Below are 55,927 nucleotides of genomic sequence, written 5' to 3'. Positions count from 1 at the left end.
GCATTTGAGTCAGGCTTCGTATCAAGTCCTCCACCTCCCCCAGGACTTCGATCTCCCGCGGCGTCAGCGTCGGGTTCGCCGCGCGGCGGGCGCACGCCTGCTTCAGACCCGCCTCCGTGAGGGCCGACGCCCCCTCCTGCTGCCCCGCGAGCAGCGCGGCCAGCAGTTCGCGTACGCCCTCCAGCCGGGGTTCGCCGGTCAGGGCGACCTGGGCGAGGATCACCGCGGACATGCCCCAGTCGAGTCCGGGCGAGCCCTCCTCGGCCGTGGCCCAGTCGATGACCTTCGGGCCCCCGTCGGTCAGGATCACGTTCAGCGGGTGCAGATCGAGGTGGAGGACGCTGACGGCCGGGTCACGGGCGGGCAGCGTGTGCAGTTCGCGCAGCAGGCGCGCGAGCATCGCCCCGGCCTCGTCGGGGCCGAGCCGCCCGGCCATGAGCGCCTCCCCCATCGTCGGGCCCGTCAGCCGTTCCATGACGAGGTCGGCGCGCGTCGCGGAGCGCACGGCGGGGACCGGGTAGCCGTGGCCCCGGACGTGGTCCATCACCGCCGCCTCGGCGACCGCGTCCCCGTACGGATCCCGGTAGCGCCGCAGCACCCACGCCTCGTCGATCTCGTACACATCGGCCATGCGTCCGGCCCCGAGGAGTCTTCCGGTTGTCATGGCCGGATCGTATCCGCGCCGATGTGCGCTGGTCCCGGTCCGCGCGGGCGGCCCCCGGGCCCTCTTGTACGGGCCGGTAGAGTGTGCGCGTCGTCATCACGCCTGTACGAGGGGAAGCCGGTGCAATTCCGGCGCTGACCCGCAACCGTGTGCCGCCCCCACGGCGGTGAGCCGGATCGCCTCGCGCGGGACATGACCGGCTCGCGTCGTCGGCAGCCCGCCGACGGCAGGCACCGTCGAGGCATACGGGGCCGGAGCCGCCCGGTTGCCTCGTGCCCCCGTGCGCCCCGGCCTCCCCCCAGGAGAGGCAACCGCCGATCATGAACGTTCGCCGCACCGCAGCGGTACTGGCCGCCACAGCCGTGCTCGGTGGCGCTTTTGCCCCGGCCGCTTCCGCCGCCTCCCCGTCCCCGTCCGCGCCACCGCCGCCCGCCGCCCTGTACGGCACCGCGGACCCCACGTACGACGGTGTCTGGCGCCAGTCGCTCGCGCTGCTCGCCCAGCACACGGTGGGGGTGCGCCCGGCCGCGAAGGCCGTGGACTGGCTCGCCGGACAGCAGTGCGCGAACGGCGCGTTCGCCGCCTACCGCGCCGACCCGAAGGCCGACTGCGACGCCAAGACGCAGGTCGACACCAACAGCACCGCGGCCGCCGTGCAGGCGCTGGCCGCGCTCGGCGGACACGACGCGGAGACCGGCAAGGCCGTCGCGTGGCTGAAGTCCGTACAGAACGAGGACGGCGGCTGGGGCTTCACCGCGGGCGGCGCGAGCGACGCCAACTCCACGTCCACGGTCGTGGGCGCCCTGGCCGCGGTCGGCGCGAAGCCGCAGGAGACGACGTCCGCGAAGGGCCACTCGCCCTACGACGCGCTGGTGAAGCTGTCACTGCCCTGCGACGGCAAGGACGGCGGCGCGTTCGCCTACCAGCCGGACAAGAAGGGCGCGCTCGCGGCGAACGCGGACGCGACCGCCGCGGGTGCCCTCGCCGCCCTGGGCAAGGGCTTCGTGACCGGGCCCGGCAAGACGGCCGGGGCCACCACGTGCACCGACGCGGACACCGCCACCGCCGTCGCGCACAACGGTGCCGCCTACCTCGCCGGAGCCCTGAAGAAGACCCCCTATCTGAAGTCCGCCATGCCGGGCGCGACGGCCCAGCCCGACTACGGCAACACGGCGGACGCGGTCGTCGCGCTCGCGGCGGCGGGCCTGTCGTCCGCGGCCGAGAGCCCGCTCGCCTGGCTGGAGAAGAACGCCGCCGACTGGGCCGAGAAGTCCGGACCGGCCGCGTACGCGCAGCTCGTCTTCGCGGCGCACGCGACGGGCACCGACCCCCGCGCGTTCGGCACCGTGAACCTCGTCGACAAGCTGGGCGCGACGGGCCCGGCCCCGCAGAGCGCCGAGAAGACCGCGGCCGACGGCAAGCAGACGCAGGCCGACGACAACACGTCGCAGAACGACTCCGGCACCACCGTCTGGTGGTTCGTCGGCGTCTTCCTGGTCGCCGGTATCGGCATCGGCTTCCTGCTCTCCGGCCGCAACCGGAAGCGGCAGCCGTGATCCGCCGCGTCGCGACCGCCCTGGCCCTGGCGCTGCTGGTCCTGTTCACCGGCGGCCAGGCGCACGCCACCGGCTACCGGTACTGGTCCTTCTGGGAGCGGCAGGGCGAGGCGTGGACGTACGCCACCCAGGGCCCCTCCCTGTCCCGCCCGGCCGACGGGGACGTCCAGGGGTTCCGGTTCGCGATCAGCGAGGACTCCCAGCGGGCCACGAAGCCGCGCGGCACCACGGACTTCACCACCATCTGCGCGGACACACCCGCGCAGTCCGGCAAGAAGCGGGTGGCGATCGTCCTCGACTTCGGCACGCCCGAGGACGCCCCTTCGGGCGAGAAGCCCCCGGCCCGGCGCACGGTCTGCGCCCAGGTCGGCGAGGACGCCACCACCGCCGAAGCGCTCGCCGCGGCCGTCCCGCCGCTGCGCTACGACACCAACGCCCTGCTGTGCGCGATAGCGGGCTACCCGCACCAGGGCTGCGGCGAGCAGATACGGGACACCGCGCAGCACGAGCCCGCCAGGACGGGCACCTCGACCGGCACCTCGTCGCACGGCACCCCGTCGGCGGGCCTGCTGGTGGGCGCCGTCGCCGTGGCCGCCCTCGGCGGAGCGGCGATATGGCAGGCGCGCCGCCGCAGGAGCTGACGATGGCACCCCGACCGACCGTGCACCCCGGCGCCTGGTGGCTGTGGGCCCTCGGCCTCGGCACCGCCGCCACCCGCACCACCAACCCGATCCTGCTCGCCCTCCTGGTCGCCACCTCCGCGTACGTGGTGGCGGCCCGCCGCACCTCCGCGCCGTGCTCCCGGTCCTACGCCGCCTTCGTCAAGCTCGGCCTCGCGGTCCTCACCATCCGGCTGCTGTTCGCGGTGGTCCTCGGCTCCCCGATCCCGGGCACCCACACCGTCCTCACCCTCCCCGAAGTCCCCCTCCCCCACTGGGCGCAGGGCATCCGGCTCGGCGGCCGGGTCACCGCGGAGGGCCTCCTCTTCGCCCTGTACGACGGTCTGAAGCTGGCCACGCTGCTCATCTGCGTCGGCGCCGCGAACGCCCTCGCGAACCCCGCCCGGCTCCTCAAGTCCCTGCCGGGCGCCCTGTACGAGACCGGGGTCGCCGTCGTCGTCGCGCTCACCTTCGCCCCGCATCTGATCGCCGACGTCCAGCGGCTGCGTGCCGCGCGCCGGCTGCGCGGCCGACCCGACCGGGGCCTGCGCGGTCTGCTCCAGGTCGGACTCCCGGTCCTGGAAGGCGCGTTGGAGCGCTCGGTCGCCCTCGCCGCCGCGATGGACGCGCGCGGCTTCGGCCGTACCGCCGACGTTCCGCCCGCCGTCCGCCGTACCACCACCGCCCTCACGCTCGGCGGTCTGCTCGGCATCTGCGCCGGTACGTACGGCCTGCTGACCGCGGAAGGCGGCGTCTACGGGCTGCCGTTGCTGCTCGCCGGGTCGGCCGCCGCCCTCGCCGGGCTGCGGCTCGGCGGGCGCCGCTCCCCGCGCACCCGCTACCGCCCGGACGTCTGGAACGCGCGGGCCTGGCTGGTCGCCGGTTCCGGCATCGCGACGGCGGCGCTGCTGATCGCCTGCGCCGCGTACGACCCCACCGCGCTGCGCCCCGGTGTCGTCCCCCTGACCGCCCCGACACTCCCCCTGCTCCCCGCGGCGGCGGTGCTGCTCGGTCTGCTGCCCGCGTTCGTCACTCCCGCCCCCGAGGAGTCCGTGTGATCCGCTTCGAGAACGTCTCGGTGACGTACGACGGGGCGGCCGAACCCGCCGTCCAGGGCATCGACCTCACGGTCCCCGAGGGCGAACTCGTGCTGCTCGTCGGCCCGTCGGGGACCGGCAAGTCGACGGTGCTCGGCGCGGTCAGCGGGCTGGTCCCGCACTTCACGGGCGGCACCCTGCGCGGCCGGGTCACGGTGGCCGGACGCGACACCCGTACCCACAAGCCGCGTGAACTCGCCGATGTCGTGGGCACGGTGGGGCAGGACCCGCTGTCCCACTTCGTGACGGACACGGTCGAGGACGAACTCGCCTACGGCATGGAGTCGTTGGGGCTCGCCCCGGACGTGATGCGGCGACGGGTGGAGGAGACCCTGGACCTGCTCGGGCTGAACGAGCTGCGGAGCCGGCCGATCGCCACTCTCTCCGGCGGCCAGCAGCAGCGCGTCGCGATCGGCTCGGTGCTCACCACGCACCCGAAGGTCCTCGTCCTCGACGAGCCGACGTCCGCGCTGGACCCGGCGGCGGCCGAGGAGGTCCTCGCCGTGCTCCAACGGCTCGTCCACGACCTGGGCACCACGGTCCTGATGGCCGAGCACCGGCTGGAACGCGTCATCCACTACGCCGACCGCATCGCCCTGCTCCCCTCCCCCGGCGCCCGCCCGGTCCTCGGCACCCCGGCCGAGGTGATGGCCGTCTCCCCGGTCTACCCGCCGGTCGTGGACCTCGGCCGCCTGGTCGGCTGGACCCCGCTGCCCCTGACCATCCGCGACGCCCGCCGCCGCGCGAGCGACCTGCGCGCACGGCTCGCGGACGTCGTGGCCCCCACCCCGGACGGCCACCGCCCGCACGGCACCGCGAGCCCGGACACCGAGCCGACGCCCCCCGCCCCCGCGATCCCCGCCCCCCGCCGCTTCCTGCGCCGCCGCCCCGCGCACACCGCCCCCGACCCCTCGAGTCCCCGTATGGCGGCGGACATCAGCGCCCTCGCCGTCCAGCGCGGGCCCGTCAAGGCGCTGCGCCACGTCGACCTCACGGTGGCCCCGGGCGAGACCGTCGCCCTCATGGGACGCAACGGTGCCGGGAAGTCCACCCTGCTCTCCGCGCTCGTCGGGCTCGTGCCACCGGCCCACGGCTCGGTACGGGTCGGCGGCACCGTGCCGTACCGCGCGGCCCCGCGCGAACTCGTGCGCCGCGTCGGCCTCGTCCCGCAGGAGCCACGCGACCTGCTGTACGCGGACACGGTGGCCGCCGAGTGCGCGGCGGCGGACCAGGACGCGGGCGCCGCCGAGGGCAGTTGCCGGGCCCTGGTGTCCGAACTGCTGCCGGGCGTCGGGGACGACACCCACCCCCGCGATCTGTCGGAGGGGCAGCGCCTGGCGCTCGCCCTGGCCGTCGTGCTGACGGCCCGGCCCCCACTGCTGCTCCTGGACGAGCCCACACGCGGCCTCGACTACGCGGCCAAGGCCCGTCTGGTCACCGTGCTGCGCGCGCTCGCCGCCGAGGGGCACGCCCTCGTCCTGGCCACCCATGACGTGGAGCTGGCCGCCGAGATCGCGCACCGCGTGGTCGTCCTCGCGGAGGGCGAGGTCGTCGCCGACGGCCCCACCGCCGAGGTGGTGGTCGCCTCCCCGTCGTTCGCCCCGCAGGTGACGAAGGTGCTGGCGCCGCAGCCCTGGCTCACGGTCTCCCAGGTACGGGAGGCACTGTCGTCATGACACCGCCTCGGCCCCGGCCCGCGCCGGTCCGGCTCGGCCCCCGCTCCCTGGCCGCCCTCGCCCTGGTCAGCGTGGTCGGCATAGCAGGCTTCACCTGGCCCCTGTTCGCCGATCCCGGCTCCCAGCTCGGCACGCACGCGCAGGACGCCCCCTGGCTGTTCGCCGGGCTGCTCGTCCTGCTCGTCGCCGTCGTGGCCGCGACGATCGCCGAGTCGGGGCTCGGGCCGAAGGCCGTGGCCATGCTCGGCGTGCTCGCCGCGACCGGCGCGGCCCTGCGGCCCATCGGCGCCGGGACCGCGGGCCTGGAGCCCATGTTCTTCCTGCTGGTCCTGAGCGGGCGCGTGCTCGGGCCCGGCTTCGGGTTCGTGCTCGGCGCCGTGACCATGTTCGCCTCCGCGCTGCTGACGGGCGGGGTCGGACCCTGGCTGCCGTTCCAGATGCTGTCCATGGGCTGGTTCACGCTGGGCGCGGGGCTGCTGCCGGGCCCCGACCGGCTGCGGGGCCGCGGCGAGGTGGCGATGCTCGCGGCGTACGGGTTCCTGGCCTCGTTCGCCTACGGCACGGTCATGAACCTCTCCGGCTGGCCCTTCATGGACGCGCTCGCCTCGAACGTCGCCTACGACCCGCACGCCGGCCTCGCCACCAACCTCAGCCGCTTCCTCGCCTACTGCCTGGCCACCTCGCTGGGCTGGGACCTGGGCCGCGCCACCGTCACGATCGTCCTGACGTGCTTCCTCGGCCCCCCGGTCCTCAGAGCCCTGCGCCGCGCGACCCGGCGAGCGGCCTTCGAGAGCCCGGTCACCTTCGAACCGCGCTAGTGGTGCTCTTCGAGGCGTGACCTCTACGCGTCCTCGAGCGCCCGGCGCACCGTCGCGAGCCGCTCCTCGTCCCACTCGACCTCCGGGTCGGGTTCGAGGAAGGAGAGGGCCACCGCGACGACGCCCAGCGCGGGCCGCGACCATTCCACCGGCTCGGCCGCGCCGAGGACACCGGCCCTCGGCCGCCTCTCCGCGAGGTCCGGCAGGGAGCGCGCGGTGATCACGAAGCCGCGCATGGTCGCGCTGACCTGGGCCGCCAACTCCTCGAACCCCGCGCCCAGTTCAGGGCGCAGCCGCAGACCGAGCAGAGCCGCCAGTTGCCCGTACGACCGCGCGATGCCGTTGATCAGTTCGCGTTCCGCCGTGGCGAGCGCGGCCTGGACCTCCGTGCGCAACTCGCCGTCGGCGAGGCTGAGGAAGGTCGCGTGCAGGGCGATGTAGGTGCGCCACTGCGGTGAGGCGTGCATGGCCTCGAAGTCCCGCAGCGCTCCCTGGCGCAGCAGCTCGACGAGAAGCCCCCGACGGCCCTCGGGGGTACCGAACTGCTCCAGCCGGTCGAGCGCGAGCCGTCGTACCGCGTCCTCGGCGACCGTGCCGTCCGTGCCGATCGCGGCGGGCGCGGTCGCGGCGATCGCCTTGAGCAGATCGCTGAAGAACAGGTCCTTGTAGGGCCAGCGGCGGTAGACGGCGCTGCGGGCGACGCCCGCGTCACGGATGACGTCCTCGAAGCCGATGTGCTCCAGGCTGACCGTCAGCCCGGTGGCGTCGATCATCGCCATGGCGGTGTCGAGCATCCGCTGCGCGGTCTCCGTGTCCGTCAGCCTGCGACGACGCCGGGTCAGTCCTGATGGAGATTGCTCGTCGGTCATCTTGCCTCTACCCTTCCCCATAGCCACTTGAGACAAGATATCCCAAGTCTCGTCACGGGCACGACACCGCAAGGAGATCCATGAACACGTCCATGAACACGCGGCACCTCCCCACGTCCGTCCGCACCGCCGCCACCGCGCTGTACACCGCCGCCGCCCTGTCGTTAGTCGCCGCCGCCACCGTCGTCGCCGACCAGGCCGGGGGCGACGGACTCGCCGGGACACTGCGCGAGGCCTACCCGCGGCGCAGCCCCGGCGACGTCTCGATGGCCGAATCCAGCATCCTCACCTACCTGTTCACCCTCGCCGCGATCGGCGCCGCCTTCTTCGTCTGGATGGCGTGGGCGAGCAAGCGGGGCAAGCGATGGGTGCGCAAGGCGGGCGCGGCGACGGTCGTCGTGGGAACCGCGCTGTCCGTGTACCACTTCACCCAGCCGCACCCCCTGGTGATGACCCTGGCGGGTCTGCTGCCCTGCCTGGCCGGGCTCGTGGGGCTGGCACTGCTGTGGCGACCGGAGGCCGCGCCGCACTTCGCCTGACCTCACCGGGGTACGGGCCTGACGCGCCGGATCGTCAGGCCCAGCAGGCAGATGGCTTCGCGCCCGCGCCCTGGACCACGACTCCCGTGCGCGGGGCGCCAACCACGCCTCGATCCCTTGCACGTGCAACGATCGCCACCGTCCGGCTCCGGCGCGGCGACCCCGCCGTACACGCCGCGCGCCACACCGCCCCCTCCCGCTCCGCGCCACCGCCCTCGGCTCCGCCTGGTGCCGCCCGTGCGGACCCCCACGTGGACGCGGTCACCTACGAGGCAGGGTCGTAGTCCGATCGCCTGACATGCGCGCGTCGGGCCGACCCGGTGACCTGCACATCGAGGCCCAGGTCACATAAGCGAATTACGCCGCTAATGCGAGCACACCTGGTAAGAGGGGTCATTGCGGACGCCACGGGCCGCCTGTTTCTCTGGATCCCGTCGCCAGGCGCCGACCGGCCCTCCCGGGTCGCGGCACCGACGCGCACCCGTCACGCCCCGCGTGGTCCGGGTCGCGGGCGACACCCTTGTTCCCGACGAAAAGGTGTTCTGTGTCCGTCTCCGTGATCCGCCGCATCGCCTCTCCGAAGAAGGCCATCGCCACCGTCGCCGTCGTCACCGCCGCCACCGGCATGGGGCTCGTCCCGTCGCCCGCACATGCCGCCGCCCCGGCTTCGGGCGCCTCCTCCGCCAAGTCGATCGCACGTCACATGATCAAGGACCCCGCACAGTACGCGGCCTTCCACAAGATCGTCTCGCACGAGAGCGGTTGGAACATGCACGCCACCAACCCGTACTCGGGCGCATACGGCCTGGTCCAGGCGCTGCCCGCCCACAAGATGGCCAGCGCCGGCTCCGACTGGAAGACCAACCCGGCCACCCAGATCAAGTGGGGCCTGGACTACATGAATTCACGCTACGGCAGCCCCGCCGCCGCCTGGCGCTTCTGGTCCATCCACCACTGGTACTGATCCCGGTACCGATCCCGGTATCCGCTCCGACCGAGCGCGCACCGATCCGCGAAGGCGGCGGCCCCGACCCGGGGTCGCCGTCTTCGGCGTGCGTCAACCGCGCGAACGGTGCGGTTCCGCCCCTGAGGCGCGATAAGGGTCACAATCGGGACGGTTCGCGGCGGTGCGGCGAGGGCCCGTCGCTCCTGCACAGGCCGCGTTTACGTACAGAACGCATCGAGTCGGCCACGCTCCGCCAGGGCGACCCCGCCCCCTATGGTCGCCTTTCGGCCCGCTCCTCGTGGCGGGCCGTGGTCCGTCGCCCGGCGGCGGGCCCTGTCCCTGTCCCCGTCGAAAGGCAGGCGAGCGGTACCTTGCCGACCGTCGCTCCACCCGCAGCGTCCATCGCCCCTCAGGCCTCGGCTCCCGCCTGGGCCGAGAAGGCCACCGTCACCGACCCCGCGCTGGTCAAGCGCGCCGTGAAAGCCGCCGCGCTCGGCAACGCGATGGAGTGGTTCGACTTCGGCGTCTACAGCTATATCGCCGTGACGCTGGGCAAGGTGTTCTTCCCCTCCGGCAACCCCACCGCGCAGTTGCTGTCCACCTTCGGCGCCTTCGCCGCGGCCTTCCTGGTCCGCCCGCTCGGCGGCATGGTCTTCGGGCCGCTCGGTGACCGCGTCGGGCGGCAGAAGATCCTCGCGCTGACGATGATCATGATGGCGGCGGGCACGTTCGCGATCGGCCTGATCCCGTCGTACGCGGTGATCGGCGTCGGGGCGCCCGTCCTCCTGCTGGTGGCCCGGCTGGTGCAGGGGTTCTCGACCGGTGGTGAGTACGCGGGCGCGTCCACGTTCATCGCCGAGTACGCGCCGGACAAGAAGCGCGGCTTCTTCGGCAGTTGGCTGGAGTTCGGCACGCTCGCCGGATACATCGGCGGCGCGGGCCTCGTCACCTTGATGACCGCGCTGCTGTCCTCCGCGGACATGGTGGCCTGGGGCTGGCGGATCCCGTTCCTGATCGCGGGCCCGATGGGCATCATCGGCCTCTATCTGCGGATGCGGCTGGAGGAGACCCCGGCGTTCGCGGCGCAGGCCGAGAAGGCCGAGAAGGCCCGTAAGGCCGGGAAGTCCGCGACCGAGCACCGCAAGGTGCCGCTGCGCGAGATGGTCGCCGGGCAGTGGCGGGCGCTGCTGCTCTGCGTGGGTCTGGTGCTCGTCTTCAACGTCACCGACTACATGCTGCTGTCGTACATGCCGAGCTATCTGACCAGCGAGCTGAAGTACGACGAGACGCACGGACTGCTGGTCGTGCTGGGCGTGATGGCGACCATGATGATCGTGCAGCCCTTCGTGGGCGCGCTGACCGACCGGATCGGCCGCCGCCCGGTGATCGCCGCGGGCTGCGTGGGCTTCCTGCTGCTGTCGGTGCCCGCCCTGCTGCTGATCCGCCAGGGCAGCCTGCTCGCCGTCGCGCTCGGCATGGGCGCGCTGGGCCTGCTCCTGGTCTGCTTCACCGCGTCGATGCCCGCCGCGCTCCCGGCACTCTTCCCGACGCGGGTGCGCTACGGCTCGCTGTCGATCGGCTTCAACATCTCCGTGTCGCTGTTCGGCGGTACGACCCCGCTGGTGGTCACGGCGCTGATCGGCGCCACCGGGAACATGATGATGCCCGCCTACTACATGATGGCGGCGGCCGTGATCGGCGGCATCGCGGTGTGGTTCATGACGGAGTCGGCGGGCCGCCCGCTGCCGGGTTCGGCACCGTCGCTGGAGCGCGCGGAGCACTGAGCGGACGGGGTGTACGGCCGCGTCCGCGCGGCCCGTACACCCCGTCGTCGTTCAGGCCTCGTGATAGAAGCCCACGTTCACACTGCGCGGGGCGCCGCGGTCCTGGATCACCAGCTCGCCCGAGCCGCCGTGCGGAAGCCTGGCCGTGCCGCCGTACGGCAGCGGCTGGGCCGGTTGGTGCCCGCCCAGGATCAGCCGGACCTCGGAGGACGGCTCGGGCTGGGAGCCGCGCAGCCAGCTCACCTGCCAGCCTCCGTCGGGGCCGCACTGGAACTCCAGATGCACCCGGGAGACGAACAGCCAGTCCTCGGGGGGCGCGAGGCGGCACACGGAGCGGTCGCGGCCCACCCGGAGCGCGGCGCCCGGTTCGCTGGGCGCGTCGGCCATGAGCATGCCGGCGGTAGCCCCGGCGTCCGCCTCGGCGACGGTGGCCATGGTGAGTTCGAGCACGTGCGCTCCTCCGGGGTGAGGCGGTCAAGTGGTGTGCGCGTGAGGGGTGTTGACGTACTGCGGCGGCATGATAGTTCGACTCGGCGCCCCGTCGAGTGACGTGCGGCACAATGGACCCATGACCGAGCGCAAGCCACCGGGTGTCAGCTTCGAGTCCTTCGTCGACAAGCAGATCCGTGACGCGGAGGCGCGCGGCGAGTTCAAGGATCTCCCCGGCGCGGGTCAGCCCGTACCGGCCGTCACGGAGACCCAGTACGACGAACTGTGGTGGATCAAGCGGAAGATGGCCCGCGAGGGCGTCTCCGTCCTGCCGCCCGCGCTGGCCCTCCGCAAGGAGGCGGAGGACACCCTCGAGGCCGCCGAGACGGCACCGTCCGAGGCCGCGGTACGACGGCTGATCGAGCCCCTCAACGTCAAGATCCGCGACATGATGCTCAAGCCGCCACCGGGCCCGCCGCTGGGTCTGAAGCCGTACGACGTCGAGGAGATCGTCCAGCGCCGGCGCGCCCGCCGCGCGGACTGAGGGCACCCCGCGCGCCCCGGCGGCCTCGCATATCCGGTTGCGGGCCCCGTCCTCCGGCTTCGACCATGCCCGTCATGACATGGACCGTTGCCCGAGAACCCCATGACTCACCGGTGGCCGCGGCGCTGTGGCGCGCGTACTACACGGAGGTCAGCGACCGCTGGTACCAGCTCCACGAGAACCGCTCGACCGAGCCGGAGGAGCTGGAGCGCGCGATCGCCGCCGACACCGGGGAGTATCTGGCGCCCCCGACCGGCGCCCTGTTCGTGGCCCGCTGGGCGGGCGAGCCTGCGGGAACGGCGGGCGTACGGCTGCTGGACCCGGCGACGGCCGAGCTGAAGCGGGTCTTCCTGTACGCGGCGCTGCGCGGCCGGGGCGGCGCGGCACTCCTGGTGTCCGCCGCCGAGGACGCGGCTCGCGCGCTGGGCGCCGAGCGGATCGTCCTGGACACCCGCGGCGATCTGGTGGAGGCCCGCTCCTTGTACAGCCGCCTCGGCTACGCGGAGACCGCGCCGCACAACGACGACGTCTACGCCGAGCACTGGTTCGCGAAGAAGCTCGGCTGACCGCTACTCCTCCCTCGGCTGACCGCTACTCCTCGCGCGGGCGTTCCGCGTCCGAGCCGCACATCTCGGCGTTCAGGACCTGGACCAGTCGGCTCAGATCGGTCGGCCGGTCCGGGCCCCACCAGTCGCCGAGCAGTTCGGCCAGGGACTCCTCACGGGCCCGGGACAGCCGCTCGGCGACCTCGTAGCCCTGCTCGGTGAGGACCAGGTCGAGCCCCTCGCGCACCGCCAGGCGTCTCTCCTCCACCTGCCGCGCGGCCCCGATGATGACGTTCAGCGGGACCGTGCTGCGCTCGGCGAGCACCCCCGGCTCGGCCCAGCCGTAGCGCATGATCCGCAGCAGCAGCCAGCTCGCCGCGGGCAACAGGTCGTACCCGGCGCGCCGGGTGATCTTCTCGTAGATCGCGCGTCGCCCCTCGCGCGCGCTGAGGACGGACAGCGCCCGGCACACCTCGTCGTACGACGAACGCTGCACCGGATTGGTCGCCAGCGTCTCCGTCCCGTCCGGTGCCGTCACCGAGCCGCGCAGCGGGTCCTCGCGCAGGAACCACGCCAGGGCGAAGCCGAGGAGGGCGACCGGGGCGGCGTACAGGAAGACATCGGTGATGGAGACGGCGAACGCGTGCAGGACGGCGGGCCGGACATCCGCGGGAAGCCCCGTGATGCCCCGCGGGTCGGCCTGGAGGGTGTTCGTGGTGACGCCCGGCGGGAGGGACCGACCGGCCAGCGCCGCCGTGAGCTGACCACCGAGGCGGCCCGCGAAGAGCGTGCCGAACACGGCCACCCCGACCGAGGCGCCGATGGAGCGGAAGAAGGTGGCGCCGGAGGTGGCGACGCCGAGGTCCTCGTAGTCGACCGCGTTCTGCACGACCAGCACCAGGACCTGCATCACCAGGCCGAGGCCGAGACCGAAGACGAAGAAGCAGCCGCTCATCACGGCCGTGCTGCTGTGCTCGTCGAGCCGGTGCAGCAGGAGCAGCCCGACGGTCGTGACCGCCGTGCCCATGATCGGGAACACCTTCCAGCGGCCGGTGCGGCTGACGAGCTGGCCGGAGCCGGTGGAGGACAGCAGCATCCCGAGCACCATCGGCAGCATGTGCACACCGGACAGGGTCGGGGTGATGCCGTGGACGATCTGGAGGAACGTCGGCAGATACGTCATCCCGCCGAACATCGCGAAGCCGACGATGAAGCTGATGATCGCGGCGAGGGTGAAGGTGCGCACCCGGAAGAGCTTCAGCGGCAGGACGGGTTCGGCCGCCCGGTGTTCGACGAGCACGAAGGCGACCAGCAGCACGGCACCCAGCACCCCCAGGCCTATGACCTGCGGCGAGACCCAGCCCCAGGTCGTGCCGCCGAGGGAGGCCACCAGGACGAGACAGGTGGCGACGCAGGCGATGAGGAAGGTGCCGAGGTAGTCGATGACATGCCGCGCGGACTTCCGCGGGATCTTCAGCACCGTCGCGATCACGAGCAGGGCGACGATCCCGAGGGGCAGATTGACGTAGAAGACCCAGCGCCAGCTCAGATGCTGGGTGAACAGGCCGCCCAGCAGCGGCCCGAGCACACTGGTCGTCCCGAAGACGGCGCCGAAGAGCCCCTGGTAGCGACCGCGCTCCCGAGGCGTGACGATGTCGCCGACGATCGCCATCGACAACACGATGAGCCCGCCGCCGCCCAGGCCCTGAAGGGCGCGGAAGGCGATCAGTTCGAGCATGTTCTGCGCCACGCCGCACAGCACGGAGCCGATCAGGAAGATCACGATCGCGGCCTGGAACAGCTTCTTGCGGCCGTACTGGTCCCCGAGCTTGCCCCACAGCGGGGTCGCCGCGGTCGACGCGAGCAGATACGCGGTGACCACCCACGAGAGGTGTTCGAGGCCACCGAGGTCACTGACGATGGTCGGCAGCGCGGTCGACACGATCGTCTGGTCGAGCGCCGCGAGCAGCATGCCCGTCAGCAGCGCGCCGATGGAGACGAGCACCCCGCCGTGCGCGCGCTGTTCCGCGGCCTTGCCCCGCGCGACGCCGGTCGGTCCGGCCGCCGCGGGTGCTCCCGCCTCGGCCGCCCTGCCCTCTGCGTCACCGGTCATCAAGATCTCCTGTAGACGATCCTGCCTCCATGCTGCCCCCATCCTTGTCGCTATGGGCCCATATGGCCTGTTGAGGTGCCTGTCGAGAACCGAGAGGAAGCGGAGATCCCGGGGGCGGACGGGAGATTCCGTGCGGAAGGTCTGCATAATCTCTGGAGTTCGGCGGGAGGGGACCGAGGGCGTGAGTGGATCGAACGGACAGGCCTGTCCGGAGTGCGGGGCGCCGCGGCGGCCGGACGGCACGCCGTCGTGCGGATGCACCCGACGGGCGTCCGACGCGCTTCGGGACGCGCGGACGGCGCAGGCGGCAGCGGCGGAGGACTTCGATCCGCTGCGGATCCGGCCGTACGTCGATCTGCCGGTGACCCCGGCCGAGCCCGCGCGGGAGGCCGCGCCGGACGAGACGATACGTCTCGGCGCCGTACCGGGACCGGAGGAGATACCGGGGCGGCGGCAGCCGGATGTGACGACGACGGCGCGACTCGACGCCGTCCCTTCGGACCCGGGGACCTCGGGTCACCGCAAGCCGCGGCGCCGACAGCGGCGCACCGTGCTGCTGGCCTCCGGTGGAGCCGCCGTCGCGATCGCGGCGGCCGCCGCCTTCGCCGGGGGACTGTTCTCGTACGACCCGCCGCAGCGGGACGAGGCACGGCCCGACGACGTACGGGCGAGCGTGCCGGAGTCGTCGCCGTCGCGGCAGCCGTCGGCCACGCCGTCCACGGCGTCCGCGGCGGCCCCCACGGCGAGTGCGACCTCGTCACCGAGCGCGAGCCCGACGCCGTCGGAGTCACCGTCGAGCGCGCCCCCGAGCCCGTCCGCCACCGCCACGTCGAGCACGACCCCGACGCCCACCGCGCCCACCCGTGCGCCGTCGCCCACCGCCACCGCGGGCCAGATGCCGAGCGGGCAGGTCCTGCGCCAGGGCGACCGGGGCCCGGAGGTCACCGAACTACAGCTACGCCTGCGCCAGTTGAACCTGTACAACGGCCCCGCGAACGGCAACTACGGCTGGCGGGTGGCACGCGGCGTCGGCACGTACCAGGCGGCACGCGGCGTCACTCAGGACGAGCCGGGGGTGTACGGCCCGGCGACGCGGGCGATGCTGGAGTCGGAGACGAGCGGGCGCTAGCCGGTAGCACCGGTCAGCCGATGCGAACGTGGATCATCCCGTTCGCCGCAGCCTCCACGCGCACCCGCGTGAGGTCCGCGGCCAGGACGTCAGGACCGTGCTCCGCGGCCCGGCGGCCGACGCCGACCACCCGCATCCCCGCGGCGCGCCCCGCCGCGATGCCCGCGCCGGAGTCCTCGAAGACGAGGCAGTCCTCGGGCGCGACGCCCAGTTCGGCGGCGCCCTTGAGGAAGCCCTCCGGGTCCGGCTTGCTCGCCCCGACCGACTCGGCGGTGATCCGCACCTCGGGCAGCCCGAGGCCCGCGGCGGCCATGCGCGCGGTGGACAGCGCCACGTCCGCCGAGGTCACGAGGGCGTGCGGCAGTTCCGCGAGGGAGGCGAGGAAGGCGGCGGCACCGGGGACCTCGACCACACCGTCCATGTCGGCGGTCTCCTCGGCGAGCATGCGGGCGTTGTCCGCGTGGTTCCGCTCCATGGGGCGGTCCGGCAGCAGTACGGCCATCGACGCGTACCCCTGCCGCCCGTGCACGACCTTCATCACCGCGTCGCCGTCCAGCCCGTGCCGTCCGGCCCAGCGACGCCAGCAACGCTCCACGACGACATCGGAGTTGACGAGGGTGCCGTCCATGTCGAGCAGCAGGGCGCGGGTGGTCAGCAGGGTCGAGGCCGTCATGGGCGGGGCTCCAAGGCATGGGGAAGGGGCCGCCAGGCGGCCCCGAGGACAAGGCGGCCCCGCCCGCCGGTCAGGGTTGCGGGCGGGAGCCACTTTGTTCCTCCACGATACAAAGCTGCCCCGGATCGCGCCACTGCTCTTCGATCTTCGCCCCGCCCGGCCTCGCCCCGCCCCGGCCGGGTCAGGCCTCACGCACGCACGGCCTCGTACATGCTCCACGCGCCCAGAACCAGCATCACCACCGCGGCGATCTTCGTGATCAGCCGCAGCGGCACCCTCTTCATCAGCGCCTTGCCCCCGACGATGCCGAGGCCCGCGACCGCCCACAGGCCGAGGACGGCGCCGAGGCCGACCGACAGCGGGTCGTCGTAACGCGCCGCGAGGTTCGCCGTCATGATCTGGGTGAGGTCACCGAACTCGGCGACCAGGATGAGCATGAAGCCCGCCCCCGACACCTTCCAGAAGCTCTGGTTCTCGGGGCGGCGGACCTCCTCCTCTTCCTCGCCCTTGTTCCGCAGCAGCACCACCGCGCCGCCGAGGAAGAGCACACCGGTGATCACGTGCACGATCTGCTGCGGCAGCAGGGTCAGCACACTGCCCGCCGCGACGGCGAGCACGACATGCAGCAGGAAGGCGGCGGCGACACCGGCGAAGACGTACGAGGCGCGGTAGCGCGTACCGAGGACGAGCCCGGCGAGGGCCGTCTTGTCCGGCAGCTCGGCCAGGAAGATGACGCCGAAGACGAGCGCCATGACGCTGATGCTGATCAAGGTTCCTCAATCGGTCGGGCTGCCCGCCGAGAGTGTGTGACCGCTGCGACACTTCGGCACGGCAGCACACGGGGCACCCATGCCGTACGACATGGGCGTGCACTGCTTGCCGAAGGTCTCGCTGGCGGGATCCCCGCACGGGATCCGCCTCCGGGCGCCGGCTCAGACGAGCTGAGCAGTGTGTCGACGGTCCGGCGAAGAGCTACTCCCCTTCTGCACCGTCCATAGTACGGGGCCTCCCGGCGGACGCGACAAGCCCGGAATTCCGGCCCGGACGGCCGCGGAACCTTGTCATGTCATGCACGCGCCACTAGCGTCTCACCGGACGTACACCGGCCGGTAACACGCCCTGGCGAGCATTCCCTCGCCCGCACCTCAACACCCCTACCCCACAAGGGAGTTCGCATGTCCAAGGTCTACGCGCGTCGACGTATCGGCATACTCGCGGCGCTCACCGGACTCACGGCCTTCGTCGGCGTCCTCAACGGCCCGACCGCCTCCGCCGCACTCCCGACCCCCATCGCCGCCTCCACCGCGCGTACCTATCTCTCCTCGCTCACGGTCGCCGCCGAGAACCGCACCGGCTACGACCGCAGCCTCTTCCCCCACTGGATCACCATCAGCGGCACCTGCGACACCCGCGAGACAGTCCTCAAGCGCGACGGCTCGAACGTCGTCACCGACTCCGCCTGCGCCTCCACCAGCGGCAGTTGGTACTCCGAGTACGACGGCACCACCGTGACCTCGTCCTCCAGCCTGGACATCGACCACCTCGTCCCGCTCGCCGAGGCCTGGGACTCCGGCGCGAGCGCGTGGACCACCGCGCAGCGCCAGGCCTTCGCCAACGACCTGACCCGGCCGCAGCTCATCGCCGTGTCCGCGAGCTCCAACCGCTCCAAGGGCGACAAGGACCCGGCCGAGTGGCTCCCGACCCGGTCCGCGTACGTGTGCACGTACGCCCGCGCGTGGGTGCAGGTGAAGCACTACTACAAGCTCTCCGTCGACACGGCCGAGAAGAGCGCGCTCCAGAGCGCCCTCAAGGGCTGCTAGCGACCGCTTCGCGGCGGAAGCGGCGCCGGAGGCCGCTTCGGGGCCACTTCGGAGGCCGCGTCGGAAGCGGCGTCGGAGGCCGCTTCGGAGCTGCTTCAGGGGCCGCTTCGGAGGCCGCTTCGGGGGCCGCGGAGGCTGTCCGAAGTCGCCCGTCGTCCGCCCGGATTGCCGGAACCTCCCTGCTCACCCCCATTCCTCACCCCCGATACCCCACGTGTCACCGTCACCACGTACGCTGTACGGCTGTCAAAGGCCGTTCCTGCCGCTCCCCCGCGACCACGCGGCATGGCGGTACGCAGCCGCCTGGGGAGTTGGACGGGGGAGTTCCGGGTGCTTGAGATGGTGGGGTCGCTGACCGGCAGCCCCTGGATCTACCCCGTGGTGGCCACATCGGTCCTGCTGGACGTCTTCCTGCCCCTGCTGCCGAGCGGCATCCTCGTCATCACCGCGGCCACGGCGGCAGCGGCCGGTTCGGCCGTCGCCCACGTACCGGACGTGCTCGGGCTCATCCTGTGCGCGGCGACGGCCTCGGTCCTGGGCGACCTGGTGGCGTACCGCCTGGCCTGGCGCGGCGGCCCCCGCCTCGACCGGGCGATAGCCCGCTCGAGGCGGCTGACGAGCGCGCAGGAACGCCTGGGCGCGGCGCTGGCCCGCGGCGGCGGCACGCTGGTGATACTCGCCCGGTTCGCGCCCGCGGGCCGCTCGGTCGTCTCCCTGGGCGCGGGCGCGGCCCGCCGCCGGGTCCGCGAGTTCCTGCCGTGGTCGGCCCTGGCGGGTATCGCCTGGGCCGGGTACAGCGTGGCCCTCGGCTACTACGGCGGCCAGTGGCTGGGCACGAGCTGGCTGGCGACGGGCGTCTCGGTGACGGCGCTGTTCGCGGCGGGCGCGGGCGCGACCTACTTCATGCGCCGCCCGGCGTCCGAGGCGCCCGAGAAGTAGCCGCCGAGACGGCCTGAAACCCCAGTATTTCCTTGGGTGTTGCCAAGCTCATCCGAGGATTGACTGGACTGTCGGCCGCTTGTGATCATCGCCGAGGGGGTCCTCGGATCGGGGGACCCTGGTCGAGGATCAGGGACGAGACATGGCGAACGAGAACCTTACGGTGGCGGTCCTGGGGCCCGGCGGTGTCGGCGGGCTGCTCGCCGGACTCCTGGCCCGCACCGGGCACCGAGTGATCTGTCTGGCGGGCGACGAGACCGCGCGCACGCTCCGCGACCACGGCATCCGGGTCCGCAGCGAACACTTCGGCGAGTTCACGGCGCGGGTCGAGGCGGACACGGAGCTGCGCGAGCCGGTCGACGTCGTGTTCGTCACGGTCAAGCACACGGCGCTCGACTCCGCGCTGGAGCGCGTACCGGCGAAGATGCTGAACGCGGACGCGCTGGTCGTCCCGCTGCTGAACGGCGTGGAGCACCCGGCGGCCCTGCGCGAGCGCTACGGCGCGGAGCGGGTGGCGCCCGCCGTGATCCGCGTCGAGTCGACCCGTGTCGCGCCCGCGGTGATCGAGCACGGCAGCCCGTTCGTGGAGATCGACCTGACCGGAAACACCGTGGCGCACGGCCCGCTCGACCGGCTCACCGGGGCCCTGGAGTGGGCCGGGGTGAAGGCCGCGGTCCTGGACGGGGAGGCGGCGGCCCTGTGGGCGAAGATGGCCTTCCTCGCCCCGCTCGCCCTGCTGACGACGCGTTACGAGGTGGCGCTCGGCGACCTCCGCACCCGCTACCGCGAGGAGTTGGTGGCCCTGGTGGAGGAGACGGCGGCGGTCGGCCGGGCGAGCGGCGCGGCCACGGACCCGGTGGCGGCCCTCGCGCGCTACGACTCCTTCCCGGCGGAGATGAAGTCATCGATGCAACGTGACGCGGAGGCCGGCCGCGCGCTCGAACTGGACGCGATCGGCGGGGCGTTGCTGCGGGCGGCCGAGCAGCACGGGGTACCGGTACCGGTGGCGACGCGCCTCGTAGGGGAGTTGGAGTCGCTGCACTCCTGAGCCGCGCACTCCCGAGCGAACTGGACTCGATCGGCGGGGCGTTGCTGCGGGCAGCCGAGCGACACGGGGTACCGGTACCAATGGCGACACGCCTCGTAGGGGAGTTGGAGTCGCTGCACTCCTGAGCCACGCACTCCCGAGCGAACCGGACGCGATCGGCGGGGCGTTGCTGCGGGCAGCCGAGCGACACGGGGTACCGGTACCAATGGCGACACGCCTCGTAAGGGAGTTGCTGGCCTCCCGAGCCTCAGGACGGCGGCGTGTTGTGCCGGGCGACCATATCGGCGAAGGCGCGGGCCGACGGGCAGAGGCCGGGCGCGCGCTCGAACCGGACGCGATCGGCGGGACGTTGCTGAGGGCGGCCGAGCAGCACGGGGTACCGGTACCGGTGGCGACACGCCTCGTAAGGGAGTTGGAGTCGCTGCACTCCTGAGCCGTCAGGACGGCGGCGTATTGCGCCGTGCGACCATATCGGCGAAGGCGCGGGCCGACGGGCAGAGGCCGGGCGCGCGCTCGAACCGGACGCGACCGGCGAGGCGTTGGCGAGGGCGGCCGAGCAGCACGGGGTACCGGTACCGGTGGCGACACGCCTCGTAAGGGAGTTACTGGACCCCTGACCCGTCAGGACGGCGGCGTGTTGTGCCGGGCGACCGTGTCGGCGAAGGCTCGGGCCGACGGGGACAAGGTGTCCCAGCGGCGCACGGCCCAACCGACCGCCAGCGGTGGCAGTTCGGGCACCGGGACGAACCGCAGCCCGGGGCGGTGCTGGGTGCGCCAGCCGGGCAGGTCGGGCACGACCGCGTGTCCGACGCCGAGTTCGGCGAGCAGGATGGCGGTGTCCCAGTCGGCCACACTGGTGTCGGAGGCTGCCGCGGATATACCCAACTCGGCGTAGCTGGTGTCGAGTTGGGTGCGCGAGGTGGAGCCCTCGGGGAGGCCGATGAGCCGCAGCCCGGCCAGGTCGGCGGCGTCGGCCCGCTCCCGTACGGCGAGTTCGTCGTCGGCGGGGACGGCGAGGACCCAGGGCAGATGGGCGACGGGACGCTGCTCGACGCCGCGTACGGGCGCGCCGAGGGTCACCCAGGCGAGGTCGATCTCGGGCTCCCGCAGCGCGTCGAAGCAGCTCCGGCTCGAGCTCTCGGTCCGGAACTCCAGGCTGACGCCGGGGTGTTCGCGCCGGAACTCGGCCACCGCCGCGGCCATGAAGTGCCGCACGGTGACGCTGCCGGTGGCGATCCGTACGACGCCACCGTCGCCCCGGGCGATCTCCGCCAGTCTGCGCAGGGCCAGGTCGAGCCCGGACATCCCCTCCTCGGCAGCCTGCTGGAGCACGCGCCCGGCGCGCGTGGGCACGACGCCGCGCGACTGCCGCTCCACCAGGTCGACGCCGACCTCGCGCTCCAGCCGCCGTACATGCTGACTGACGGCCGACTGGGTACAGCCCAGCTCACGGGCCACGGCGCTGAGACTGCCGGCCCTACAGACGGCGACGTAGACGCGGAGATCATCGAGGGTCACGGTGATCAAGGTAGCCGCCGGGTGGGGCGGGCCGCCGGGATACGGCCGATCGGGTGAAGCGCGCGCTGTGACTCGCATCGGAAAATCGAACAGACGTAGCATTGCCGCGTGGCTGCGACGTATGACTTCCCGAGTGATCTCCTCGCCGGTCAGGAGGAGCTGCATCAGGTCCGGGCCGAGCTTCTGGCCCTGCTGAAGCGGCTCCCCTGGTCGGTGGAACCGCTGGACGGCTTCACCGATGACACCGGCTGGCGCAAGGTGGAGCGCCCCGCCTCCCCGGGCTGGACCGAGGACGAGCAGCGCGAGGTGGAGAAGCTCCGTCGGCGCGAGCGGGAGCTGGCGGTGTTCGTGTCCTGCCATCGCTTCTGGGCGGAGGTGACGACCGAGGCCACAGTGGATACGCGTATGCGCCTGAAGCACGTCCACGAGGAACCGCTGCCGGAGACATGACCGTGGCGAGCCGGAGACACCGTGGCGATCTTCGTTGTCATGTCCTCCCTTAGGGTTGCTGCCCATGTGGCCAGGACAGCAGCCGCCCGGGGGCGAGCAGAACCCGCAGCATCAGAACCCCTATCAGCAGCCGGGGTACCAGCAACCCAACCCGTACCAGCAGCCGTATCCCCCTCAGACGCAGGGGCAGCCGCAGTGGGGTGCGCCGACAGGGGCGCCGCAGCCTCCGAGCGGCGGGGGCGGCGGGAACCGTACGAAGATCATCGCGATCGTCGCGGCCACGGCCGTGGTGGTGGCCGCGGGAGTCACCGGCTTCCTGCTCCTCGGCGGGGACAAGGACGCGAAGGCGTCGGCCGACGCGTCGCCGAGCGCGACGGCCTCCCCGTCCGTGTCCGCGTCCCCGTCGGACGATCCCTCACGCGGCACGGAGTCCGACAAGCCGACCATCCCTGGCTGGAAGGTCGTCGTCGTCCCCAAGCGGGGCATCGCCTACGACGTCCCGGCGGACTGGGAGGTGTCGTCTCCGGGCACCTCCGCCGGGTACACGGACGACAAGACCGGCGAGGGCATCGCCTATATGTCGGGCATCGCCGAGTACAAGTCGAAGTGGTGCACGTCCGACGACGACATGGACGGCCACACGGAGGACACGTCCCTGGCCATGACCGGTGCCAAGGGCGCCAAGGGCGCCAAGAACACCGACGAGGTGGCGGTGAACACCGTGGGCTGGTGGGTCTACGGCGCCTACACCCAGCCGGACAAGAAGAGCCTCCACCTCGGCAAGGCCGAGCCCTACACGACCGCCACGGGGATCAAGGGCAGCATCGCCTGGGCCTGGTCGACCGACACGCCCCGGAAGGGCAAGTGCGAGACCGACGGCAAGGCCGTGTCCTTCGGCTTCAAGAACTCGGCCGGTGACTACGTGTCCTGGAACTTCCTCGGCGCGCAGGGAGTCGGCGAGGAGGTCCCCAAGGCCACCGTCATGAAGATCCTCAGCACGGTACGACTCCACGGCGAACCGACGGCGTCGTAAGCCCGGACTCAGGTCTTCGGGCACGGGTGCGCAGGTGCCCGCCCGAAGACCTGGGCCCGAGCCCGAGCCCGTACCCGTACCCGCACGACGATCGCCACCGCGGGGTTCGGCAGCCGGGGGAAGAGTACGTCCGCTGTCCGTGCCGTACCGGTTCGGGCGGGCCGCGGACTGTAGCGTGCTGCCCGGTCCGACCGGGGACCCTGTCGCGAGGAGCCGGGGAATGCTCAAGGGTTTCAAGAACTTCCTGATGCGTGGCGATGTCATCGTCGTAGCCGTGGGCCTCATCGTCGCCCTGGCCTTCAGCACCTTGATCAAGGCCTTCACCGATTCCGTGATCAACCCCATCATCGCGCGCGCCCAGGGCGGCCATTCCGTCGGCCTTGGCTGGCAACTCGGTCAAGCGGGCAACCGGGCGACCTTCCTGGACATCGGCTCCTTCATCTCCGCGCTCATCTACTTCCTCACCTTCATGGCCGTCGTCTACTTCCTCATCGTCGTGCCGTACAAGCACTATTCGGCACGGCACGGTGTGGCGGCCTTCCAGGAGCCGGGCCCCGTCAAGACCTGCCCGGCCTGCCTGTCCGAGGACCTGCCGGCCGCCGCGGTCAAATGCCGCCACTGCGGCACCGACGGCCAACAGCCGACACCGACCGGGGCACCACGGACCTGACTACTGTTCAGCCGTCGGTCCTTGCAGCCCACCGCGGCCGGCACGTCGCGGCAGCGGTGGGCACGTCGCGGCAGCGGTGATCCTCGTAGGACTGAAGCTCGACCCCACCGAAGATGATGAGGCAGGTCAGGGCGGCCATGACGGCCTGGGTGACCACCGTCACGACGGCCCCGGCCCAGGCCGCTGTCACGGCTGCCGCGATGGCGAGGGCGCCGACTCCGCCGACGGCGGCCAGGTAGTTCCACAACGAGTCGGGCCGGACAGTCCTCGCCGGGGCGAGGTCGACCCCGGACAGCAACCAGAGCCCGAAGATCACCGCCAGGGCGATCAGTTCCAGGACCACGAGTCCACACCCTGCGCCGATATCGACGCCCCGGTCCGCACGGCGCCGCTGTCCGGGGCCGGTGGTGGCGTCGAAGGCCGGAGGCGCGACAGGCAGGTCCATGGCGCCACCCTGCCCGCGCGTGCGAGGAGACGCATGAGTACGGGTACTCAGCTCCGCACCACAGAGGTCCCGTCCTCGTTCATGAGTGTCGCGAGGAGCGCGTAGTACTGCGAGGTACGGCTCTCGAAGTCGACGCGCGCGGCCAGGCCGGCCGCCATGTCGTCCGGCATGCGCAGCAGATCGACGGATGCCTGTGCGAACCTCTGGCGCACCTCTCTCCCCTCGGTCCCGTCCAGCAGGGCGCGCAGCTCGGTGACGGCGGCGCGGGAGACAGCGCGACGCTCCGGGCCCGCGCGCAGCATGGAGCGGTACGTGGCGGCGGGTTCGGCGTCGGCGAGGAGCGGCTCCAGTCTCGCGGCGAGCGCCTTGCCACCGCTCGCGGCCCGGCGCGCCTCGGGACCGGCCTCGATGAGCACCCGCAGCCCGGTGAGCAGGGCGGTGGTCTGCGGCCGGTGGTCGTCAGGATCGATCCGCACCGGCACGGTGGCCTCGGTGTCCTCCCGGACGCTGCGGGCAGCGGCGACGACCCGCTCGGCCGTGGGGCGGTCCACGCCCGTGTGCCCCAACCCCAGCACACCGGCGTCGAGTACGTCACCGACCGTCCGGACACCCGCCGCCTCCACCTCCCGCACCGCGCGGCGGCCCGCGCCCTTCCAGCGGAGTCGGGTGAGCGGTGTCCGGGCCAGCTCCGTGTCGATCTGTTCTCGGCGCACAGTGGTCCACGCCTCCTGTACGGCGGTGACGACGCGCGCGTAGTCCCTCGTCACCAGGCCCGCGGCCTCGTACAGCTTCCGGGCGTGGGCCACGGTCCGCGGGCGCACCCCGTAGACCCGGGCAGTGGCGCGGACGTTCCCGCCGACGAGACCGACGGCCGTCAGGACCAGCCCCGTGACAGCGAGGGAGTCGGACAGAGCGAAGGGGTTGTCCCCGGTGTCTTCGTCCAGTGAGGACGGCACCAACTCGCCCTGGTCCGAGCCTTCGGCGACGATGAACCCGGTCTCCCAGCCGTACCCGGTCTCCACGTCGTAGTACGGCGCCTTGAGGATCAGCGAGCGGTCAGGGTCGCAGTGGTACGCGGCCTCCCGCCAACGTCCGCCGTCGGCGAAGGGATCCATCCAGCGAACGGTGCACGCGCCGTCGGGCTTCTCCTTGATCACGGTGAGTTCGACCTGTTGCGTGTCGGGATAGCCGGGCGTGAGCGCGTAGACAACCGCCCCACACGCCACGAGCACCACACCGAGCGTCACCACCCAACGAAAGAACGGCCGATGCCACATACGCACCCCCCTCACACCGCCCCGCCCAGCCCCCGGCAGACCCCCAGTCTCCGCGCGGCCAAGCCCCCCTTCAAGGCCACATCCCCGCAGCCGTACCCACCCTCGGCTTTCCGGATCCCGGCATCGACGCGTGAGCGCGGGCGGACATGACCAAGGCCCAGGTCTTCGGCCCCCACGATGGGGCACGGGTGGGGCATGCGATGCGCGTACGGTCAGTCTGAACCATGGGGGTGGAGGCCTGTGTTGTCCGCACACGAAATAGTTCTGAACGAACTCGCGCAAGGGGGCTCAGACCGACGGCTGAGGGAGTCGAGTGGTTCGAGGGCCTCTCGGAGGACGACCAACGCAAGGTCTTGCACACACTGGTGCTGTTCTGTGGGCAGGCCCGCGCCAGCGAGGACGATGTGCCAGCGAGCATTGCGCGGTCCGGCGTTCGCCTCACTCACACACCGGCGGTGATGCTCACCAAGTGGCGCTTCGGGATGGAAGCACTTCCGGCCTATGAGCTCACCAAGTCCTTCCGCCTGCTCGTCGCCCTCTTCAGCATCGCGGACACCCGCAGGAGGACGTTGCATTGCGCCGGGGGGATGCGGTCACGAGTGGCACAACCTGTCGGGTCCGCTGCGGGATACGACCTAAGTGTCTTCTTGCCCGGGTCTTGCCAGAGATCTTGGGAAGCTGAGTCTTTGCTGGTCTTGCTGACGGCGGTGTGTGTCTGAGAGGTCGACGGTGGTCGTCATCGGCTTCTGCCGAGCGGCCTCGGACCGCCCAGGGACAGTCCGGCTTGACCCTGTGCGCAGGCGCGACGGCCTGAGTAGGCTTGATCGCGCATTGTGACCCCCGGACCCTCAATGGGAAGCTGAAGTAATAGTGGCCAACCCCTTTGCGCCGCCGCCAGAGATCCCCAGTCGGCAGTTATGGTCGCCGCTGGACGAATACCTCTGGCACTCCTGTGACATTCTCGTCGACATCCTCGAAGGGCAAGTAGCCCGGCGGCCAGTTGTGGCCACAACAGCACGACTACAACATGGCGATCGGCCCCTCGCCGTTGGTCCTGGGCAACGACTGACCTGGCGCGCCCTCGGCAACGGACGCTACAGACACAACGATGCCTTCGCCTTCGGCAGCCCTGGCCTGGTGATCGGCACCCTTGCAGCCAACGCGATCAGCAATGCCAGTCGCCGTCGTCAGGCAGCACGCGACGCTCAGCCCCGGTGGGTACAAGAGGCGACAGGTGAAGTCACCCTCACCCTGCAGAAACTGCACTTCGCGCACCCAGTGTATGAACTCGACCTTGAGTGGGGCGGGTTGAGCACGATCGAGCTCGTAGGCGTTGATGTCTTCCAGACGAGCTTCATCAATACCTGTGGGGCACATAGAACAGTTCGCGTGCAGACGCCGTGGGCATCACTTGCATTCGCCCTTGCTGCGATCACCGCCTTCCCCGCCCATCCGCGCCTGCTCAACCGCGGCTGGCTGCCCCCGGACTTCGAGCAACGATGTGCGCACGCAGGCCGCCCATGCCGTCCGGCAGCACAGCTCGCACTACGGGGATACGGCCCATAGACAGCACCCGTTTCAGGGGTGCTCCGCGCCCTCGCCGCAACCGGTGGCGCCACCAGCGTGACCAATGCCGTGACCACCAGATCGCCGACTACGTCGACGGGCAGATCAGGCGCATGAAGCAGCACGACGGGTCCGGACGGCCGAGACGGACCGAGAACGATCAAGGCCCAGGTCTTCGGGTAACCACCCGCTGACCTGGGCCTTGCTCTCGTCCTGAGACTGGCGGGCGCGGACGGTTTCGAACCGCCGACATCCGCCTTGTAAGGGCCAAGGTGATCAGCCGCGGGGCGCCCAGGTCGCTCCGGCTGTAGGAGCAGCCCCGGTCAATCGCCTATCTCGACTGCGACGAGCCGTCGTTGACCGTGATTGACCGCACGATGTGGCACGCTGCGACTGCCTCGCGGTCCTCTCTGATCCGTAGCTCTATGTGGATCGGTCGGCGGCGGTCATACCGGTCGCACTACGGCCCTACGAGGACGCTGCTGGATGGGACAGGTTGCTGTGGCTGTGTACTTCGCTGCTGCACCAAACACCCTGAGTAGCAGAGCAAGGAACGCCGAAACATCCGCATACGCGCCGATCACTGCTGGCCGAGCGGGCTGAGCGGTACTGACGCTTATCGTGCTACCCAAAGGGCTGGCCCCAGACAAGGTGCGCGTGGGCCATGTGTGGGCCGAGTGGGCGGCAAACCAGGCCTAATGGCCTTCTCGTGCAGGTCAGAAGCCTACGGGCCGAGCTTGCACAAAGGTCTTGAAAACCGTCGTGGCAGCGATGTCACCGTGGGTTCAGATCCCACCGCCTCCGCTGGCTCAGCAGCAAGACGGCCCCCGACCTGATTGTTAGGTCGGGGCGTTTATATACCCGCCTACCGTGACTACCCGGTGTTCCCCGTGGTTTCCCGCTGGATAGGGCACGACTCCCCTCTGCGAGGGCGGCGGGCCTCAGACACTTTTGCTCCCTGTGGTCTGTCGCGACCCGGTGAGCGTCGATCGATCGCCTCCCACGTGACTGATGTGGTCCAACCCGATCAAGGTTCGCTACGAACCGTTCTGTCGTTGCCGCGGCCGAGCTATGCGGCCATTGAATCTTGCCGCGGCAGCACATTCGTCGCACCTGATTCCACCTCCGTTGCTCAACTGAAGCTGCGGCGAGATTTCTTGATGGTTTCGTTCGCCTCAGTTGACGACCTGACGGGGTGTCGAGTACGGTCCTCAAATGTGACGGAGCGCCAAAGACGGTGCCCGTGAAGGGGAGGGGATCTTGAACATGGCCACGTCTTTGAAGCCGGTGACCACCGGGCTGCCTGTCAACCTTCGGGAGATCCGCAAGGGGGTCATGGCCAACGGCGTTATCGACTGCGAAAACCTGCTGGCGCTCGTCAATGACCCTCAGGAGGTCGAGAATGCTGCCAAGCGGGCTCAGAAGGCCGGACAGCCCATCAGTGAGTACGCCCGCACGCGCTCTGACATCCAGCGGCTGATCGGCACTGCCGGCAGCAAGAAGGCCAAGAACATCGGCGAGTACGCCGACTACATTGCGGCCGGCCTGCGGGGGGACTACGGGGACGGCTGGTCGCTGCCGCAGATCACCCTGTGGTCGCCGCGCCCGTTGGTCGTCTCGGAGGATGGCTGGTCGGCTCTCCCGATCAAGGATGGCCTGTTCGCTCTCGACAGCGAGACCCAGGTGACTGCCTGGCACCGGATCAAGGCGAACCCGGCGGCCTTCGATCTGGACGCGGACTTCGACTTCGGCGCCATCCCGCTGTCGTTCGAGATCTTCCACGGCATCAGCGTCATCGCTGCCCGCCAGATCTTCCACGACCGGAACCTGAAGGGCGTGCCGGTCGACAAGTCCTTGGCCATGTCCATGGACGGCCGCGACTTCGGCACCACCGTGACGCGCAAGCTGATGGAGTCGCTGAAGGTGCCGGCCGGGGAGACCACGGTTCCGCTGTCCAGCCTGATCCTCATGGGCAAGCGTCAGGTGTCGGAGAAGGCTGTGGAGTGGATGACGTTGTCCGTCCTGCGAACCCTCATCGCCACGGCCATGCTCGGCAAGGCTGGTATCCACGCCGCGTCGACCGGTATCGAACACGAGGACATCCCCGCGGACAAGGAGGGCTTCCGTCCGGACAAGGCCGTTGTCCAGCGCGAGGTTATGGAGACCGTGGGCGCGTTTCTTCAGGAGAACGCCGCGCTTTTCCACGCGAAGACTGCCATCACCGCCCCCGCCGTGGTGGCTGGGCTCGGCGCGACCATGAACCGCGCCATGTCTTGGAGCGCGGACCCGCTGCCCGACGGGCTCACCCTGGATCGCCTGCTGGAGGGAATCCAGTGGGAGCGTGAGGCGAAGTACTGGGGTGGTGTCGCGGCCAAGGTGAACGATCGTGGCGTTGTCTCCTGGGCAGGCGGTGCCCGGGACTCCGGCCACAAGGTGTACGACGCGCTGAACCACCCGGAGAGCGGCGCGGGCAAGCAGATCCGAGGGCGGTTCTAGCCTTGCTCCTCGCATCTTGACGTCGCTCGCAAGTGGGGATCAGTTCCTGACCGGCAGGTTCGGTCGGGAGCTGATCCTTTCCTGGCGCCTCAGCCACACTTCACCCAAGCTCCCATCCCGTCTGCCGTCGACCCACACTCCGTGGAGCAGGCGCGGTGCCTGGCGTCCAGGTGGAGCGCCCTACTGGACGAACGACCTGGACGCCAGGTGCCGTGTCTGCTCGGCTCTGCCTGGGTCGACGGCAGGCGGGATGGGAGCTTCCCGCGCCCGCCTCCTTCGGCCGGCACTCGCCCGCGGCGCCCCCACCTTCTCGGAGCCTGAGCCCCCCGCCGGAGGCATCTCTTTCACCGCGGCCCCGGTCGCGCGGTACTCGCCTCTCCTCCTGGTCTTGTTCCTTCCGTGGGCGCGCGTCGGCGTAACGTGCGCGGAGCGGGCCGAAGGCAGGAGCGCAGCGCGACGCGGAGCCGGGAGTGCGCACGGCGAAGCGGAGCGCAGCCGGGCTTGAACCAGTAGAGAGAGTTTGAATCATGCTGGTCTGGCTGGTGGTGTAGAACCCTGAGCATGGGGAGTGAGCGGCAGGAGCGGATGAAGGCGCTGGGGGCGCGTCTTCGCGTACTTCGTGCAGAGGTTGGCCTGACGGGTGCCGTGCTGGCGCAGCGTGCTGGTGTGGGGCAACCGACTGTGTCCAAGGTCGAGAACGGTCGCATGGTTCCGAGCCGGGATGTGCTCGACCGGCTCTCGCGAGCCCTTGGCCTTGATGAGTCGACCTTGCGTGAAGTGCGGGAGTTGTTGGTCGCCGTGCAGGCTGCCGAGGACTCCAAGCTGTCCGCTGACGACACAACTGGCGTCGGTGCGACCGTTGATGAAGCGGTTCGGTCTGCTCGGCTGGTGCGCTCGTTCCAGTGCGTCGTTCTGCCTGCCATGCTCCAGAGCGCTGAGTACGCCCGGCACGTCTTCGAGAGTGTGCCCAACTCGACGCCTGAGGCTGTCGGTCGGGCTGTTGCTGCCCGTGTGGAGCGACAGAGCCTGTTGTACGAGCCGGGGCGAGAGGCCGTGTTCATTTTGACGGAAGCCGTGTTGCACACATGGCCAGGCACCCCGGCGCTGATGCTCGCCCAACTCGACCGGCTGCTGGCTGTCGAGAGTCTGAGCACGGTACGCCTCGGGGTCATTCCCTGGCGTCAGCCAGTGCCGGTGCTTCCCCGCCACGGGTTCACCTTGTGCGATCAGCGGGCGGTCGTGGTGGAGACGTTCGACAGCGAGCGTGTGTCCGTGGACTCCGCCGAACTGGCCGCGTATGAGGAGACGTTCGACCGCTTCGAGCGGGCTGCGGTCTTCGGCGGCGAGGTGCGGGAACTGCTGTTGCGGATGATGAAGGAGTTCCGCGACCTCGGGGACAACCTCACTCCATAAAGGAGTAATTCCTCACGATGTCTAGTTGGCACCCGCAAGCGCAAGACCGTCTACGGTGCCACATGGGACGAATGCGACGAGAAGCGACAGGAGTTGGTGCGCCGCGACCGCCAGGGCATCCCGACGCCGTCCAGGTCCGCGAAGCTCTCCGAGTGGCTCCCGTACTGGTTGGAGGAGTACACCAAGCCCCACAGCAAGCGCACGACATACGCGAAGTACGAGATGCACACTCGGCTGTACCTCGTGCCGACTCTCGGCAGTCGCCGTCTGGAGTCCCTGAATGCGGCGAACGTGCGGCGCATGGTCGCGGAGGTGACCAAGCAGGCGTCGGCCGCGACCGCGAAGGAGTCGCACCGCGTTCTGCGTGCCGCGCTCACGGCCGCTTGCCGTGAGGAGCTGATCACCCGGAACGTCGTGAAGCTGGTCCCCGCACTCCGGGTCGAGGCCCGTGAGCTGCGGCCGTGGACGCGGACGACACCTTGGCCTTCCTGGAAGCCTCCCGGCCCGACCCGCTCTACCCGGCATTCGTGCTGGCTGTGGCCCTTGGGCTGCGCCGGGGGGAGGTCCTGGGCCTGCACTGGCGCGACGTGGACCTGGACCGGCGCACGCTGACGGTTCGGACCACGCTGCAGGTCCGGCTGCACGACACTCGCCACGGGTGTGCGTCCCTACTCTTCGCCGCGGGCGTGGCGCCGCGCACGGTGATGGAGATCCTCGGGCACTCACAGATCGCGGTGACGATGAACGTCTACACACACGTCAGCGATGAGAACCGTCGGGAGGCCATGGGGCATATGGATCATCTGCTCAGGCGCCGCCGGTAGAGGAGGGACTGGCAGGGACTGCCGTCACGACCTGCCGTCAAAGGCCCCCGCGAAGCATGATCGCGGGGGCCTTTGTCCTGGTGGGCGCGGACGGTTTCGAACCGCCGACATCCGCCTTGTAAGGGCGGCGCTCTACCGCTGAGCTACGCGCCCAGGATGAGTCGACAGACTACATGGCTCGGGTGTGTGCCATGCAAACCCGGGGGTTATCCCCACCCCGGGTCCGGGAGCGGGCCGGATTCTTGTGCCGGGCGCCGGTGCCTACAGTCGAAGGGCAGGGTTCGGCAAGGTGATCAGCTCTCTTGGGGGAACGTCATGGCTCGTACGGCGGTGCTCAACGGACGTGCTCGGCGGGTGCGGCGGGCCTGGGGTGTCGTCGGGGTCGTCGGGGTGCTCGTCGCCACCGCCTCCGCGTGCGGGAGCGCGGACGACGACAAGCATCCGGATCACCGGGCCTTCGCCCTGCACGGTCGTACCCTCACGGTCGACTCCGACTCCTCGGCCCTGGAGATCGTCCCGGCCAAGGGCGACCAGGTGAAGGTCACGCGGTGGTTCCACGGCAAGGCCCTGATCGGCAAGACCCCCCGGGCGACCTGGACCGTGCAGGGTGACCGGCTCGTGCTGCGGGTGAAGTGCGTGGGGCTGATCACGGACTGCTCCGCCCGGCACCGGATCGAGGTGCCGCGCGGGATCGGCGTCACGGTCGAGGACCACAACGGGGCCGTGCGGGCGCGGGGCATCAACGGCAAGCTGAGCATCAGCACGAGCAACGGCTCGGTGCGGGTGACCGATTCCACCGGGCCGCTGACGCTGAAGAGCCACAACGGCACGGTCCGCGCGACGGGCGTGGGCTCGCGGCGCGTGCACGCCGAGACGCGCAACGGCCCGATCCACCTCGAACTCACCGCCGCGCCCGAGCTGGTGGAGGCGGACAGCCGCAACGGGTCGGTGTCGATCACGGTGCCCCGGACCGGCTACCGCGTGACCACCGACAGCCACAACGGCTCGATCCATGTGTCCGTCCCCCAGGACGCGCACAGCCCCCATGTGGTCCGGGCGCGGACGAGCAACGGGTCGATCGACGTCCGGACCCCGGACTAGGCCGTACAGCCCGGTCACATCGCTGAACCGACCACCCCGTGTGTTCGTCCTCTACCGGTGGGAGAATGAACCCGGCAGGGCGAACGACCACGGGAGAGGGAAGTGACGGCGACACCACCGCAGTCGTACCCACCGCTTGCGCCATGCGCGGACCGTCACCGTCCCCCGTCGAGCCCCGTCCGCGACAGCCTCGCGCTGGTCGCTCTCCCGGCGCTCGCCGTCCTTCTCCTCCCCGCGGTCTTCGCCTCGGGCGGGACTCGGCGGTGGTTCGGGGGGCGGGCCGAGGGGCAGCGCGCCGAGGCGCAGGCAGCGAAGGACTCCGCCGCGGCGGCGTTCTACGAGCTGGACACGGCCCAGCGCGATCTCCGGATCTCGATCGAGACGATCACCGCCGTCGACGACTCCCCGGCCGCGCGCCGCGCGATCGCCGACTTCGAGGCGCTCGGGCAGCGTATAGACGAAGTCAGCCGCCAGTACATCCAGGCCGTGGACGCGCACGACCTCGACCGGGTCGATCTCGAGGCCGCCGCGGCCTCCCGCGCCCGCGCCGAACTCACCGCCGCCAAGGACGAACTCGTCCGTGTGAAGCGGGACCTGGATCGTTACGCCGAGGGGCTCGGGCCGCTGCTCGGCAAGGCCGAGACCCAGCTCGCCCGGCTCGCCCCGGCCGTGGAGCGGGCCCGCCAGGCCCTGCTCGCCGCCAGCAACGCCCTGGACCACGCGCGGGAGACCGGGCTCAAGGCCGACGACCTCGCCGCGCGGCTGGCCGCCCTGGCCCCCGAGCTGACCAAGCTCAACCAGGGCGCGGGACAGTACGGCGTACCGCAGACCCTGGAGCGCGCCGAGCGGGTCGCGCGGGAGGCCGAGGCCGTGCGCTCGGAGGCGGCGCGGCTGCCCGAGCGGGCCGCGGAGATCGACAACCGGCTGGTGTCCCTGCGTACGCGCGCGCAGGCGCTCACCACCCGCGCCGGGCAGGTGGAGCCCGTCCTGAGCGAGCTGCGGCGCCGGTTCTCGGCCGCCTGCTGGCAGGACCTGCAGCACGTACCGGAGCGGGCCGCCGAGGCGGTGACGCAGGCCGAGCTGAGGCTGACGGAGGCGCGGGCCGCGCGCGACGCCCAGCGCTGGCCGGACGCGACCTCGCTGCTGTCCACGGCACGGGCGCTGCTGAACACCACGGACGAGGCGGTGTCGGCGGCCGGTGACCGGCTGCGGCGGCTCAACGCCGTGCAGAAGGATCCGCAGGCGGAGATCGAGCGGACCCGGTTCGCGATCCGGGACGCGCAGCGGCTGGCCATGACGGGGCGTACGGCTCCCGATCCGCGCCACGCCCGCCCGCTGGACGACTCCGTGGCCCGCCTCGACCGTGCGATCGCCACGCTGGAGGGCCGCCACCCGGACTACTGGCACTTCCTGACCGAGACGGAGGCGGTGCGCGAGACGGTCGCGCGCGTGGTCACCGGGATCAGGGAGGAGCGGGGAGCCGGACACTGAGCCCGGTCCCCGCTCCGAAGGGTCCGCTCAGGTGCGGTAGGCGTAGTACGCCGCGGTCGGGTACGACGCGATGATGCTCGCCACCGACCTGTTGTAGGTGTTGGTGGAGTGGTACGTCAGATACGGCACACCCTGCGCGCTGCGGGAGGTGACGATCATGGAGTGGTCCTTGGACCCGTCCTTGTCGAAGTCCATCTGCAGCACGTCGCCCACGTCCATCTGGTAGACGTTGGCGAGGCTGGTGACCCGCTGCGAGGACAGGGCGAACCACGAGAACTCGTTGACACCGACGAACGAGTCCGACTGCAGCTCGGAGTTGCCGAACCACTTGTGCCAGTCGTACGTGTAGCCGGGAACGTGCGCCCAGCCACCCGCCTTCAGGGCCTGGCTGACGAAGTTGGTGCAGTCACCGCCGGCCCCGTGCCCGCTGAAGTCGGGGTACTCCGCGTTGTAGTTGTTCCAGTACTTCTGCGCGTACGCGGCCATGGCCTTGTAGTCGTAGCCGCTCGCGGAGAAGTTCTTCGGGTTGGCCTGCGCGGGCTGGGTCGTGGCCGAGCGGGTCGCGTCGGGCGGGCCGTCGTTGTCGCCGGAGTCCTTCGGCGGGGTCACGGCGGGCGGCTCGGCCGGCTGGTTCACCGCGAGGTAGCCGTCGTCGGTGTCCCGGATGCCGGTGAGCTGCCAGTGGCCCCGCCGGTCGGCCTTGAAGGTCAGCTCGTGGTGGGCCTGGAAGCCGGTGTTCTTCGGCTCGGTGCCCTTGACCTTCGCGTACGTCAGCGTCGTCGTCTCGGTGACGTCGACCTTGGCGTTACGGCCCTTGACCCGGGTGGCGTTCAGCGTGACGCTCGTCGTGGCCGCGCTGTACCGCTCGCCCAGCTTCTGCAGGCGCGTCTTGCGGCCGCGCAGCTCGGAGAGCGCGGAGTCCTCGTGACGCGACTGCGCGCCGGACATCCGCACCTTGCCGGAGAAGCCGGACGTCAACGGGTGCCGTCCATGTCCGTGCCTCCGGTCGCCCTTGCCGTCGTCCACCAGGGCGTTCGTACGGTCGGTGAAGACGGCGTCGGCCAGCTTCTGGAAGGTGGCCTTGGTCGCCGCGTCCACGGTGGGATCGTCGACGACGGCCGCTCCCGCGCTCCAGTTGGGCAGCAGTGCCGCGCCGGCGACCACCGACGCGGCGGCTGCCGTGGCTATGGTGACGCGACGCCGCTTACGGCTCAATTTCCTTGATTTCAATGATGTTCCCCTCTACGCCGGTGCTCCGATACCGGGGTTCGGCATCTTTCCACGGCGCGTGTTCCTCCTTTGAAATGGGGGGCGGGGTGTGGTACTTGACGGAGCGTCGGATACACTTCGCTCCGCTTCCACGTCACTTGACGACGGTCGACCAGTCCGGGGACTGCGCGGGGTCCAGGGTGCGCAGCCGCTCCAGGGTCTCGGGCTTCTGCACATCGAGCCAGTCGGCCAGCTCCTTGAAGGACACGCACTTGACGTCCTTCTTGGCACAGACGTCCTTCACCATCTGGTCGATGGCCTTCATGTAGATGCCGCCGTTCCAGTCCTCGAAGTGGTTGCCGATGAACAGCGGCGCCCGGCTGCCGTAGTAGACCCGGTCGAATCCGGCCTTGTAGGTGTCGACGGTCTCCTGCTGCCACTGCGCGAACTTCGACGGATCGCCGTCGGTCTCGCCGTCGGACTGGTTGTAGAGGAAGTTGAAGTCCATGGACAGGCCCTGGTACTTGCCGCCCTCGTACGGGAGCATCTGCAGCGGGAAGTCCCAGATGCCGTTCTTCTTCGTCGGCCATATCTGGAAGTCGCCCGTGGAGCTGGCGTCGTAGCGCCAGCCGTAGCCCTTGGCGGCCTTGAGCAGGTTCGGCTGGCCCTCCAGGCAGGGGGCGCGCCCGCCGACGACCGCCTTCTTGAAGTCGAAGGGCAGCGGGTCGATGTCCGTGAAGCCGGTGTTGGTCTTCCACTTCTCCGCGAAGGAATAGAACTGGTCGATCTCGCTCTTCCACTCCTTCACGCTCCAGTCGCCGCCGCCCTTGGCGTCGCAGAAGTGGCCGTTGAAGTGGGTGCCGATCTCGTTGCCGTCGGTGTACGCCTTGCCCAGTTGCTCCAGCGTGGTGCGGATGTGGTCGTCCGTGGGGTAGCTGATCGCGGCGGCGCCCGGCGAGTGCATCGGCGGGTGGTAGAGGTCCTTCTTGCTCTTCGGCAGCAGGTAGATGCCGGTGAGGAAGAAGGTCATGTGGGAGTCGTACTGCTGGGCGAGTTCGCGGTAGTGCGAGAAGAGGTGGTCGTCGCCCTCCAGGGCGCCGTCCCAGGAGAAGACGACGAACTGGGGCGGCTTCTCACCGGGCTTGAGCGGCTTGGGCTTCAACTGCCCCTTCTGCGGGCCCGTGTACGAGGTGGAGCCGTCCCCGAGGACCTTGACCTTGCCGTCCCACTCGGGCTCCTTGGACGCCTTGGCGGCCGGGCCCCGGGCCTTGTTCCCGCCCGTGTCGGAGGCGGCGACCGGGGTGGTGCTGTCCGACGGCCTGAGGGCGAGGAAGACCGCGGTCAGGGAGGCGACGACGAGGAGGGCCCCCAGGGTGATGAAGCCCTGCCTGCTCTTGAGGCGAGTGGTGCGGGAAGAGCGGGCGCGGCGGCGACGGCCGGTGCTTGCGGTCATGGGCGGCTCGTTCCGGAATGAGGGGGGCGGGTGCGTGCGGTGGTTCGGTGCCCGGCGTCAGCCGAGCGGGCTCATGGCGCTCGACCAGATGTCGTAGGGCACAGCGCCCGCGGAGGTGCCGGCGACGCCCTTGAGCGGCTGGGGTTCGAGGCTCTTGGAGAGGTCCATGCGGTAGACGGCGACGGCGGTCGACACGTCCTTGGCCGTGCCCACGTACCAGGAGGCGGTGTCGTCGTGCGTCGTTCCGGCCTTCCCGGCCACCTGTGCGGTGGCGGGGGCCGCGTCGGGGTGGGCGGTGCGGAAGGACTCCGTGAGCGCCTCGGTGACCTGGCGGGCCGTCGTGGCGCCGACCGCGCGCCCGGTCTCCGCCGCCTTCATGGCGACCGGGGAGCCGTTTCGCGTGATGCGCCGCACCGAGTACGGCTCGGTGTGCGTGCCGTCCGCGGCGAACGTCGCGTAGCCGCTCGCCATACGGATCGCGCTGGGCGTGGCGCTGCCCTGGGACATCGCGGGCACCTGCGGTCCCATGCTGGACGGAAGCAGCCCGGCCGCCTGTGCCGTCGCGCGCAGCGTGGGCAGGCCGGTGTCCATGCCGAGCTGCATGAACGGCGTGTTCACGGACTGGACGAGCGCCTGGTGCAGGGTGATCTTCCCGTAGGACTTGCCGCCGTCGTTGTGGGCGGCGACCTTCTTGCCGCTGCGGTCCCAGTACGGGCCCTCGGGTGTGGTGACGGGGACGGCGTCGTCGCCGTCGTAGACCGACTTCGGGGAGACCGGGGTCGCGGGCCCGTTCCTGGTCCGGTGGACGCCGTGCTCGAGTCCGGCGGCGTAGACGAACGGCTGGAACGCCGAACCGGCCGGGACCGTGGACGCGTTGGACTCGTTGAAGCCCTGCTTGCGGTGGTCGGGGCCGCCGTAGACGGCGAGGATACTGCCGTCCGCGGCGACGGAGGCGGCGCCGTAGTGGGCGGTCTTCGCCGGGCCGGGGTGGTCCTTCTTGGCCTGCTCACGGGCCTTGGTCACGGCGTCGGTGAGCGCGTCCTCCCGCTTGCGGTCGAAGGTCGTGTAGATCTGGTAGCCGCCCAGGTCGAACTGCTTGTCCGAGAGATGGGCCGCGCTCTTGGCATACTTCGAGGCCAGTTCCACCAGGTAGTCGCTCTGCTGTCCGGTCTCGTGCAGCGGGTTGGCCTTCAGCGGCTCGGGGAACGTCGTGTACGTGGCCCGCTCCTTCGGCGACAGCTTGCCGATCTTGACCATGCGGTCGAGGATCCACTCCCAGCGCTCGACGGCGCGGCCGTGGTTGGCGGCGTTGAGAGTGGGGTCGTAGAGCCCGGCGCCCTTGAGCAGGGAGGCGAGGAACGCGGCCTCGCTGACGTTGAGTTGGCTGACGTCCTTGCCGTAGTAGGCCTGGGCGGCGCGCTGGATGCCGTAGGTGCCGCGGCCGAACCAGCTCGTGTTGAGATAGCCCTCGAGGATCTTGTCCTTGGGCATCTTGTTGTCGAGCTTGAGGGCGATCATCGCCTCGGTGAACTTGCGGCTGAACGTCTTCTCCTGGCCCAGGTAGACGTTCTTGACGTACTGCTGGGTGATGGTGGAGCCGCCCTGGGTGTCCCCTTCACCGGCCGTGCGCCACAGGGCGCGGGTGATGCCCTTCATGGAGATGCCGGGGTCGGAGTAGAAGCTCTCGTTCTCCGCCGCCAGTACGGCCCAACGGACCTGCTGGGGAATGTCCTTCAGGGGCATGGCCTGCCGCTGCACCCAGCCGGTGCGGGCCATGGGCGTGCCGTCGGACCAGAAGTAGACGTTGTCCTGCTGGGTCGCGTACGAGTTGATGTTCTCGGGTATGTCCGTCATGGCGTAGGCGACGGCCAGGAACGCGCCGCTGAGGCCGAGGGACGTCAGTACGGCGCCGAGCCACTGGCGCCAGGAGGGCATCCAGCGCCGCCAGCCGATGCGGCCGGGCCGCGGATAGACGGGCCGCAACTTCCGGGCGTACGGGGCGAATCGGGCGGTGGTGCGCGCGAGCGCGGAAGGCGGTACGGGTTTGCGGCGCGAGGCGCGTTGGCCGGAAACCTCCGGTACGGCCACACGCAACTGCATAGTGGCGTCCGGCTCTTGCGGCTCCGGGAGCTTCAACTGCATGGTGAGGTCGTCCCGCAGGAGCCGCTCGGCCACCGCCTCGTTCTGCGCCTCGGCGGTCGCGTCGGCGGTCGCGTCGCCCTTCGCGCGGCGCATCCCGGGCCACTTCGGCGTCTCCCTGGGCCGCCTGCGGCCTCCGCCTCCCCTAGTCACGATGGACTCCGGTGTTCGGGCTGCCCAGAGAACGCCGGTCGGCTATTCGGTGTACTGGCTCGATCACGCCTGCGTCTTCCCTCCGCACTAGGACTGCGCGCGTGGGTAGATGCAGCGACCGCAGATACGGTTGCAAGCCCCCCTCCCCGGCCTTTCGGCTTATCGCGGCTGCACTCATAAATTATCAGCGCCCATTGTGATCTCTTCGCTCAGGAAGCGACCAGAACGCGACAACATGGAGCAAATTGAGGGGGTCCTGACAAGATGGCGCGGGTGGTGCGGCAGGCGCGGGCGCGCGCATCGCCTGTGCTTCACCGGGCCCTCCCCTTAACCTGTGCACATGCCTCGCTATGAATACCGCTGCCGCACCTGCGGCGACACGTTCGAACTCAGCCGCCCCATGGCGGAGTCCGCCGCCCCCGCGTCCTGCCCCGCGGGCCATGACGACACGGTCAAGCTTCTGTCGACCGTCGCCGTGGGCGGCACCGCGAGCGCCGCGGCGCCGACCCCGCAGGCGGGCGGAGGCGGCGGTTGCTGTGGCGGGGGCTGCTGCGGCTGAGCCCGGCTCAGCGCCGACGCGCCAGGGTCAGCCCGTCCGCCACCGACAGCATCACGCTGTCCACCCGGTCGTCCGCCTTCACCCGCGCGTTGAAGTCCTTGATCGCGGCGGCCATCCCGGACGCGTCCGGGTCGGTCACCTCGCCGTGGTAGAAGACGTTGTCGACCACGAGCAGACCTCCGGGGCGCATACGCGGCACCAACTCGTCCCAGTAGGCGACGTAGTTGTCCTTGTCCGCGTCGATGAACGCCAGGTCGATGTGCGGCTCGGCCGGAAGCTCCCGCAGGGTGCGCAGGGCGGGCGCGATCCGCAGCTCGATCCGGTCGGCCACCCCGGCCTTCTCCCAGGCCTCGCGCGCGTACCCGGTCCAGTCCTCGGAGACGTCGCAGGTCAGCAGCGTCCCGTCGGACGGCAGCGCCTGCGCCATGGACAGCGCCGACAGCCCCGTGAAGGTCCCGATCTCCACGATCCGGCGCGCCCCGGTCAGCCGCACCAGGAACGCCAGCAGCGGCCCCTGCTCCTCGGCGACCTGCTTGCCCGCCACCAGCGGCAACCGCGTGTGGGTGACCTCGACCAGCATCCGCTGCACCGGGTCGAGCGGCGGGTTGTGGCCGAGCATGTACGCGTACAACTCGTCCGTCAGTGGTGTCCCGTTGCCCTTGGCCACGCGATCTCCTCGGTCTGTGCGCTGCCCGTCCACCGCACGGGCACAGCGCTCGCTCGTCTCCACCGTATCCCCGCGCCCCTCAGGCCGCGGATCCCGGTCCCGCCGCCGCGAGGAACTCCCGCAGGATCCGCTCCCCGGCCAGCACCCCCCGCTCCGCCAGCGCCTCGACCCGCGGGGCCGTCCAGCCGGTGTCGGCCAGTTCGCCGTGTCCCGGGCGCCAGCCGCGGTCCGCGGCCAGCAGCAGGTCCGCGTCCAGCAGCGAGTCCCCGGCGGCGAGGGTGAGCGTGGCACCGGTACGCCGGGCCACCTCGCGCACGGCCGCGCTCTTGGTGAGCGGACGCGGCACGGCGTAGATCTTGCGGCCCTGGAGCGACACCGTCCAGCCGCGGCTGTGCGCCCACGCGGTCACGTCCGCGAGCCACCGCTCGGGCAGCAGATCGCGCTCGACGACCAGGTAGACGAACAGGTCCTCGGCGACCCGCAGCCTGCGCAGCCAGGCCAGGTCCGCGGTGGCCTCGAGATGGGCCCGTACCTCGGCGAGCGGCGCGCACGCGTCGGCGATCCGGTCGAGCACCCCGGTGTGCCAGTCGAGGTCGGAGACCCCGTCGACGAGCAGATGGCCGCCGTTGGCGCAGACCGCGTACGCCGGGGTGGCGCCCGGCAGTTCGACGCGCTGGTACTGCGCGCGGGTACGGGTCGTCGCCGGTACGAACACGGCCCGCTCGGCGAGGCCGGTCAGCAGCTCGGCGGCGGTCTCGGTCAGATACGACAGCGGCGCGCCCTCGTACATCTCGACGCACAGCAGCCGGGGCGAACGGGCCGCCTCCGCCCGCACGGGAGCGTCCGGCGTGCTCAAGGCGAGCGCTGTGGCGGAGTAGATCAGGGTGCGGTCGAGATCGCTGGCGACCAGGACGGGGCTCATCCGGACACCACCGTGCCGTCGGCGCCGGTCGCGCCCCGGGTGTACCGGGGGTGGATCAACCCCACGCAGGTGTACGGGAGGTGCTCGACCTCCTCCACCGGTACGCCGCGCTGCTGGGCCAGCAGGCGGACATGGTCGAGGTCGGCGCCCGCCCCGGCCCGCGCCAGGACCTTCCAGGGCACCCGGCGCAGCAGCACCCGGGTGGTCTCGCCGACGCCCGGCTTGACGAGGTTCACGTCGTGGATGCCGTACTCCTCGCTGATGCGCTCCACCGCCGCCCAGCCCTCCCAGGTCGGGGTGCGGTCGGCCGCGAGCAGCTCCTTCACCCGGACGTCGGCCGCCTCCTCGACCTCGGTGAAGCGGGCGGAGACGGCGTCCAGGAAGGCGGCCGACACGTCCGTCCCGGCGAGTTCGCGGTAGAACTTCGCGCCGTGGAAGTCGTGCGGGCCGACCAGGTCCGCGCGCAGGACGGTCCGCGATATCAGCCCGGAGACCGTCGAGTTGAGGCAGGCGGAGGGGATCAGGAAGTCCTCCCTCGTGCCGTACGTCCGTACGCACGAGCCCGGGTCGGCGAGCACCGCGATCTCCGGGTCGAAGCCGGTGATGCCCTCGGCGTCCTCGAACCGCCGTATCGCATCGGCCAGTTCGCGGGTGATGGCGCCCTTGCCGGTCCAGCCGTCCACGAAGACGACATCGGCGGGGTCGTGGCGATCGGCCAGCCAGCGCAGGGCGTTGGCGTCGATGCCGCGGCCCCGGACGATCGACACCGCGTAGTGCGGCAGGTCGAGGCCGTGGCGGTGCGCGGCCCAGCGGCGCATCAGGACGCCGACCGGGGTACCGGCGCGGGCCAGCGAGACCAGGACGGGGCGGGGGGACCGTTCCGCGAGGACCGTCTCCGTGACCACGCCGACCGCCTGGGCGAGCCGGGCGGCCGAGGCGTCCAGCGCGCTGTGGAACAGCTCCTGGTACTGCTCGCTCGGCTGGTACTCCACCGGCAGCGACTCGGCGTAGTGCGCGCCGCCGTTCTGGATCGCCTCCTCGCGTTCCTCCGTCGGCGCCTCCAGGGTGACGTCCGAGAGGTCCTGGAGCAGCCAGCCGACCTCGTCGGGCGCGTAGGAGGAGAAGGCGGGGCCACGCAGGGGCTCGGGCAGCATCACGGATCTTTCGGGGACGTACGGGGGCTCGGGTACGTGACTGGGGACGACCGCGAGCAGGACGTGCGGGGTGTGGGCGGCGAGCCGGTCCAGCAGGCCGCCGGGGGCGTGCAGGGCGGGGGTGTCGGCCGTGGAGTCCACGACCGCGACGACTGCGTCGAAGCCCGCGTCCGCGACGTTGTAGGCGTAGCGCTCGCCGGGGCCGTCGGCCGGGTCGTCGTGGGCGGGGAAGACGATGCGGCTGCGGATCGCGTAGCCGGGGTCGTCGATCGCGAGGACCGGGGAGCGCGTGGTCGTGGAGTAGCGGACCTCGGCGGCCACCACCTGCTCCAGTTCCCGCGCGAGCCGGAGCGGGGCGTACATCAGCTCCTCGAAGCCGAGGACGAGGACGCGGCGGGCGTCCGCGGGCAGCGCCTCGGCGATCCGCGCGGTCATCGCCGGAAGCGCGCCCTCCAGCCGGGCGCGGTGCTCGGGGGTGAAGCCGTGCCGTCCGCCGTCGGGCAGGCCGCGGGGCCAGCCGAGCGACACGCGGGCGATCGTGCCGTGGGCCGCGCGCTCCGGGGGGGCGCTCTCGTACCGGGCGACCAGCTCGCGCCCCTTCTCCAGGACGCCCTCCGGCAGTCGTACGGTCCCGGTGGCCAGCGCCACCAGGTCGATCCGCGCGCCGATCTCCGCCGCGAACTCCGCCAGCCGCCCCTGGTCGGCCGCCGAGCGCAGGTCGACCAGCGTGACGACGACGTACCGCTTCCTCGGGTGGCGCGCGTGCAGATCGCGGATCGTGTTCTGGACCGTGTTGCCGGTGGAGAACTCGTCGTCCACCAGGACCAGCGGGCCGTCGCCCGCGAGCAGCGCCGGGTCCTGCGGCAGCAGCAGATGCGAGGTCGCGTGGGAGTGGGACTCCTCGAAGCCGCCCGCGCGCGCGACGCCCTCGACGGGGCGGCGGGTGGAGTGGAGGTAGGGGGCGCGGCCGAGGCCGTCCGCGACGGAGTGGCCGAGCGCGGTGGCCGTCTCCGCGTACCCGAGGACGATGGGCCGGTCCTCGCCCGGCTGCTCCGCGCCCAGCAGGTCCCGCACGCGGCGGCCGAGCGCGAACCCGTAGCCGTAGACCACGGAAGGAGACTGCGGGACGTGTTTGCCGAGCACATGGGAGACCAGCAGATGCGCCCGTTTGGGGTTGCGCCGCAGCGCGAGCCCGAGCATCTCGGTCAGCGTGCCGTCACCGGCCAGCTCCACTCCGAGCCGCTCGGCGACCCATGTCCCGGACCAGACCACGTTCCTCATCAGTTCCTTGTCACTACAGCGGTACGACCGGTCGGATTGCGACCGGCCGACTACGGCCTGTCGGTCACGGCCGTCGGTCAACGGCCAGTTGGTCAGTGGCCGGTTGATCAACGGCCGGTTGGCCAATGCCGGTTGATCAACGGCCAATTGATCACGGTCAGTTGATCACGGCCGGTCGGATACGTCCGGTCGGCTCGACCGGACGCGGCGGTCAGCGGGGCAGCCCGGCGGCCAGCAGTTCCACGAAGCCGATGTCCTCGTTCGCGACGCCGAAGACCTCGGCGCGCTGGAGGGTGCGCTCGGCCCACGCGCGGTGCGGCTTCACCTCGTTCATCTTGTTCGTGTACGCGGAGCGCAGCACGCCTCCGCCGAGGCGCTCGGGCCGCAGGATGTCCTGCGCGTCGCTGAACTCCTCATGGCTGACCACCGACAGCGCGTGCACGGGCATCACATGCGAGGGGTGGATACAGGTCTTGCCGAGCAGGCCGTTGGCGCGGTCGAGGGCGATCTCGCGCAGCAGCCCGTCCATGTCGTGCGCGATGAGCGACTCGCGCAGCTCCTCGACCTCGCCCTCCAGGAAAGGGCTGCGCCGCAACTGGGGCTTGAACATGCGCTCCTGGACCCGGAAGTACTCCCACACGGGCCCGGTCACCGTGAACCCGGTGCCGTCGGCACGGCCGAGGACGTTGACCACGTCGGCGATCACGGAGGCGACGATCTGGACGTCGTACGCGGTCATGTCGGGCGCCCGGCGCAGTCCGTAGGACGAGCAGAAGTCGGTGACGCCGAGCCGCAGCGCGAGGACGCGGTCGCGGTACTTGTCGACGACGCGGAAGACTCCGTCGAGCGTCTCCCGGCGGGACTCCAGATAGAGCAGGTCGGGCGACTCCAGGACGGGCATGGCGAACAGCCGCCGCCCGCAGGCCGCTTCGGCCTCCGTCAGCGCCTCCAGGAACGGGACGCCCCGCTCCTCGGTGAACTTCGGCAGCACGAACCCGGACAGCAGCCGGACGGCCGGTCCGAGCCGGGCGACCAGGTCGGGTATCTGCTCGGGGTAGCGGACGCGGACGAACAGCAGCGGCGGTTCGGCGTCCGGCGTCCCGGCGAGCGCGGTCAACTGCCGTACGAGGTTCTCCTCGGCCGCGGTGACGTCCGCGTCGCCTATGGAGTCCTCCAGACACAGCACCATGGAGACGACACCGCGGCTCGCCTGCTTGACCACGTCGTCGGCCAGGCGCGGCCGGGTGGCCGGGCTGTACAGGGTCGCGCCCAGGGCCGCCGCGAGGACGCCCGTGGGGGAATCGGCGGTGAAGACGGCCGGCTCCCGATGGAACAGGCGCTGCCGCTCCTCAGGGGCGACGTGCCCGAAATGACGCATGTAAATCCCCGTGTTGGTCTGCTGCCCGAAAATATGTGGCCGGTAATAGTACGTGGAACCCCCTGTCGGTAGTTCCCGTCGGGCATGAAGTTCAGATGACCGGGCCGTGTCGGAGGCGTGGTGCGGCCCTTCGGCGGCGCGCCGGGGCGCCCACCCCCACGTTGTCGTGACCAGGACCGAGAAGGCAGGATGACGGCATGACGCACGCGATGGTGAAAGGGTCGAACGTACCGCTGACGGCCATGGCGGTGCGGGCGGTGCTGCGGTGGGCTCCGGGTCAGGGCGCCTTGGAGGTCGACGCCTCGGCGCTGCTCCTCGGCCCCGACGGTCGTGTGCGCTCCGACGAGGACTTCGTCTTCTACAACCAGCCCCGGCATCCGTCCGGAACGGTCCGGCTGCTCGGCAAGAAGCGGGAGTCGGAGGGGCTGACCGACACGATCCAGACGGATCTGACGGGGGTCGAGGCCGAAGTGGGGCGGATCCTGCTGGTCGCCTCGGCGGACGACGTCACCTTCGACCATGTCCGGGCGCTGAGCATCCTGTTGTACGACGCGGCCGTCCCGGACGGGGAACCGCTGGCGTACTTCGACATCCGGCCGGAGACGGGCGCCGAGACGGCGTTGATCTGCGGGGAGCTGTACCGCCGGGGCGAGGGCTGGAAGTTCCGCGCGCTCGGCGAGGGGTACTCGAACGGGCTGAAGGGCCTCGCGAACGACTTCGGCATCTCGGTGGACGACGCGGAGCCCCCGTCGGCCGAGGGCGAGGCGGCCACGGTCGTGCGCGAGGTCTCGACGCCGCTGCCGCCGGAGCAGCCGGTGAACCAGCCGTCCGCATACGGCTATCCGCCGATGCCCGCGCAGCAGCCCGCGGCGATGGCCACGGCCCAGCCCGCGTACGGATACCCGCAGCCGGAGAGTCAGAGCCCGCCCGCGTACGCGCCCGCACCCCCGCAGACCGCGGCGACCGCACCGGCCTACGGCTACCCGCCGACCGCCGCGCCCGTACCGGACCCGGACTTCACCCTGCCGCCGCAGGGACCGCAGTTCATCGGCCGCTAGGCGCGAACGGCCCGCTCACGTCTTCGACTTGTAGCCCCGGCCCCACTGAAGTCCCCATCCGTACAGCCGGTCCAGTTCCGCCTGGAAGCCGTAGACGAACTTCACCTCGCGGCGGACGACCAGCTCGTCCTTGACCTTCTCGATCAGGACGACCGCGCAGGAACGGGCCTGCGGATGGCGTTCGTCGAGGCCGATCTCGATGCGCGGGCCACTGCTCGGGTACAGCGTGACGACGGCATGCGTACGGTCGAACGCGGGCGTCTGGTCGTAGATGTAGACGAAGACCAGCAGCCGCTTGAAGTCGTCCCGGTGGTCGAGATTGACGAAGATCGTCTCGCCGGTGCCGGAGCCGAACCGGTCGTCGCCGCTGAGCTTGATGTAGGGCGCCTCGTTGAGTTCGCCGAGGAAGTCGCCGAGCGGCTGCACCACGCCCTTCGAGCCGTCCTCCATCTCGTACATGACGCCGAGGTCGAGGTCGACGTTGACCATGCTCTGGGTGTGCGCCTGCACGACCTCCGGGGTGAACATCCGCAGCGGATGACGCAGCAGACTGCCCCGCGCGCCGCCGCTGCCGATGTCCGACGTCCGCATCCGCCACGACAGGTTGATGCGCAGATTGCCCGTCGCCGCGCCCTGTTTGGTGAGCGAGACGCGCTGGTTCCGCTTGGTCATCTCGATGGCGTTGGTCGCCGCGCTGCCCGAGTCGAAGTCCATCGTCTTCCCGCGCCACACGCCGTCCCACAAGCCCATGTCGGCCCCCTGCTTCTCCCGTTCGACAACCGCGGGGCGGTCACCGAGGACGAATCCTCGCGACCGCCCCGCTCAGAGGCTTCCTCTCCCCAGGGGTCGTCACACCCCGGACGAGACCTCAGTCCCCTCGTCCGAGGTCACCGCTTTTCCCTCCGCCTCGGCCAGCGCGCGGTTACGGCGGACCGAGGACCAGAAGGACCAGGCGATCAGGACGACACCGACGAGGCCGGTGATGACTTCGTGGATCTCGTACTGGATGGTGACGAGAAGGAGGACGGCGAGCGCGCCGATCGCGTAGTGCGCGCCGTGCTCCAGGTAGACGTAGTCGTCGAGGGTGCCCTGGCGGACCAGGTAGACCGTCAGCGAACGGACGTACATGGCGCCGATGCCGAGGCCGAGCGCCATCAGGACGATGTCGTTGGTGACGGCGAAGGCACCGATCACGCCGTCGAAGGAGAACGAGGCGTCCAGGACCTCCAGGTAGAGGAACATGAAGAACGCGGCCTTGCCGGCGAGCATCACCGCGGACGGCTTCTTGCCGGTCCGCTTGGCCTCTTCCTCTTCCTCGTGTTCGCGCTCCTCGTCTTCCTCGAGTCGGTTCTCGAAGAAGCCGGAGAGGCCGCCGACGACGAGATAGGTGATCAGACCGGCGATACCGGAGATCAGGACCGTCTGCGCCTTGTCGACATGGGCGCCGCCGTGCTGGTGGGCGTGGACCGCGAAGGTCATGGACGAGACCAGCAGGACGACCAGCGCGAGGCAGACCGACAGCATGTCGACCTTGCCGAGCTTGGCGAGCGGGCGCTCTATCCAGCGCAGCCACTGGATGTCCCGTTCCTCGAAGATGAAGTCAAGGAAGATCATCAGCAGGAACATTCCGCCGAATGCGGCGATCGCCGGGTGGGCGTCGGTGACGAGTTGCTGGTACTGGTCCTTGTCGGTCAAGGCCAGGTTGACCGCGTCGATCGGACTCTTCTTCGCCGTCACGGCGACGATCACGACGGGGAAGACCAGTCGCATACCGAAGACCGCGATCAGCACACCCACGGTGAGGAAGATCTTCTGCCAGAAGGCATTCATCTTCTTCAGGACCCCGGCGTTGACCACGGCGTTGTCGAAGGAGAGCGAGACCTCGAGCACGGAGAGGATCGCCACGATGCCGAAGGCGGTCCACCCCCCGTAGAGGACCGCTGCGGCCAGGCCGAGCGCGGTGACCGCGAACGACCAGCCGAAGGTTTTCAGAACCACTGGTTACCCAATCCGTGTGGTGGGGGTCCCCTCAAGCGGAGCCTGAGGGAGACCGTCCCCCGTATCGCCGTCCCCGGCTTTACGAAACATTGACTCCAAAGTCTAGAGCGATGCCGCGAAGTCCGGAGGCATAGCCTTGACCGACCGCGCGGAACTTCCATTCGTCGCCGTAGCGGTAGACCTCGCCGAAGATCATGGCCGTTTCCGAGGACGCGTCCTCGCTGAGGTCGTAACGCGCGAGTTCCTGACCGTCGGCCTGGTTGAGGACCCGGATGAAGGCATTGTTGACCTGCCCGAAGGTCTGGCCGCGCTCGTCCGCCTGGTGAATGGAGACCGGGAAGACGATCTTGTCGCACTGGGGCGGGACCTTGGCGAGATCGATCAGGATCGTCTCGTCGTCGCCCTCGCCCTCACCCGTGAGGTTGTCGCCGGTGTGCTCCACCGAGCCGTCGGGGCTCTTGAGTTGGTTGTAGAAGATGAACCATTCATCACCGAGGACCCGGCCGCCGCCGCACATCAGCGCGCTGGCGTCGAGGTCGAAGGGGGCTCCCGTGGTGGAGCGCGCGTCCCAGCCGAGGCCGATCATGACCTGTGTGAGGTTCGGTGCCGCCTTGGACAGAGAGACATTGCCTCCCTTGGCGAGCGTGACGCCCATGTTGCTGTCCTCCCCGAGCTACTGCGTCGTGTCGGGGACCACCAGGCCCCCGTGGTCCGGGGGCACTTGTGCGTGCCCCCGTGCGCCGGGGACGGCAGCCCCCGGCCGTGCCGGGGTCGGGCCCCGGCGGCCCCTGCGCGTCCGGCGCCGCCCCGTGAAGGTGCGGCGCCGGACGACGAGACGCTGTCGGCTCAGACGTTGACGCCGAAGTCCTGCGCGATACCGCGCAGTCCCGAGGCGTAACCCTGGCCGATGGCGCGGAACTTCCACTCCTCACCGTGGCGGTACAGCTCGCCGAAGACCATGGCGGTCTCCGTGGAGGCGTCCTCGCTGAGGTCGTAGCGGGCGATCTCCTGCTGGTTGGCCTGGTTCACGACGCGGATGAACGCGTTGCGCACCTGGCCGAAGGACTGCTGGCGGTTCTCGGCGTCGTAGATCGAGACCGGGAAGACGATCTTCTCGACGTCGCCCGGGACCGCCGCGAGGTTGACCTTGACGACCTCGTCGTCACCCTCGCCCTCACCCGTGAGGTTGTCGCCGGTGTGCTCCACCGAACCGTCCGGGCTCTTCAGGTTGTTGAAGAACACGAAGTTCTGGTCACTGCCGACCTTGCCCGTCGCGTTCAGCAGCAGGGCGCTGGCGTCGAGGTCGAAGTCCGTGCCGGTCGTGGTGCGCACGTCCCAGCCCAGACCGACCAGGACCGCGGTCAGGCCGGGGGCCTCCTTGGTCAGCGAAACGTTGCCGCCCTTGCTGAGGCTGACTCCCACGAGTCCTCCATTGATGTCCGGGGGCGGGGAGCCCCGTCGTGCGTTGGTATCGGATCAACGTCTCGATCCTACTGACGGGTTCCCGCACGCCGCAGGCGTTGGGAACGAACCGGTCACAGGGTGTCGAGCGCCTTGACGTACTCGTTCAGGTCACGGGCGTCCGGAAGGTCGTTGAGCACGCTCCAGCGCACGACGCCCTCCTTGTCGATGATGAAGGTCCCGCGCACCGCGCAGCCCTTGTCCTCGGCGAAGACGCCGTAGGCGCGCGAGGTCTCGCCGTGCGGCCAGAAGTCGGACAGCAGGGGGTACTCCAGCCCCTCCTGCTCGGCGAAGACGCGCAGGGAGTGGATCGAGTCGTTGGAGACGGCGAGCAACTGGGTGTCGTCGTTGACGAACGCCGGGAGGTTGTCGCGCAGCGCGCACAGCTCGCCGGTGCACACGCCGGTGAAGGCGAACGGGTAGAAGAGCAGCACCACGTTCTTGTGGCCGCGGAAGTCCGCGAGCCGCACGGTCGCGCCGTGGTTGTCCTTGAGTTCGAAGTCGGGGGCCTTGTCGCCGACCTGGATCGCCATGGTCCTGCATCCCTTCGGGTGGGACTGATTCGGGTGGGAACCACCCTACGCAGCGGCCACAGCAGCCCACCGGACGGGCTGATCACTGTCAGCCCGCCCGGTGGTCACGATGTTCTGCCAAGCGTCACCGCTTGGACTTCGCCGCCTTCGGCGTCACCAGCCGGGAGCCGCTCCAGTCCTTGCCCACGCTGACGCTCTTGGACGCGGACAGACCCGCCGTCGTCGAGGCTTCCGAGATCTCGCTCGGCTCCACGTAGCCCGTACGGCCGGTCTTCGGCGTCAGGAGCAGGATCGAGCCGCCTTCCTCGATGTACGTGGTGGCGTCCACCAGCGCATCCGTCAGGTCGCCGTCCTCGTCGCGGAACCACAGCACCACGGCATCGGCGACGTCGTCGTATTCCTCGTCGACGAGCTCGCTGCCGATGATCTCTTCAATGGCCTCGCGGAGCTCCTGGTCGACGTCGTCGTCGTAGCCGATCTCCTGGACCACCTGCTCGGGCTGGAACCCCAGCCTCGCGGCAGGGTTCGTCCGCTCCTCCGCGTGGTCCGCGGTCGCGCTCACGGGTTGCCTCCTGATCATGTCTTGGATGGGGATATCCCCCCTCGTTCCTTCCGAACGCGGGGGAATCTCAGCCACGCGCGTACGCGAAGCATTGGCCGTAGTCCACACGGGCGGGGCGGATCGCGCAAGTACCCGGCCGTTCAGACCGCCAAAACGGTGACGATCCTGGCCGTGTCGCCGCAACTCCAGGCACCGTATCGCGCCCCAGGGTGATGCACACCACACCGTTCTGCCCGATTTGCGTATTTCGGAACCCTCTGGTCATGCGAGAACCGAACGACTTTGCGGAACACGTCACAGCCTGAGCGTATCGTTGCGTTTTGGTCCGGCCCGCCCCGGAGGCCATGGGCCCGGCGGGTTACTTCACAGTAGAGATGACGTTTGCTCCCCCTGGGTACACGATGGGAGCGGCGCAGGCACATGACCAAGGCACACGGACAGTGGCCAGTGGCCCTCTGACAGGTAAGGAACAGCGTGGCTTCCGGATCCGATCGCAATCCGATCATCATTGGCGGCCTTCCGAGTCAGGTTCCTGACTTCGATCCCGAGGAAACCAAGGAGTGGCTCGACTCCCTCGACGCCGCTGTGGACGAGCGCGGCCGGGAGCGGGCCCGCTATCTGATGCTCCGTCTGATCGAGCGCGCGCGCGAGAAGCGCGTGGCCGTGCCCGAGATGCGCAGCACGGACTACGTCAACACCATCGCGACCCGGGACGAGCCGTTCTTCCCCGGCAACGAGGAGATCGAGCGCAAGATCCTCAACGCCACCCGGTGGAACGCCGCCGTCATGGTCTCCCGGGCCCAGCGGCCCGGCATCGGCGTCGGCGGCCACATCGCGACCTTCGCCTCCTCCGCCTCGCTGTACGACGTGGGCTTCAACCACTTCTTCCGCGGCAAGGACGAGGGCGACGGCGGCGACCAGGTCTTCTTCCAGGGGCACGCCTCCCCCGGTATCTACGCGCGCGCGTTCCTTCTCGACCGCCTCGGCGAGCGGCATCTGGACGGCTTCCGCCAGGAGAAGTCCAAGGCGCCCTACGGCCTCTCCAGCTACCCCCACCCGCGCTCCATGCCGGACTTCTGGGAGTTCCCGACGGTCTCCATGGGCCTCGGCCCGATCGGCGCGATCTACCAGGCCCGGATGAACCGCTATATGGAGGCGCGCGGGATCGCGGACACCTCCCGGTCCCAGGTCTGGGCGTTCCTCGGCGACGGCGAGATGGACGAGCCCGAGTCGCTCGGGCAGCTCACCCTCGCCGCCCGTGAGGGGCTGGACAACCTGACCTTCGTGGTCAACTGCAACCTCCAGCGCCTGGACGGCCCGGTCCGCGGCAATGGCAAGATCATCCAGGAGCTGGAGTCGGTCTTCCGCGGCGCCGGCTGGAACGTGATCAAGCTGATCTGGGACCGCTCCTGGGACCCGCTGCTGGCGCAGGACCGGGACGGGATCCTGGTCAACAAGATGAACATCACGCCGGACGGCCAGTTCCAGACGTACGCGACCGAGTCCGGTGGCTACATCCGCGACCACTTCTTCGGTGACGACCACCGGCTGCGCGCGATGGTCGAGGACATGACCGACGACCAGATCCTGCACCTGGGCCGCGGCGGTCACGACCACCGGAAGATCTTCGCGGCGTTCTCGGCGGCCAAGGCGCACAAGGGCCAGCCGACGGTGATCCTGGCCAAGACGGTCAAGGGCTGGACCCTCGGGCCCAATTTCGAGGGCCGCAACGCGACGCACCAGATGAAGAAGCTGACGGTCTCCGACCTCAAGCACTTCCGCGACCGGCTGCATCTGCCGATCTCCGACAAGGAGCTGGAGTCGGGCCTGCCGCCCTACTACCACCCGGGCCGGGACTCGGAGGAGATCCAGTACATGCACGACCGCCGCCATGCGCTCGGCGGGTACGTCCCGACGCGCGTCGTGCGGTCCACGTCGCTGCGGCTGCCGGACGACGCGCCGTACGCGGGCGTGAAGAAGGGCACGGGTCAGCAGTCGATCGCCACGACCATGGCCTTCGTGCGGCTGCTGAAGGACCTGCTGCGGGACAAGGAGATCGGCAAGCGGTTCGTGCTGATCGCGCCCGACGAGTACCGCACCTTCGGCATGGACTCGTTCTTCCCGAGCGCCAAGATCTACAACCCGCTCGGCCAGCAGTACGAGGCCGTGGACCGTGAGCTGCTGCTCGCGTACAAGGAGTCGCCCACCGGCCAGATGCTGCACGACGGCATCTCCGAGGCGGGCTGCACGGCGTCGCTGATGGCGGCGGGTTCGGCGTACGCCACGCACGGCGAGCCGCTCATCCCGGTGTACGTCTTCTACTCGATGTTCGGCTTCCAGCGCACGGGCGACCAGTTCTGGCAGATGGCCGACCAACTCGCGCGCGGCTTCGTGCTGGGCGCGACCGCCGGTCGTACGACGCTGACCGGCGAGGGCCTTCAGCACGCGGACGGCCAGTCGCAGTTGCTGGCCTCGACCAACCCGGCGTGCGTGGCGTACGACCCGGCGTACGGCTACGAGATCGCGCACATCGTGCAGGACGGTCTGCGCCGGATGTACGGCTCCTCGGCCGAACACCCGCACGGCGAGGACGTGTTCTACTACCTCACCGTCTACAACGAGCCGATCCGGCACCCCGCCGAGCCGGCGGACGTGGACGTCGAGGGCATCCTCAAGGGCGTCCACCGCATCAGCGAGGGCACGGCGGGTGCCGTACCGGCGCAGATCATGGCCTCCGGGGTGGCGGTTCCCTGGGCGCTCGAAGCGCAGCGGATCCTCGCCGAGGAGTGGGACGTACGGGCCGACGTCTGGTCCGCGACGTCCTGGAACGAGCTGCGGCGCGAGGCCGTCGAGGTCGAGCGGCACAACCTGCTGCATCCGGAGGAGGAGCAGCGGGTGCCGTATGTGACGCGGAAGCTGAGCGGGGCCGAGGGTCCGTTCGTGGCCGTGTCCGACTGGATGCGCTCGGTTCCGGACCAGATCGCGCGCTGGGTGCCGGGGGCCTATCAGTCCCTGGGCGCGGACGGCTTCGGCTTCGCGGACACGCGTGGCGCGGCGCGCCGCTTCTTCCACATCGACGCGCAGTCGATCGTGGTCGCGGTGCTCAGCGAGCTGGCCAAGGCGGGGCGGGTCGACCGCTCGGTGCTGAAGCAGGCCATAGACCACTACCGGCTGCTCGATGTGAACGCGGCCGACCCGGGCGCGGCGGGCGGCGACGCGTAACGCCTCGCAGGACCGGACGGTGAAGGGCGGCGGAGCATCGTGCTCCGCCGCCCTTCGGCATGCCGGTGTGGGGGATCTGCCCGCGCGCTGCCCCCCTCCGGCAGCGCGCACAGTCCGGCCGTCCTCCGGTGTGCGGCGGTGCCGTGCGAAGGACGTGGCCCACTGTTGCCTGCGGCGCGCGTGGGAGGGGAGGGATCTTGAGCGTGTTCACTCTGACGGGTGACGTCAGATATGCCCGGCGCCCGCGCCGCCCGCCTCCGCGTTCGCGCCTCGCTTGGTGAGCAGCGCGACCAGGACCGCGACCGCCGCGACCCCGGCGGCGACCAGGCAGGCCAGGCTCATCCCGGAGATGAACGTGTCGTGCGCGACCTTCGTGATGGCCTCGGCGATCGGGGCCGGGGTGCCCTTCGGTACCGGGGCGACACCCACCTGGACCGCCTCGGAGACCTTGTCGAGCTGTCCTGGGCCGAACGGCGGCAGCTTGGCGTCGGCCCAGTTGCCCGGGAGGTCGCTGTCGACGCGGGAGGCCATCACCGCGCCCAGGACCGCCGTGCCGAGGCTGCCGCCGATCTGCATCGCGGCCTGCTGGAGCCCGCCCGCGACACCGGACAGCTCCATCGGCGCGTTGCCCACGATGACCTCGGTGGCGCCGACCATCACGGGGGCGAGGCCGAGGCCGAGCAGGGCGAACCAGAGCGACATGGTGGGACTGCCCGTGTCCGTGTCCAGCTTCGACATGCCGAACATGGCGACCGCGGTGAGGACCATGCCGCCGGCCAGCGGGATCCGCGGGCCCGCCTTGGTGATCACGGCGCCCGCGAGCGGGGAGCCGACGATCATCATGCCGGTCAGCGGCAGCAGGTGCAGACCCGCCTTGACCGGGCTCATCCCATGGACGTTCTGCAGATAGAAGGTCACGAAGAACAGGCCGCCCATGAAGGCGATGGCCATGAGGACCATCAGCACGACACCCGCCGACAGCGGCACCGAGCGGAACAGCCCGAGCGGGATCAGCGGTTCCTTCACCTTCGTCTCCCAGAAGGAGAAGCCGACGAAGGCCAGGACGGACACCCCGATGAACAGCCAGGTCTTGCCGTCGCCCCAGCCCCAGGTCGGGGCCTTGATGAGCGCCCAGACGAGGCAGAACATGGCGGCCGACAGCAGCGCGATGCCGGCCAGGTCGAAGGAGCGCGGGGCGTTCTCGGCGCGGTGGTCGGTGAGGATCACCAGGCCGAGGACGAGCGCGAGCACACCGACCGGCACGTTGATGAAGAAGACGGACTGCCAGCTCACGTGCTGGACGAGCAGACCACCGAGGATCGGGCCGCCCGCGGTGGAGGCACCGATGACCATGCCCCAGATGCCGATCGCCATGTTCAGCTTCTCGGCCGGGAAGCTGGCCCGCAGCAGACCGAGCGCGGCCGGCATCAGCAGCGCGCCGAACAGCCCCTGGAAGACCCGGAAGGTCACCACGAGGGCGATGCTGTGGGACAGGCCGATGGCGCCGGAGGCGGCGGCGAAGCCGACCACGCCGATCAGGAAGGTCTGCCGGTGGCCGAAGCGGTCACCGAGCTTGCCCGCGGTGATCAGCGTGACCGCGAGGGCGAGGAAGTACGCGTTGGTGATCCACTGGACGTCGGCGAAGCTGGCGCCGAGGTCCTTGGCGATGGCCGGGTTGGCGATGGCCACGATGGTGCCGTCGAGGGCGACCATCATCACGCCGATGGCCACCGAGACGAGGGTGAACCACGGATGCCCGCGCAGTCCGCGCCCCGGCGCTGTATCGAGCGGGGCCGCCGACGTCCTGGACGCCCCGTCCCCCGGTTCCGTCGCGTCGACGGTGGTCTGACTAGTCATGCGTTCGAGGCTAGTGACAGTGTCTGACATTTGACAAACACATTCAGGAGTCGGTAGCTGTCACGACTCTGCCCGATAGGCTGAACTGGGCGAATGGAGGAAGAGGAACCATGGTGACCGTGTCGCGGCCGGGGCTGCGTGAGCGCAAGAAGCAGCGCACCCGGGACGCGTTGCTGCACGCCGCCCTGG

Annotated in this window: 50 protein-coding genes, 1 tRNA gene and 2 pseudogenes (2 of these 53 cut by a window edge); 29 read left to right on the top strand and 24 right to left on the bottom strand. The window is 70.4% G+C overall.

All coding sequences use genetic code 11. The annotated features are described in order from the left end of the window. Positions 1–664, bottom strand: the 5' portion of a protein-coding gene (locus ACZ60T_RS14505) for a phosphotransferase (protein ID WP_469666175.1). It extends 14 nt beyond the left edge of the window; 664 of the gene's 678 nt are visible here — the first part of the coding sequence; its start codon is at positions 662–664; its stop codon lies off the left edge, out of view. Between the two features lie 320 nt (positions 665–984). Between ACZ60T_RS14505 and ACZ60T_RS14500 the strand changes: the two genes are divergently transcribed. The 5 genes from ACZ60T_RS14500 to ACZ60T_RS14480 are packed head-to-tail and all read left to right on the top strand — an operon-like array spanning position 985 to position 6,470. Then, positions 985–2,220, top strand: a complete 1,236-nt coding sequence (locus ACZ60T_RS14500) for a prenyltransferase/squalene oxidase repeat-containing protein (protein ID WP_469666174.1) — start codon at positions 985–987, stop codon at positions 2,218–2,220. Then, positions 2,217–2,861 (top strand): SCO2322 family protein, encoded by a 645-nt coding sequence (locus tag ACZ60T_RS14495; protein ID WP_469666173.1) that lies wholly within the window; start codon positions 2,217–2,219, stop codon positions 2,859–2,861. The genes ACZ60T_RS14500 and ACZ60T_RS14495 overlap by 4 nt, the downstream gene beginning before the upstream one ends. A 2-nt stretch (positions 2,862–2,863) precedes the next feature. Then, positions 2,864–3,937, top strand: a complete 1,074-nt coding sequence (locus tag ACZ60T_RS14490) for an energy-coupling factor transporter transmembrane component T (RefSeq protein WP_469666172.1) — start codon at positions 2,864–2,866, stop codon at positions 3,935–3,937. After that, complete coding sequence (locus ACZ60T_RS14485) at positions 3,934–5,652, top strand: ABC transporter ATP-binding protein (protein ID WP_469666171.1); 1,719 nt, start codon at positions 3,934–3,936, stop codon at positions 5,650–5,652. Before ACZ60T_RS14490 ends, ACZ60T_RS14485 begins: the two co-directional genes overlap by 4 nt. Then, on the top strand, positions 5,649–6,470 hold the full coding sequence (locus ACZ60T_RS14480) for an ECF transporter S component (RefSeq protein ID WP_469666170.1): 822 nt from the start codon (positions 5,649–5,651) through the stop codon (positions 6,468–6,470). The genes ACZ60T_RS14485 and ACZ60T_RS14480 overlap by 4 nt, the downstream gene beginning before the upstream one ends. A gap of 23 nt (positions 6,471–6,493) precedes the next feature. Here the strand turns inward: ACZ60T_RS14480 and ACZ60T_RS14475 are convergent, their stop codons facing one another. Further along, positions 6,494–7,339 carry a hypothetical protein gene (locus ACZ60T_RS14475; RefSeq protein WP_469666169.1) on the bottom strand — a complete coding sequence of 282 codons (846 nt, stop codon included), beginning with the start codon at positions 7,337–7,339 and terminating at the stop codon, positions 6,494–6,496. An 80-nt stretch (positions 7,340–7,419) separates the two neighbouring features. On the opposite strand from ACZ60T_RS14475, the gene ACZ60T_RS14470 reads away from it, so the two are divergent. From ACZ60T_RS14470 to proP, 3 genes are all read left to right on the top strand, one after another. Continuing rightward, positions 7,420–7,878, top strand: coding sequence for a hypothetical protein (locus ACZ60T_RS14470; RefSeq protein WP_365619669.1), 459 nt, complete (start codon positions 7,420–7,422; stop codon positions 7,876–7,878). Positions 7,879–8,422: 544 nt separating this feature from the next. After that, positions 8,423–8,842, top strand: coding sequence for an aggregation-promoting factor C-terminal-like domain-containing protein (locus ACZ60T_RS14465; RefSeq protein WP_469666168.1), 420 nt, complete (start codon positions 8,423–8,425; stop codon positions 8,840–8,842). A 383-nt stretch (positions 8,843–9,225) separates the two neighbouring features. After that, a complete protein-coding gene (gene proP, locus ACZ60T_RS14460; RefSeq protein WP_469666574.1) occupies positions 9,226–10,608 on the top strand; it encodes a glycine betaine/L-proline transporter ProP in 1,383 nt (460 codons plus the stop codon). A 51-nt stretch (positions 10,609–10,659) separates the two neighbouring features. Here proP and ACZ60T_RS14455 read toward each other — a convergent pair whose 3' ends face one another. Continuing rightward, the gene (locus ACZ60T_RS14455; RefSeq protein ID WP_365619663.1) at positions 10,660–11,058 is read right to left on the bottom strand and encodes a hypothetical protein; all 399 of its coding nucleotides are present in this window, start codon (positions 11,056–11,058) and stop codon (positions 10,660–10,662) included. Positions 11,059–11,176: 118 nt separating this feature from the next. Here ACZ60T_RS14455 and ACZ60T_RS14450 point away from each other — a divergent pair, with 118 nt between their 5' ends. Then, positions 11,177–11,581, top strand: coding sequence for a DnaJ family domain-containing protein (locus tag ACZ60T_RS14450; protein ID WP_469666167.1), 405 nt, complete (start codon positions 11,177–11,179; stop codon positions 11,579–11,581). 74 nt (positions 11,582–11,655) lie between these two features. Beyond that, entirely contained in the window at positions 11,656–12,147 is a 492-nt protein-coding gene (locus tag ACZ60T_RS14445; RefSeq protein ID WP_469666165.1) for a GNAT family N-acetyltransferase, read from the top strand. A gap of 25 nt (positions 12,148–12,172) precedes the next feature. On the opposite strand, the gene ACZ60T_RS14440 is transcribed toward ACZ60T_RS14445, so the two are convergent. Beyond that, a complete protein-coding gene (locus ACZ60T_RS14440; RefSeq protein WP_469666164.1) occupies positions 12,173–14,239 on the bottom strand; it encodes an MDR family MFS transporter in 2,067 nt (688 codons plus the stop codon). A 181-nt stretch (positions 14,240–14,420) separates the two neighbouring features. Between ACZ60T_RS14440 and ACZ60T_RS14435 the strand changes: the two genes are divergently transcribed. Further along, the gene (locus ACZ60T_RS14435) at positions 14,421–15,368 is read left to right on the top strand and encodes a peptidoglycan-binding domain-containing protein (RefSeq protein WP_469666163.1); all 948 of its coding nucleotides are present in this window, start codon (positions 14,421–14,423) and stop codon (positions 15,366–15,368) included. Between the two features lie 13 nt (positions 15,369–15,381). On the opposite strand, the gene ACZ60T_RS14430 is transcribed toward ACZ60T_RS14435, so the two are convergent. Together ACZ60T_RS14430 and ACZ60T_RS14425 are read right to left on the bottom strand one after the other, a co-directional pair. Further along, on the bottom strand, positions 15,382–16,041 hold the full coding sequence (locus ACZ60T_RS14430; RefSeq protein ID WP_469666161.1) for an HAD-IA family hydrolase: 660 nt from the start codon (positions 16,039–16,041) through the stop codon (positions 15,382–15,384). A gap of 188 nt (positions 16,042–16,229) precedes the next feature. After that, a complete protein-coding gene (locus ACZ60T_RS14425) occupies positions 16,230–16,811 on the bottom strand; it encodes a TMEM165/GDT1 family protein (protein ID WP_469666160.1) in 582 nt (193 codons plus the stop codon). 405 nt (positions 16,812–17,216) lie between these two features. On the opposite strand from ACZ60T_RS14425, the gene ACZ60T_RS14420 reads away from it, so the two are divergent. From ACZ60T_RS14420 to ACZ60T_RS14405, 4 genes and pseudogenes are all read left to right on the top strand, one after another. Then, a complete protein-coding gene (locus ACZ60T_RS14420) occupies positions 17,217–17,861 on the top strand; it encodes an HNH endonuclease family protein (protein WP_469666159.1) in 645 nt (214 codons plus the stop codon). Between the two features lie 330 nt (positions 17,862–18,191). Further along, positions 18,192–18,800 (top strand): DedA family protein, encoded by a 609-nt coding sequence (locus tag ACZ60T_RS14415; RefSeq protein ID WP_469666157.1) that lies wholly within the window; start codon positions 18,192–18,194, stop codon positions 18,798–18,800. A gap of 142 nt (positions 18,801–18,942) precedes the next feature. Then, positions 18,943–19,848: a ketopantoate reductase family protein gene (locus ACZ60T_RS14410; RefSeq protein ID WP_469666156.1), complete on the top strand. Its 906-nt coding sequence runs from the start codon at positions 18,943–18,945 to the stop codon at positions 19,846–19,848. A gap of 298 nt (positions 19,849–20,146) precedes the next feature. Then, positions 20,147–20,281: pseudogene (locus tag ACZ60T_RS14405) on the top strand (ketopantoate reductase C-terminal domain-containing protein); the annotation flags it as partial. 188 nt (positions 20,282–20,469) lie between these two features. Here the strand turns inward: ACZ60T_RS14405 and ACZ60T_RS14400 are convergent. Further along, positions 20,470–21,366 (bottom strand): LysR family transcriptional regulator, encoded by an 897-nt coding sequence (locus ACZ60T_RS14400; RefSeq protein ID WP_469666155.1) that lies wholly within the window; start codon positions 21,364–21,366, stop codon positions 20,470–20,472. Positions 21,367–21,474: 108 nt separating this feature from the next. On the opposite strand from ACZ60T_RS14400, the gene ACZ60T_RS14395 reads away from it, so the two are divergent. The 3 genes from ACZ60T_RS14395 (at position 21,475) to ACZ60T_RS14385 (ending at position 23,519) form a co-directional block, all read left to right on the top strand. Further along, positions 21,475–21,816, top strand: coding sequence for a hypothetical protein (locus ACZ60T_RS14395; protein WP_469666154.1), 342 nt, complete (start codon positions 21,475–21,477; stop codon positions 21,814–21,816). A 64-nt stretch (positions 21,817–21,880) separates the two neighbouring features. Then, complete coding sequence (locus ACZ60T_RS14390) at positions 21,881–22,849, top strand: DUF8017 domain-containing protein (protein WP_469666153.1); 969 nt, start codon at positions 21,881–21,883, stop codon at positions 22,847–22,849. 220 nt (positions 22,850–23,069) lie between these two features. Continuing rightward, entirely contained in the window at positions 23,070–23,519 is a 450-nt protein-coding gene (locus tag ACZ60T_RS14385) for an MscL family protein (protein WP_469666152.1), read from the top strand. A gap of 7 nt (positions 23,520–23,526) precedes the next feature. On the opposite strand, the gene ACZ60T_RS14380 is transcribed toward ACZ60T_RS14385, so the two are convergent. After that, a complete protein-coding gene (locus tag ACZ60T_RS14380; RefSeq protein WP_469666151.1) occupies positions 23,527–23,964 on the bottom strand; it encodes a DUF6234 family protein in 438 nt (145 codons plus the stop codon). Between the two features lie 47 nt (positions 23,965–24,011). Then, entirely contained in the window at positions 24,012–25,241 is a 1,230-nt protein-coding gene (locus tag ACZ60T_RS14375; protein WP_469666150.1) for a hypothetical protein, read from the bottom strand. A gap of 224 nt (positions 25,242–25,465) precedes the next feature. Between ACZ60T_RS14375 and ACZ60T_RS14370 the strand changes: the two genes are divergently transcribed. The 5 genes and pseudogenes from ACZ60T_RS14370 to ACZ60T_RS14350 form a co-directional block, all read left to right on the top strand. Further along, positions 25,466–25,960, top strand: coding sequence for a DUF5958 family protein (locus ACZ60T_RS14370; protein ID WP_469666149.1), 495 nt, complete (start codon positions 25,466–25,468; stop codon positions 25,958–25,960). A 151-nt stretch (positions 25,961–26,111) separates the two neighbouring features. Next, entirely contained in the window at positions 26,112–26,807 is a 696-nt protein-coding gene (locus ACZ60T_RS14365) for a hypothetical protein (RefSeq protein WP_469666148.1), read from the top strand. Between the two features lie 1,266 nt (positions 26,808–28,073). Next, the gene (locus tag ACZ60T_RS14360; protein WP_469666573.1) at positions 28,074–29,303 is read left to right on the top strand and encodes a DNA sulfur modification protein DndB; all 1,230 of its coding nucleotides are present in this window, start codon (positions 28,074–28,076) and stop codon (positions 29,301–29,303) included. Between the two features lie 561 nt (positions 29,304–29,864). After that, positions 29,865–30,716, top strand: coding sequence for a helix-turn-helix domain-containing protein (locus ACZ60T_RS14355; protein ID WP_469666147.1), 852 nt, complete (start codon positions 29,865–29,867; stop codon positions 30,714–30,716). A gap of 27 nt (positions 30,717–30,743) precedes the next feature. Next, positions 30,744–31,540, top strand: a pseudogene (locus ACZ60T_RS14350) (tyrosine-type recombinase/integrase); the annotation flags it as partial. A 78-nt stretch (positions 31,541–31,618) separates the two neighbouring features. Here the strand turns inward: ACZ60T_RS14350 and ACZ60T_RS14345 are convergent. Further along, positions 31,619–31,693, bottom strand: a tRNA-Val gene (locus tag ACZ60T_RS14345). A 162-nt stretch (positions 31,694–31,855) separates the two neighbouring features. Between ACZ60T_RS14345 and ACZ60T_RS14340 the strand changes: the two genes are divergently transcribed. Together ACZ60T_RS14340 and ACZ60T_RS14335 are read left to right on the top strand one after the other, a co-directional pair. Next, complete coding sequence (locus ACZ60T_RS14340) at positions 31,856–32,641, top strand: DUF4097 family beta strand repeat-containing protein (protein ID WP_469666146.1); 786 nt, start codon at positions 31,856–31,858, stop codon at positions 32,639–32,641. A 102-nt stretch (positions 32,642–32,743) separates the two neighbouring features. After that, positions 32,744–34,132 (top strand): hypothetical protein, encoded by a 1,389-nt coding sequence (locus tag ACZ60T_RS14335; protein WP_469666145.1) that lies wholly within the window; start codon positions 32,744–32,746, stop codon positions 34,130–34,132. Positions 34,133–34,159: 27 nt separating this feature from the next. Here ACZ60T_RS14335 and ACZ60T_RS14330 read toward each other — a convergent pair whose 3' ends face one another. From ACZ60T_RS14330 to ACZ60T_RS14320, 3 genes are all read right to left on the bottom strand, one after another. Then, the gene (locus ACZ60T_RS14330) at positions 34,160–35,296 is read right to left on the bottom strand and encodes an amidase domain-containing protein (RefSeq protein WP_365621027.1); all 1,137 of its coding nucleotides are present in this window, start codon (positions 35,294–35,296) and stop codon (positions 34,160–34,162) included. A gap of 199 nt (positions 35,297–35,495) precedes the next feature. Then, positions 35,496–36,794, bottom strand: coding sequence for a polysaccharide deacetylase family protein (locus tag ACZ60T_RS14325; protein ID WP_469666144.1), 1,299 nt, complete (start codon positions 36,792–36,794; stop codon positions 35,496–35,498). A 57-nt stretch (positions 36,795–36,851) separates the two neighbouring features. After that, on the bottom strand, positions 36,852–39,029 hold the full coding sequence (locus tag ACZ60T_RS14320; RefSeq protein ID WP_469666143.1) for a transglycosylase domain-containing protein: 2,178 nt from the start codon (positions 39,027–39,029) through the stop codon (positions 36,852–36,854). Positions 39,030–39,426: 397 nt separating this feature from the next. On the opposite strand from ACZ60T_RS14320, the gene ACZ60T_RS14315 reads away from it, so the two are divergent. After that, on the top strand, positions 39,427–39,645 hold the full coding sequence (locus tag ACZ60T_RS14315) for an FmdB family zinc ribbon protein (protein ID WP_365619609.1): 219 nt from the start codon (positions 39,427–39,429) through the stop codon (positions 39,643–39,645). A 7-nt stretch (positions 39,646–39,652) separates the two neighbouring features. On the opposite strand, the gene ACZ60T_RS14310 is transcribed toward ACZ60T_RS14315, so the two are convergent. From ACZ60T_RS14310 to ACZ60T_RS14295, 4 genes are all read right to left on the bottom strand, one after another. Further along, positions 39,653–40,312 (bottom strand): O-methyltransferase, encoded by a 660-nt coding sequence (locus ACZ60T_RS14310; protein WP_469666142.1) that lies wholly within the window; start codon positions 40,310–40,312, stop codon positions 39,653–39,655. Between the two features lie 79 nt (positions 40,313–40,391). Continuing rightward, positions 40,392–41,234, bottom strand: coding sequence for an HAD family hydrolase (locus ACZ60T_RS14305; protein ID WP_469666141.1), 843 nt, complete (start codon positions 41,232–41,234; stop codon positions 40,392–40,394). Beyond that, positions 41,231–43,669, bottom strand: a complete 2,439-nt coding sequence (locus ACZ60T_RS14300) for a phosphoribosyltransferase (protein ID WP_469666140.1) — start codon at positions 43,667–43,669, stop codon at positions 41,231–41,233. Before ACZ60T_RS14300 ends, ACZ60T_RS14305 begins: the two co-directional genes overlap by 4 nt. A 211-nt stretch (positions 43,670–43,880) precedes the next feature. Continuing rightward, positions 43,881–45,047: an HpcH/HpaI aldolase/citrate lyase family protein gene (locus ACZ60T_RS14295; RefSeq protein WP_469666139.1), complete on the bottom strand. Its 1,167-nt coding sequence runs from the start codon at positions 45,045–45,047 to the stop codon at positions 43,881–43,883. Between the two features lie 197 nt (positions 45,048–45,244). Here ACZ60T_RS14295 and ACZ60T_RS14290 point away from each other — a divergent pair, with 197 nt between their 5' ends. Then, complete coding sequence (locus ACZ60T_RS14290) at positions 45,245–46,105, top strand: TerD family protein (protein WP_469666138.1); 861 nt, start codon at positions 45,245–45,247, stop codon at positions 46,103–46,105. Between the two features lie 15 nt (positions 46,106–46,120). Here ACZ60T_RS14290 and ACZ60T_RS14285 read toward each other — a convergent pair whose 3' ends face one another. The 6 genes from ACZ60T_RS14285 to ACZ60T_RS14260 all read right to left on the bottom strand — a co-directional run bounded on the left by ACZ60T_RS14285 (position 46,121) and on the right by ACZ60T_RS14260 (position 50,659). Next, positions 46,121–46,855: a TerD family protein gene (locus tag ACZ60T_RS14285; protein WP_365619592.1), complete on the bottom strand. Its 735-nt coding sequence runs from the start codon at positions 46,853–46,855 to the stop codon at positions 46,121–46,123. Positions 46,856–46,954: 99 nt separating this feature from the next. Next, positions 46,955–48,103 (bottom strand): DUF475 domain-containing protein, encoded by a 1,149-nt coding sequence (locus ACZ60T_RS14280; protein ID WP_469666136.1) that lies wholly within the window; start codon positions 48,101–48,103, stop codon positions 46,955–46,957. Between the two features lie 79 nt (positions 48,104–48,182). Further along, complete coding sequence (locus ACZ60T_RS14275; RefSeq protein ID WP_469666135.1) at positions 48,183–48,758, bottom strand: TerD family protein; 576 nt, start codon at positions 48,756–48,758, stop codon at positions 48,183–48,185. A gap of 191 nt (positions 48,759–48,949) precedes the next feature. Next, positions 48,950–49,525 (bottom strand): TerD family protein, encoded by a 576-nt coding sequence (locus ACZ60T_RS14270; protein WP_365619584.1) that lies wholly within the window; start codon positions 49,523–49,525, stop codon positions 48,950–48,952. 113 nt (positions 49,526–49,638) lie between these two features. Further along, on the bottom strand, positions 49,639–50,097 hold the full coding sequence (locus tag ACZ60T_RS14265; RefSeq protein WP_365619581.1) for a peroxiredoxin: 459 nt from the start codon (positions 50,095–50,097) through the stop codon (positions 49,639–49,641). A gap of 124 nt (positions 50,098–50,221) precedes the next feature. Beyond that, positions 50,222–50,659: a DUF3052 domain-containing protein gene (locus ACZ60T_RS14260; RefSeq protein WP_365619578.1), complete on the bottom strand. Its 438-nt coding sequence runs from the start codon at positions 50,657–50,659 to the stop codon at positions 50,222–50,224. Positions 50,660–51,133: 474 nt separating this feature from the next. Here ACZ60T_RS14260 and aceE point away from each other — a divergent pair, with 474 nt between their 5' ends. Continuing rightward, a complete protein-coding gene (aceE, locus tag ACZ60T_RS14255) occupies positions 51,134–53,881 on the top strand; it encodes a pyruvate dehydrogenase (acetyl-transferring), homodimeric type (RefSeq protein ID WP_469666133.1) in 2,748 nt (915 codons plus the stop codon). Between the two features lie 225 nt (positions 53,882–54,106). On the opposite strand, the gene ACZ60T_RS14250 is transcribed toward aceE, so the two are convergent. Beyond that, positions 54,107–55,738: an MFS transporter gene (locus ACZ60T_RS14250; RefSeq protein WP_469666132.1), complete on the bottom strand. Its 1,632-nt coding sequence runs from the start codon at positions 55,736–55,738 to the stop codon at positions 54,107–54,109. 110 nt (positions 55,739–55,848) lie between these two features. Between ACZ60T_RS14250 and ACZ60T_RS14245 the strand changes: the two genes are divergently transcribed. Further along, on the top strand, positions 55,849–55,927 hold the start of the coding sequence (locus tag ACZ60T_RS14245) for a TetR family transcriptional regulator (RefSeq protein WP_469666131.1). Its footprint extends 563 nt past the window's final position; 79 of the gene's 642 nt are visible here — the first part of the coding sequence; its start codon is at positions 55,849–55,851; its stop codon lies off the right edge, out of view.

The sequence above is a fragment of the Streptomyces sp. NPDC104371 genome, assembly GCF_055583785.1.
This window is presented reverse-complemented; position numbering and strand designations above follow the sequence as displayed.

Excerpts from the sequence above, each read along its gene's own strand:
- ACZ60T_RS14390 (WP_469666153.1), top strand. The coding sequence starts at position 21,881 with ATGTGGCCAGGACAGCAGCCGCCCGGGGGCGAGCAGAACCCGCAGCAT.
- ACZ60T_RS14300 (WP_469666140.1), bottom strand. The coding sequence starts at position 43,669 with ATGAGGAACGTGGTCTGGTCCGGGACATGGGTCGCCGAGCGGCTCGGA.
- ACZ60T_RS14475 (WP_469666169.1), bottom strand. The coding sequence starts at position 7,339 with ATGACCGACGAGCAATCTCCATCAGGACTGACCCGGCGTCGTCGCAGG.
- ACZ60T_RS14380 (WP_469666151.1), bottom strand. The coding sequence starts at position 23,964 with ATGGACCTGCCTGTCGCGCCTCCGGCCTTCGACGCCACCACCGGCCCC.
- ACZ60T_RS14325 (WP_469666144.1), bottom strand. The coding sequence starts at position 36,794 with ATGACCGCAAGCACCGGCCGTCGCCGCCGCGCCCGCTCTTCCCGCACC.
- ACZ60T_RS14480 (WP_469666170.1), top strand. The coding sequence starts at position 5,649 with ATGACACCGCCTCGGCCCCGGCCCGCGCCGGTCCGGCTCGGCCCCCGC.
- ACZ60T_RS14490 (WP_469666172.1), top strand. The coding sequence starts at position 2,864 with ATGGCACCCCGACCGACCGTGCACCCCGGCGCCTGGTGGCTGTGGGCC.
- ACZ60T_RS14370 (WP_469666149.1), top strand. The coding sequence starts at position 25,466 with ATGGGGGTGGAGGCCTGTGTTGTCCGCACACGAAATAGTTCTGAACGA.
- ACZ60T_RS14355 (WP_469666147.1), top strand. The coding sequence starts at position 29,865 with ATGGGGAGTGAGCGGCAGGAGCGGATGAAGGCGCTGGGGGCGCGTCTT.
- ACZ60T_RS14500 (WP_469666174.1), top strand. The coding sequence starts at position 985 with ATGAACGTTCGCCGCACCGCAGCGGTACTGGCCGCCACAGCCGTGCTC.
- ACZ60T_RS14450 (WP_469666167.1), top strand. The coding sequence starts at position 11,177 with ATGACCGAGCGCAAGCCACCGGGTGTCAGCTTCGAGTCCTTCGTCGAC.
- ACZ60T_RS14420 (WP_469666159.1), top strand. The coding sequence starts at position 17,217 with ATGTCCAAGGTCTACGCGCGTCGACGTATCGGCATACTCGCGGCGCTC.
- ACZ60T_RS14340 (WP_469666146.1), top strand. The coding sequence starts at position 31,856 with ATGGCTCGTACGGCGGTGCTCAACGGACGTGCTCGGCGGGTGCGGCGG.
- ACZ60T_RS14265 (WP_365619581.1), bottom strand. The coding sequence starts at position 50,097 with ATGGCGATCCAGGTCGGCGACAAGGCCCCCGACTTCGAACTCAAGGAC.
- ACZ60T_RS14360 (WP_469666573.1), top strand. The coding sequence starts at position 28,074 with ATGGCCACGTCTTTGAAGCCGGTGACCACCGGGCTGCCTGTCAACCTT.
- ACZ60T_RS14290 (WP_469666138.1), top strand. The coding sequence starts at position 45,245 with ATGACGCACGCGATGGTGAAAGGGTCGAACGTACCGCTGACGGCCATG.
- ACZ60T_RS14375 (WP_469666150.1), bottom strand. The coding sequence starts at position 25,241 with ATGTGGCATCGGCCGTTCTTTCGTTGGGTGGTGACGCTCGGTGTGGTG.
- ACZ60T_RS14315 (WP_365619609.1), top strand. The coding sequence starts at position 39,427 with ATGCCTCGCTATGAATACCGCTGCCGCACCTGCGGCGACACGTTCGAA.
- ACZ60T_RS14250 (WP_469666132.1), bottom strand. The coding sequence starts at position 55,738 with ATGACTAGTCAGACCACCGTCGACGCGACGGAACCGGGGGACGGGGCG.
- ACZ60T_RS14305 (WP_469666141.1), bottom strand. The coding sequence starts at position 41,234 with ATGAGCCCCGTCCTGGTCGCCAGCGATCTCGACCGCACCCTGATCTAC.
- ACZ60T_RS14440 (WP_469666164.1), bottom strand. The coding sequence starts at position 14,239 with ATGACCGGTGACGCAGAGGGCAGGGCGGCCGAGGCGGGAGCACCCGCG.
- ACZ60T_RS14385 (WP_469666152.1), top strand. The coding sequence starts at position 23,070 with ATGCTCAAGGGTTTCAAGAACTTCCTGATGCGTGGCGATGTCATCGTC.
- ACZ60T_RS14430 (WP_469666161.1), bottom strand. The coding sequence starts at position 16,041 with ATGACGGCCTCGACCCTGCTGACCACCCGCGCCCTGCTGCTCGACATG.
- ACZ60T_RS14445 (WP_469666165.1), top strand. The coding sequence starts at position 11,656 with ATGACATGGACCGTTGCCCGAGAACCCCATGACTCACCGGTGGCCGCG.
- ACZ60T_RS14470 (WP_365619669.1), top strand. The coding sequence starts at position 7,420 with ATGAACACGTCCATGAACACGCGGCACCTCCCCACGTCCGTCCGCACC.
- ACZ60T_RS14285 (WP_365619592.1), bottom strand. The coding sequence starts at position 46,855 with ATGGGCTTGTGGGACGGCGTGTGGCGCGGGAAGACGATGGACTTCGAC.
- ACZ60T_RS14295 (WP_469666139.1), bottom strand. The coding sequence starts at position 45,047 with ATGCGTCATTTCGGGCACGTCGCCCCTGAGGAGCGGCAGCGCCTGTTC.
- ACZ60T_RS14275 (WP_469666135.1), bottom strand. The coding sequence starts at position 48,758 with ATGGGCGTCACGCTCGCCAAGGGAGGCAATGTCTCTCTGTCCAAGGCG.
- ACZ60T_RS14320 (WP_469666143.1), bottom strand. The coding sequence starts at position 39,029 with ATGCGCCGCGCGAAGGGCGACGCGACCGCCGACGCGACCGCCGAGGCG.
- ACZ60T_RS14410 (WP_469666156.1), top strand. The coding sequence starts at position 18,943 with ATGGCGAACGAGAACCTTACGGTGGCGGTCCTGGGGCCCGGCGGTGTC.